This is a genomic window from Proteus sp. CA142267, from assembly GCF_003336825.1.
GTDB classification, from domain to species: Bacteria; Pseudomonadota; Gammaproteobacteria; order Enterobacterales; family Enterobacteriaceae; genus Proteus; species Proteus terrae.
Genome location: NZ_QPMG01000003.1, coordinates 172,643 through 230,313, shown reverse-complemented (window position 1 = coordinate 230,313; position 57,671 = coordinate 172,643). Strand labels below are relative to the sequence as shown.

Here is a 57,671-nt window from a genome sequence, read left to right as displayed (position 1 = left end):
GGCAGGAAGCGTATGTTCAGGCAAATAACCACTTGCACCACGGTGAGCGATAACGACCTTATCACTTGCCGCTTGTGCGATTGCACTTAAGGATAGAGTTAAAAGAACGCCTGCAACTAACGGTTTTATTCTAAAAGATGTACTCATAAAGCTGCTCCATTTTAATTCTACATACAATAAAGTTATGTACAGTTGGCAATAAAAAAGCCACATCAAAACAGTTGATGTGGCTTGGTTTTTAGAGATGAGATTTAACTAATTTCATAAATAATCAGTTAGTGATTATTCGTATTTCTGAAGCATTTCACGTTTGTGTTTGGTTTCGGTAACCATCACGATAAGTAATAACACAACAGACAGTGCACTACCGCCGATCATGACCATAAAGCCGCCATCCCAGCCGAAGTAGTCAACTGTGTAACCTACGATAGCACTCGCCGCAACAGAACCACCTAAGTAACCGAATAAACCGGTAAAGCCTGCTGCTGTACCTGCTGCTTTTTTCGGTGCAAGCTCAAGAGCATGCAGACCGATCAACATAACAGGGCCGTAGATTAAGAAACCAATGATTAACATACACGCCATATCAACATTCGGGTTACCCGCTGGGTTCATCCAGAATATGATAGTTGCGATAGTGACTAAGGTCATGAAGAACACGCCAGTTGCACCACGGTTACCTTTGAACACTTTATCTGACATCCAACCACACAGCAGTGTGCCCGGAATACCTGCGTATTCGTATAAGAAGTAAGCCCATGAGGATTTATCCATTGCGAAGTGTTTTACTTCACGTAGATAAGTTGGTGACCAGTCCAGCACGCCATAGCGTAGTAAGTAAACGAACACGTTCGCAATTGCAATCATCCACAGAAGTTTGTTAGGGAACACATACTTCATAAAGATTTCTTTTGCTGTCAGTTCTTGTTCGTCAGTTTCTTTATAATCAGGTGGATAATCGTTTTTGTACTCTTCAATTGAAGGTAAACCACAAGATTGAGGGGTATCACGCATTAATGCGAATGCAATCATTGCAACTAAGATTGCTGCAAATGCAGGCATATATAACGCTGCTTTCCAGTCGTTAAACCATGCCATACCTAATAAGAACAGTAATGGAGGTAAACCACCGCCGACGTTATGCGCACAGTTCCAGATGGAAACGATACCGCCGCGTTCTTTCTGTGACCACCAGTGAACCATGGTACGTCCACAAGGAGGCCAACCCATACCTTGGAACCAACCACAAAGGAACAACAGAACGAACATAATCATAATGCTCGAAGTTGCCCATGGCACAAAGCCCATAACTAGCATCACTAAAGACGCTAAAATAAGACCTGCAGGTAAGAAATAACGTGGGTTAGCGCGGTCAGAGAACGATCCCATAATAAACTTAGAGAAACCATAAGCAATAGAGATCCCTGATAACGCAAAACCTAGATCCCCTTTTGAGAATCCCTCTTCTACAAGATAAGGCATTGCTAACGCAAAGTTTTTTCTTACTAAATAATAAGCAGCGTAACCGAAGAAAATCCCCATAAAGATCTGCCAACGTAGACGACGATAGACGGGATCTATCTGCTCTTTTGGCAAACGCGCTTTATGTGGCGCAGGTCTAAACAGACTTAACATATTAGCCTCCGATGGCTTTTATTTTAATATGTTGATATTAAATAATGACAAAACGAACAGTGAAGTTATCAAAAAATTTTCTTTAACGAACTTAATAGTAAACTTATACAATCAAATTTACTGTGAGGTATTACTCAGTTGTCGAATAATTTTTCAAGATGTGCAATTTTGAGTGATATGTTAACTTTATCAAATACTTTTTGTTAAATAATTTGTGATTGGTGTCACATATGTGGTTTTAATCTTTCACTCGTGAGCGTTTCTCTTTCGTTTTTGCTCATTATCAAACATTAACCACATTTTTTGTGTATCTTATACACTATAATTAACGCTAAAGAATAAATAAGCGTTTGCTGAATGTAATGTGAGAGGGCATCTCTATGATGAGCGGTTCACCAGTGACAGAAACTGATGTCATTATTATTGGTGGGGGAGCAACTGGTGCGGGCATGGCAAGAGACTGTGCACGCCGTGGATTACGTTGCGTCCTGCTAGAAAGACATGATATTGCAACCGGTGCAACCGGTCGAAATCATGGATTGTTACACAGTGGTGCGCGTTATGCAGTAACAGACCCAGAGTCAGCGCGTGAGTGTATTGAAGAAAACATGATTTTAAAACGGGTCGCTCGTCATTGTGTTGAAAAAACGGATGGCCTTTTTATTACCCTTCCAGAAGATTCTTTAGAGTTTCAACAGACCTTTATTCAATCTTGCCAAGCTGCAGGGATTGATGCTCAAGCGATTTCACCCGAAGAAGCTATTCGCTTAGAGCCTTCTGTTAACCCTAATTTAATCGGTGCGGTTAAAGTTCCTGATGGCACAGTTGATCCTTTCCGTTTAACGGCCGCAAATATGTTAGATGCCCGCGAACATGGCGCTCAAGTACTGACTTATCATGAAGTCGTTGGACTTATTCGTGAAGGTGACCGTGTTAAAGGCGTGAAAGTTTACGATCATCAAGCGAAAAAACTGTATGAAATTCGCGCGCAAATAGTGGCGAATGCTGGAGGGATTTGGGGACAAAAAATCGCTGAGTATGGCGAGTTAAAAGTTCGTATGTTCCCAGCCAAAGGTGCATTACTGATTTTAGGTCATCGTATTAACAATATGGTGATCAACCGTTGTCGTAAACCTGCGGATGCCGATATTTTAGTTCCTGGCGACACCATTTCATTGATTGGTACAACATCAACACGAGTACCTTACGATGAAATTGACAATATGTATGTCACTCCTGAAGAAGTCGATATTCTTATCCGTGAAGGTTCAATGTTAGCGCCAAAACTGGCTCAAACTCGAATTTTACGTGCTTATGCAGGTGTGCGTCCTTTAGTGGCAAGTGATGATGATCCATCTGGTCGTAATGTTAGTCGTGGTATTGTTTTACTCGACCATGCGCAACGTGATGGATTAGAAGGCTTCATTACTATTACTGGCGGTAAATTAATGACTTACCGTTTAATGGCTGAATGGGCAACAGATAAAATCTGCGAAAAATTAAATGTTTCTGCAAAATGTACCACAGCAGAAGAAGCTTTACCTGGCTCTCGTCAGTCAGCAGAGCAGGCATTACGTAGCGTTGTTTCATTACCTGCGCCAATTCGTGGTTCTGCGGTTTATCGTCATGGTGATTTAGCTAATAAATTATTGAGCAATGAGCGTAGCGATAAGAGTTTAGTTTGTGAATGTGAAGCCGTTACTGCGGGGGAAGTTCGCTATGCAGTTAACTCTTTAACAGTCAATAATTTACTTGATTTACGTCGCCGTACTCGTGTGGGTATGGGAACATGCCAAGGTGAACTTTGTGCTTGTCGTGCAGCGGGTTTATTAAACCGTTTACAAGTTACTACTCCTCACGAGTCAGAACAACAGCTTGCCCATTTCTTAAATGAGCGTTGGAAAGGTATTCGACCAATTGCTTGGGGTAATGCATTACGTGAAAGTGAATTCACCAGCTGGGTTTACCAAGGTTTATGTGGTTTAGATGCTGATATGATTGAAAAAACAGCTTCAGCGGAGGCAGATAATGAAATTTGACGTCATCATTATAGGTAGCGGACTTGCAGGTTTAACCGCAGGTATTCGTCTTGCTGAAGCCGGTAAGTCTTGCGCAATTATCAGCAATGGCCAAAGTGCACTGCATTTTTCATCGGGTTCGTTGGATCTATTAACTCATCTTCCTGATGGTTCATTAGTGACTCAGCCGAAGAAAGCTTTAGCAACATTGGCTGAACTTGCCCCTAAACATCCTTATAGCCGTATGGGTGAAACGCAAGTTTCAACTTTAATTGAACAGGCTCAAACATTACTGGAAAGTACAAAAGGCCTTGAATATCAAGGTAGTGGTGATGAAAACCATTATCGTATTACACCTGTTGGGCGTTCACGTATGAGTTGGATGAGTCCAAAACGTGTACCCACTCATGGTGTTGACCAAGCACTGCCGTGGAAAAAACTGGCGGTTGTTGGAATTGAAGGCTTCTTAGATTTTCAGCCACAATTTGCAAGTAATACGCTGAATGAACAGGGGGTTGAGTCTATTCCTTATCATATTCATTTACCGCTATTAGACAGATTACGTGATAACCCAAGTGAATTTAGAGCAGTTAATATTGCTCGTTATTTAGATAAGCCTGAAAACACCAAAGCGTTAGCGGAAGAGCTGAAAAAACATATTGATGACAGTGTTGAAGCGATTATTTTGCCTGCATGTATCGGGCTGGATGCAGAAGAGCCTGTGACGCTACTTCAACAACTTGTGGGTAAACCTATCTGTTTATTACCGACACTACCGCCATCACTATTAGGTATTCGTTTACACCAAGCATTAAAACTGCGTTTCCAAAAAGCTGGCGGTTTAATTATGCCGGGCGATCGTGCAGAACAAGTTGATTTAATTGGTAATAAAGTTACAGGTATTCATACTCGAAACCATACTGATATTCCCATTCGTAGTGAACATGTTGTATTGGCAACAGGCAGTTTCTTCAATAATGGTTTAATTGCAGAGTTTGATCGTGTCTATGAACCTTTAATGGAGCTTGATTTGCTAGAGACATTACCACGCAATGAGTGGACACAAGTGAATGTCTTTGCAAAACAGCCTTATATGCGATTTGGTGTTGATACAGATAGTCAATTAAGACCGATGAAATACGGCGAGGTCTTAGAGAATGTTTACGCTGTAGGTGCTGTATTAGGTGGGTTTGACCCTCTTAATGAAGGTTGTGGTGCGGGTGTTTCAATGATCAGCGCACTTTATGCAGCGCAACAAATTTTACAGCACAATAAATCAGAACAGACCACATCTGCGGTTGTGGAGGCAGCACAATGAGTTTACATGATAACAGTTTTGAAGCGTGCATTAAGTGTACTGTTTGTACTACTTACTGCCCAGTTGCAAAAGTAAATCCACTTTACCCAGGCCCTAAACAAGCTGGCCCTGATGGTGAGCGTTTACGTCTAAAAGATCCGATGCTTTATGATGAAGCATTGAAATATTGCACTAACTGTAAGCGTTGTGAAGTTGCTTGTCCGTCAGATGTGAAGATTGGTGATATCATTTCGCGCGCGAAACTGAACTACAATACGAAAACACCAAAACTTCGTGATGCTATTTTAAGTCATACGGATTTAATGGGAACATTATCAACGCCAATGGCGCCGATAGTAAATACCATTACAGGATTAAAACCTGTACGTAAGATCTTGGATAAAGCACTTAAAATCGATCATCGTCGCGAATTACCAAAATACTCTTTTGGTACATTTAGAACGTGGATGAAAAAACAAGTTGAAGAGCAAGCACGCTTTAAAGATCAAGTAGCCTTCTTCCATGGTTGTTACGCTAACTATAACCACCCACAATTAGGGAAAGATTTAGTTAAAGTATTCAACAAAATGGAGATTGGTGTTCAGTTATTAAAACGCGAAAAATGTTGTGGTGTTGCATTAATTGCGAATGGTTTTGTTAAACAAGCTAAAAAACAAGCCGCAGTAAACCTTGAATCGCTGACAGAAAAAATTGTTGAAAACAATATTCCTGTCGTTGCAACATCATCAACCTGTACTTTTACTATTCGTGATGAGTATGAACATATTCTCGATGTTGATACATCAAAAGTACGTGAAAATATTGAATTAGCGACACGCTATATTTATCGTTTATTAGAAGAAGGTCGTGAATTACCACTGAAACATACCCCGTTAAAAGTGGCATATCACACACCTTGTCATATGGAAAAAATGGGATGGACAGCATATTCCATTGATTTGATTAAACGTATCCCAGGTGTTGAGGTCATTGTTTTAGATTCTCAATGCTGTGGTATTGCCGGAACTTATGGTTTTAAATCTGAAAACTACGATGTTGCTCAAGGCATTGGTGCAGGTTTATTCCGCCAAATTGAAGAGAGTGGCTGTGATTTGGTGATTACAGACTGTGAAACCTGTAAATGGCAAATTGAGATGTCAACGACGAAAAAATGTGAACACCCCATTAGTTTACTGGCAAGAGCATTATAAGTATTGCCTATTAGATAATAAAAAAGTAATTGATTACTAAGATAACAAGCAGCTAGGGAATAAAAGAGGATCTTTTATTCCCTTTTTTATTTTTAGTAAAAAAGATGAAATATAAGATAATAAGGAAATTAAATAACCTAACACTGTGGGTCACAGGTTATTTAAATACTCCCATTTTTAATGAGAGATATAGGTATTTTGATAAAGCCAAATATTTTGGACTTTTTTAAGTGTGATATTTTGCCCATCAGTCAGCGAAAGAGCTTGTCTTCCTGGCTCGTTAATAATTGGAATATCTAATGCATTAGCTAATACTGTAGTATTAGATAGAGGATTCCCATGACTTAATAAAATCCCTTTGATCTTGTTGGTATCAAGAGCCATTAATGTTGAAGGATGAAGCTGTTTTGTCACTAAAATTGCGTTTGTATAAGGAGGATGCGTGATTGGAGGAGGAGCAGAAGTTAAATAACGCAGTAATCGAGATAAAATATCATCTAAATCACTTTCACGAGCACGCATATTATCATCATCCATTTGCGCGTAAGTATCTATTAAATCAATAAATGTCTGCTGTAAGGCAAATTCAGCATTGCAGTGATGTTTGCTTATCATGCTACATACAGTCAGTTGTAATTCGGTATTTTCTAATAAGAAGCGGTGACTAGAAAAAATATGAGCATATTGTTCTCCAATCTTGCGATACGCTTCTTCAGTTAACCAGTCTATATCCTTTTTGGATCGCTCAATCGCTTTCACGAGACGTTTTTGCTCTTCAAGTAATAAATGAGAGGATATTTTTTTACGAGGGATCACGAAACGATGATAAGGGTATAGCCAAACAGGTGCGGTGATAATTCTGACGGGTTCGTAATTTGTGTTTTTAGGGTGAATATTAAAATTAGGAAGATTTTCACCTAATTGCAGTTTTTTAATTGTAATAGTTTTATGTGCTGCTTTTTCTGCTTCTTCAAGTGAAGCGCCTAGCGCAATACTATTGGCTGCAGCCAAGGTGCCTTCAACAATCGGAGCTGAACTTAACGCAACATTTGTGGCAACGTTATGCTCAAGATTAGCGATGGCGAGTGCTGCGTTTTGTGCTGAATGATAAGTATCGAGTAAAACGAGTACACCTTGTTTGCTATAACACTTTTTAATTGCAGTGAGTATAGTTTCTGGCGACACTTCATTAGCAAGATCAGAAGGTGTTTGGTAGTTGGTCGCAATGGCAATTTTTACTTGGCGATCTACAGTCTGATTAACGAGCTCTTTGATACCATTGGCGAGCGTAAGGCTCTTTGAAACTAATACAATACTGACCATAAAACACCCTTTTTTGTAAATGCAAACAGGGAGATAAGCACTCCCTGCTTACTCAGGCCTTAATAAAGCCATTCCCGTCCTAATTGGTCGGCAGTTAAAATTGCGGCATAAACCTTATCGGAATCAACATCAAATGGCATGTTGTAAATAGTCTCACCTTCAGCACAACTTAACTCAGCAACCGCCATGATTTTTTCATTTAATTCATCGCCTGTTGCATTGATACCCAACTCTTCTAAAGTGACAGGCAGCCCGACTAAAACACAGAAATCAAGGAACTCTTCTAACTCTTCTAATGGGCTGTTTTCTAACACTAATTGGACTAATGTACCAAAGGCAACTTTTTCACCATGATACATGTTGTGACACTCTTCTAATGCCGTGAATCCATTATGAATGGCGTGGGCAGCCGCAAGACCCGCACTTTCAAAACCGATACCACTTAAAAAGGTATTAGCTTCAATAATATTTTCTACTGCAGTTGTACAAACACCACGGCTTACCGCAAGTTTTGCTTTATAACCATCTTCTAAAAGGGTGTTATAGCAAAGTTCAGCTAGAGCTAGGGCTGCAAGTGTCGATTTACCCCCTGCCATGGTCTGTTTTTGGGCATGACTGCAAGCTCTCGCTTCAAAGTAGGTTGCTAAAGCATCCCCCATACCTGCTACTAATAAACGAGCTGGTGCAGAAGCGATGATATTAGTATCCATCACGACAACGTCAGGATTAGTTGGGTAGAAAAGATAACTATCAAATGCGCCTAATTCAGTATAAATCACAGAAAGTGCACTTGTTGGTGCATCAGTGGAAGCTATGGTTGGGGAAATAACGACAGGAAGTTGGCATTTATAAGCAACAGCTTTGGCAGTATCAAGTGTTTTACCACCACCTACGCCGATGATCACAAGAGAAGCTTGTGCTTTTGCAAGTTCAGATAGTCGATTGATTTCGTTGTGTGTGCATTCACCATTAAAAAGTTCGAAGTGTCCATTAACTTCATACTGAGACATACTATCTTTAACGGTACTACCGACAAGTTCCATAACAAATTTATCGGCAATAATCAGTGCTCTATTACCAAAAGGCTTCGCGTATTTACCAATATGATAGAGCGCGTCTGGCCCTTGAATATACTTAGCGGGGGATTGAATAACTTTTAACATAATAGACTCCTACTATTCGCAAAAGAGAGTAAAAAATCCTTATGGTGAGACTCGTCATCCCAACTGACATATAACAATATGGAGACGTTCTAAGAATACATTAACAGTTTAATGGGTGAATAAAATAATTTATTGTAAATAATTAAGACTTTTTATATTAGCATGTGAAAAACATCCTAATAATGCTATTTAAGCAATATTTCGTGAGTTATTTAACTAATCATGCTAATTAATTACTATGAGAAATATTTACGAAAAATAATAAATTATTCGAATCAGAATAAAGCTTCATAAAATTGGTTTATGAAGCTTTATTATTTGAATTATGCACTTATATCATTATTTTTTTTGCGAGGTGATCCAGATTATGAGCGAATTTCAGCATAATCTTGTTTTTGATTTTCTTGTGCGAAAAAGTTGCGCAAAATAAAATTCAATAAGACACCATACGCAGGTAAGAAGAACAGCATACAAATGGTTAATTTAAACACGTAGTCAACTAATGCAATTTCAACCCAATTCTCCGCCATAAATGCGTCAGTACTACGATAAAATGCAATAAAGAAGAATGCGAGTGTGTCGAGTAAATTACCGAAGAACATTGCTGCACTTGGCGCTACCCACCATTTTTGTTGTTGTCTTAAACGATTAAAGACAGACACATCCATTATTTGACCTAACACATAAGCCATAAAGCTTGCTGTCGCAATTCTTGCCACCATAATATTAAAATCAGCTAATGAGGCAAAACCCTGCCAACTACCTTGGAAGAAAAGCGTTGAGATCAGGTAAGAAATCGCTAATGCAGGTAGCATAACGGCGGTAATGATGCGTCTGGCAAGTGGTGCACCATAAATGCGAACCGTTAAATCTGTTGCCAGAAAAATAAACGGAAAAGTAAAGGCGCCCCAAGTGGTATGGAAACCAAAAATGGAAATAGGTAATTGTACAAGATAGTTACTAGAAGTAATTATCAGTATGTGGAACAAAGAAAGCCATAACAGTGCCACCGCTTTTTGGCGGGGAGTAAACGTATACATAAATTGTACCTTTTTAGTGATTGGGGTGAGGGAACCCAATAAAACAGTGATTTCTCTCTTAAATGAGAGGATGCGCATAATACGCCTGTTGCGCAACAAAAGCAAAGGTTAGGCGGAATACCTTTGTGCTTAATGTGCCGTGATGTGAACACGAAAGCGAGATATAATAACGAAATCTGTCAGTGTAAGAAGAATGGTTAATAGAATGAATGCTCAATTTGATGATGCAACCAAGACATTAGATACGCTAGGACTACGTTGCCCTGAGCCTGTGATGTTAGTACGTAAAACCATAAGAAATATGGCATTAGGTGAGACGTTATTAGTGATTGCTGATGATCCTGCCACAGTGCGTGATATTCCTGGCTTTTGCCGATTTATGGAACATGACTTATTAAATCAAGAGACGCAATCTGCACCTTATCGCTATCTTATCCGTAAAAAAGAGAGCAATCTGTAATTTATACTGTAAATATTGCTTATAATCGCGCTAAAAAATAACCCAAACTCCATATACTGAGGTTTGGGTTTTGTTATTTTAGCGTGCTTACTCTTTGTTTGATGCGCTAATTTTTACTCTTAACAGTCTTACGGCATTGGCTGTTACCAGTGCTGTTGCCCCAGAGTCAGCAAGAACAGCAACCCAAAGCCCGGTAATTCCTAATAAGCTTGTTACTAAAAATATCGCTTTTAAACCAAGTGCTATTGTGATGTTTTCACGGATAATTTTACGTGTTGCACGAGATAACTTAATAATTTCAGGTAAGCCAGTTAAACGGTTATGCGTTAATGCAGCATCAGCTGTTTCAAGTGCAACGTCTGTACCGCTTCCCATCGCGACACCAATGGTTGCAGCCTTCATTGCCGGTGCATCATTGATACCATCGCCCACCATCATTGTGTTATGCGTTTTACTGATCTCCATTACTGAAGTCACTTTATCTTCAGGCAGCAATCCTGCTCGGAAATCCATACCTAGTTTTTTAGCAATAGCCGCGGCTGCTCTTGGATTATCACCTGTTAACATAACGGCATTGATGTTCATCTCTTTCAATAACTTCATTGATTCGACAGCATCACTGCGTAAGGTATCTTGCATAGCAATAACACCGATAAGCTGACTTTCTTTTAATACGACAACCACGGTTTTGCCTTCATCTTCAAGGCGTGCAACTTCTTGTTGCCATTGAGAAGAGAGTGATGTGGTTTCTGATAATTGAGAAGGTGCACTCACCAGAATATGTTGGCTATTTAAATAACCTTCAATTCCTTTACCTGCTAGCGCTTTACGATCTTCTGCTTCAACAACAAGTACGCCTTCATCTTGTGCTTTATTGATAATGGCTTTTGCTAATGGGTGATGAGAGCCAATTTCTACGGATGAAGCAAAAGTCAGTACTTCTTTTTCATTAAATCCGGTTTCAGCCACAACATCAGTAACTTGAGGTTTCCCTTCTGTTAATGTGCCTGTTTTATCTAATGCGATAGTGTTAACAGTACCTAATTGCTCTAATGCAGCGCCACCTTTGATAAGCGCTCCGCGTTTAGTTGCAGCCGCTAATGCTGAAGTGATGGCTGCTGGTGTTGAGATAACTAAAGCACATGGACAACCAATCAGTAATAGGGTTAAACCGCGATAAATCCATGTTTCCCAAGGTTGTGAGAACAACAGTGGTGGAACAATGATAACCAGTGCAGAGAACAGCATAATCGCAGGCGTATAGTAACGACTAAAGCGATCAATAAAGCGTTCAATTGGGGCTCTACGCTCTTCAGCTTCTTCAATTAATTGCAAAATACGGTCGATAGCATTTTGCCCTTGTTCAGATACCACTTTCATCTGTACAGATCTATCGACAGATAAACAACCAGCAGCGACTTTTTCGCCCTGTAAACGTTCTACGGGTACTGATTCGCCCGTTAATGCACTTTCATCAAAGCTCGCAAACGCACTGACTAATTCTGCGTCTGTTGGCAAACGTGAACCCGGCGCAATTTCAATAATGTCGCCCGGACGTAATTGCGCAACAGGAACAGTTTGTTTTTTACCGTCTTTGACTAATGTTGCTTCTTCTGGCACTAACGCCATTAATGCGCTCACACCACGACGAGCACGTCCTGCGGCATAAGACTCCAGCATTTCACCAATCATAAACAGCAAAATAACCATTGCTGCTTCTTCGGTTGCATTAATAAATAGTGCACCAATTGCAGCGACACTCATCAATGTTTCAATAGCAAACGGCGTACCACTGCGAATAAGTTGTAAGGACTTTTTCACAATGGGGAATAGACCAATTAAGGTTGTTGCAATAAAGGCGGCTCGACCTGCTTGGGGATCAATAACCTCGGCACCCCAGCTAATCGCCATTAAAAGCGCCAAAACAATCACAAATGAGCTCTCTTTCAAGAAACTCTGCTTCACTACTTTTGGGGATTGAGGCGATGAGAGATCAAAAAGCTCGAAACCAGCACTGTTAATAGCCGCAATGACATCAGCGCGTAGATCACTATCAGCATCAACGACTAATTTTTCGGTGGCAAAAAGGACTTTTGCTTGTTTTACACCCACAACTTTGAGTGCTGCTGTTTCAATTTTTTGAGCGCAACTTGGGCAATCCATACCTTGCACTTTCCAGCTAAAGCGCTGTTGTGCAATCTTTTCTGGCTCAATATTTGAGACAGGGGCGTTGATATCACAGCTTCCATGAGCGTGGTTGTGCCCATCATGATCATGTTCGTGGGAGTGTCCGTGGTGGTGCTCATCCTCGCATTCAGGATCACTTTTATCTATTTTGGTATGAGAATGCCCACTTTCAGTATGTGAGTGCGTACTATTCTTTGTGTGACCAGAACAGCATTGAGAGCTTGAGCAGCAAGCATCGGTATGTTTATGATTATCGTGTTGATGAGCATGTTTAGTCATAACTGGCTCTCCTTGTTCAACAAAGTAAAGTCTAAATTTATCTATCTGATAAGTACTTTACAGCTTGGAGTAGAGTCCAGAGTCAAGATACCGAAGGCATATTCATTGGCAAAAAGTGCGAATTAGTTCAAAAAATTAACCCCTTGATTTAAATGTTTAAAACAAGGGGCTGGATTTAAACTAAAGGAACAGTGCTCTGACAATAAAGAAGTGACCAATAAAATAACAGGCGCTGACAAGTCCTTTAGAAGCTGAAAATGAGAAGCGGAAGCGGTTGATTAGCCATATTGAGTAAGCAATCACTAACAATAATGAGCCAATCATCACTGATAAGTTGTAATCATTACTTAAGTAGAAGAATTTTTCACCCGCAACCCAAAACATAGCAAATGCGGCTAGTAAAGTTAGAGAAGCTGGAATGGCTAATTTATCGAGCTTAGTCCAAACAATGGCTAGAATGATGATGAAAGCAAGAATAACGATCCCAAGTAAAGGAAGATAGAACGTGAGTTGTAATGGTAGTAAAAAACTCACCATATAAAGTATGTAGCTTAGAAAAACTAAGGCAAGAGAAGGTAGTAAATACTTACCATCAAACATTCTTAAGATATCAGAAAGCAGTGTCGCTAATAACGCACCGACAATAAGGTAGCTATTAATATTGTGTTCGGGAACTTGCCATGCCCAAAGCAATAAAAGCAGTAGTGTGATAGGACGGAACAGCCATTGTTGCCAATTAGGGCCTCGATATGCGGCATCGATATAAAGCCATCCGGAGAATAATACGGCGAGAAAAGGCCAACTCATAATATCTTCCTTATATTCAGAACTGTTTTATTATTCATAACAGAAAGATTAATTTAAGAATAGCGGTTAATGACGAAACTGATGGACTTATTAAAATAATATAAAGCACACTGTTTTTTTAATCCATATAACGATAGGAATTAATGTAATGAATAAAGCGGCTATTTTAGGAATTGCGGTACTAGTGATTATTATAGCGTCAGCAACTTATCGTTTTTTCGAGCAAAGAAAACAGCGGATAAATGACGATAATTCACCAGTTACACTCTATATGGTTGAAGTAATTGATAAAAAAGAAGTTGCAGCAAATGAACGACGTTCAAGAGAGAATGATGTAAATGGCCCAGAAACAACATATTATTATCAAGTGACCTTTCGTTTAACCACTGATGATCGTAAAGATTTAGTGTTAAAAATGGATAAATCAGCTTATCAAGATATCGAACCTGAAATGAAAGGGCGTTTGTTTATGCAAGGCAGTCGTTTTGTAAAGTTTGAAACCGATATGCCAAGTGATGAGCCAAATAATAAATAAAAGAGAATATTTATTACTTGGCAACCTCTGGGGTTGATTATCGACCCCAGATAATTGCGAGGATATGACAATATTTACGGCTGTGGTTTAGTTTTATTCTTCTGTTTTTCTTCGTATTCTTTACGTAATTCTTTTTGTATTTTTAAGAGTTCAAAGATCCCAAAGAAGAAAATGCGAAACTGTAATGCCGTTGAGGGTTTTTGATCTTTAGGTTGTCCTGCTTTATACATAACGATTTGTAATCCATGCATAATTACCATAAAAATCAATGCAATATCCATAAAGTATTTTAGAGGCTTAGGAAATGGGGAAATAATATTTAAAAACAGAAAGCCCCAAACACCGACCATTAAAAATCGGCCAAAAAAGATTAACATAGCAGCTCCATAAAAAATTAAGCAGATAAACTGCGAATAAAAAGACGATACGCGACTTGCCCTGCGATCTTCTCTCTATGCAATGTCCAATGAGTCGGAATTGTATAAGTCTGTGCTTTAACTTCTTCCTCAATATAAATATAGCAATCTTGTGCTAACCAACCGTTATTTTCTAATAATTGGATAGTGTCTGACAACATGCCTTTATGAAAAGGAGGATCTAAAAAAACGACATTATAAGGCGAGCCTTGTTTAGCAAGATATGACAATGCACTGTCTTGAATGACATGCCCATTGTTGGCATTAAGTAAGGTTAAATTTGCGATAATTTGTTGGGCAACTGCACGTTCATATTCGATAAACGTGGTTTCACGAGCATAGCGAGAAAGCGCTTCAATACCTAAACCACCGCTTCCTGCAAAACAGTCGAGGCAACGAGCATCTTGGATAACGGGCATTAGCCAATTAAAGAGCGTTTCTTTTACTCTATCCGTCGTTGGTCGTAATCCTTGGCTATCGAGAACAGGAAGTTTACGACCACGCCATTTTCCCCCAATTATTCTGATTTGTCCCATTGGGGCTTTTTGTGGTTTTTTGGCCATATTATTTTAATTTATATCGTTTAAACGTGAGTTTTGGAGTGTCTTTTGGAATAAGGAATTCGTGTCTGTTGTTATCTCGATGACTTCTCTTGATTTAATCTGGAATAATTTACCATAAAATTTGTATAAAAGATGCGTTTATCCATGATCAAATGATAGACTTCATTATTATTTTCAATATCGTCAATGTAATCGCGCCATGATTTAGTGCGAGGAGTTTAGTAGCTAATGGCAAAAGAAAAAAAAGGTTTTTTCTCGTGGCTCGGTTTTGGGCGTAGCAAAGAAGAAAATATTGAGCAAGAGAAAGAACAGCAACGCTTAAAAGAAGAGCGTTTAGAACAAGAACGTTTGGCAAAAGAAGCTCAAGAAGAGGCGGCTCGCCAAGCGCAATTAGAAGCAGAGCAAGAACGTTTAGAAGCAGAGCGCCAAGAAGCGGAACGTGTTGTGCAAGATAGATTGGCACAAGAAGCTGAAAAACAACGTTTAGAACAAGAGAAAGCCCAGCGCCAAGCAGAAATAGAAGCAGAGCAAGCGCGTTTAGAGGCAGAGCATGCAGAACAAGTTCGTTTAGCTCAAGAAGCACAAGCTCAACGCCTTGCGCAAGAAGAAGCCCAGCGCCAAGCCGAACTTAAAGCGGAACAAGAACGTGTAGAAGCAGAGCGCCAAGAAGCGGAACGTGCAGAACAAGTTCGTTTAGCTCAAGAAGCACAAGCTCAACGCCTTGCGCAAGAAGAAGCACAACGCCAAGCCGAACTTAAAGCGGAACAAGAACGTGTAGAAGCAGAGCGCCAAGAAGCGGAACGTGCAGAACAAACTCGTTTAGCTCAAGAAGCACAAGCTCAACGCCTTGCGCAAGAAGAAGCCCAGCGCCAAGCCGAACTTAAAGCGGAACAAGAACGTGTAGAAGCAGAGCGCCAAGAAGCGGAACGTGCAGAACAAGTTCGTTTAGCTCAAGAAGCACAAGCTCAACGTTTAGCGCAAGAAGAGGAAAACGAACGTCTCGCTATTGCGCAAGCCGAAGCTGAAGATATTGAATCTTTACGCGAAGAAGTGCTGGCAGATAAAGTTGTTGAACAAGAGAAACCTAAAAAAGAAGGTTTCTTTAGCCGACTGAAAAAAGGCTTACTGAAAACTCGCCAAAACTTAGGTTCAGGATTCCTTGGCCTATTTCGTGGTAAGAAAATTGATGATGAGCTGTTTGAAGAGTTAGAAGAGCAACTCTTAATTGCTGATGTGGGCATGGAAACCACAACTAAAATTATCACTAGTCTGACTAAACATGCCACTCATAAAGATCTTAAAGATGCTGAAGCCCTTTACGGTAAATTACGTGAAGAGATGAGCGATATTTTAAGTAAAGTCGATAAACCATTAAATATTGAAGGTAAAAAACCTTTTGTTATTTTGATGGTTGGTGTTAACGGTGTTGGTAAAACAACCACAATCGGAAAATTAGCGCGACAATACCAAGCTGAAGGTAAATCTGTCATGTTAGCTGCAGGTGATACATTCCGTGCAGCAGCGGTTGAACAGCTACAAGTTTGGGGTGAACGTAATAATATCCCTGTTGTGGCACAACATACTGGGGCTGATCCTGCATCTGTTATTTTTGATGCGATTCAGTCAGCCCAAGCAAAAGGTGTCGATGTTCTTATTGCTGATACCGCAGGACGATTGCAGAATAAATCCCATTTAATGGAAGAGCTGAAAAAAATCGTTCGAGTTATGAAAAAATTAGACGAAGAAGCACCACATGAGGTGATGCTGACGTTAGATGCAAGTACCGGACAAAATGCAGTTAGTCAGGCAAAACTCTTTAATGAAACAGTTGGGCTAACTGGGTTAACATTGACTAAACTCGATGGTACAGCAAAAGGGGGCGTTATCTTCTCCATTGCTGATCAGTTTAGTATTCCTATCCGTTATATTGGGGTAGGTGAAGGTATTGAAGATCTACGTCCGTTTAAGGCCGACGATTTTATTGAGGCTCTGTTTGCCCGCGAGGAGTAGTTTTAATGATCCGCTTCGAACACGTCAGCAAGGCTTATTTAGGTGGAAGACAAGCATTACAGGGGGTTGATTTTCATCTTCGCCCTGGTGAAATGGCTTTTTTAACGGGTCACTCTGGCGCCGGTAAAAGTACATTGCTTAAGTTAATTTGTGGAATAGAACGCCCAAGTGATGGCGCTATTTGGTTTGCTGGTCACGATATCAGTAGACTAAAAAATAGTGAGATCCCTTTTCTTCGCCGTCAAATTGGGATGATCTTCCAAGATCACCACTTACTGATGGACAGAACGGTTTATGACAACGTTTCTCTTCCCCTGATTATTGCTGGCGCAAGTGAAGAGGATATTCGACGAAGAGTTTCAGCCGCTTTAGATAAAGTGGGACTATTGGATAAAGCCAAAAATTATCCTATACAACTCTCTGGTGGTGAACAACAGCGTGTCGGTATTGCGCGCGCTGTTGTGAATAAACCGACTGTTTTACTCGCAGATGAACCAACAGGTAACCTCGATGGTGAGCTTTCAGAAGGGATCATGCGCCTTTTTGAAGAGTTCAACCGTGTTGGCGTAACAGTGTTAATGGCGACGCACGATATGTCGTTAATAGAACGTAGAAATTATCGCATTCTTACATTAGGGCAAGGCAGAATGGTGGGAGGACAAAATGGCTAAAGCAAAAAGTTCCCGTAAATCAATGCCAACGCCAGGTGCAAAAACCAAGGCGCTAAAAGGGGGAAGACGCGAACAGTGGCGCTATGCATGGCGTAACACGATGGCAGATTTTTTACGCCAACCGCTTTCCTCTTTTTTAACCGTAATGGTTGTCGCGATATCTCTTACCTTGCCTAGCATCTTTTATATTGTGTGGAAGAATGTCTCAACAGCGGCAGAACAATGGTATCCAACACCACAATTAACTGTTTATCTTGATAAATCTCTTGATGATTCATTAGCTGAAGCCACAATCAAAAAAATTGAAGCCTTAGAAAAAGTCGAAGATGTTAACTACCTTTCGCGACAAGATTCGCTAGTGGAATTTCGTTCTTGGGCTGGCTTTAGTAGTGCGTTAGATATGTTAGAAGAAAATCCATTACCTGCGGTGGCGATTGTGACACCCGTTATGGAGCCTAGCGATCAACAACTCATGGTGAATTTGCGTGATACTGTAGCGAAAATACCCGGGGTTGATGAAGTAAGAATGGATGATAGCTGGTTTTCTCGGCTTTCAACGTTGACGTCATTAGTTGGGCAAATCGCCTTGGTGATTGGTACATTGATGGTTGTTGCCTTGTTACTGGTGATTGGTAACAGTGTACGTCTCAATATTTTCAGTCGCCGTGACACCATTAATGTGATGAAACTTATTGGTGCAACTGACGGCTTTATTATGCGTCCATTCCTTAATTGGGGATTAATTCTAGGCTTTATTGGTGCCGTATTTGCCCTGATCTTTTCAGCTTTACTGGTGTGGAAGCTCTCTGATGTAGTTACTCAAGCCGCGACCGTGTTTGGGACTTCATTTTCTATTTCAGGATTAGGTTTTGATGAATCTATCATTCTTATTCTTGTTGCTATGACAATTGGTTGGCTTGCTGCATGGCTGACGACAATGCAACATTTACGTCAATTCACACCGGAATAGTGAATTCTCATTATCCTCTAATAATGAGAAGATATTTTTTATCAGGCTGGGTTACGTTAATATCGTCACCCAGCCATTTTATCGACGCCCCGTCTCTGGCATAATAATGCGCGCACTCTTTTCTATGATAAGGCAACGGTCATATTTGCTATCGGTGATAGAAAAGTACAAAGATATGTAAACATAGATGCGAGATGAACCTTTAGTCTTTATGCTGGTCAAATAGTCGTTATGATAAAAACACATCGTAAAAAACATTAACTGACTTCCTATTTAAGCTATATTTAGAAGGCTCATCTACTTTCCCTTACAGTGATAATTTTAATTATTTATTTGATTTTCATGAGGATTTGAATGACTAAAGAAATGCAATCCTTAGCATTGGTTCCGCAAGGCAGCATCGAAGCGTATATACGTGCAGCCAATTCCTATCCGATGTTAACCGCAGAGGAAGAAAAGGAACTCGCTGAACGGCTGCATTACGATGGTGACTTGGATGCGGCAAGAACGCTTATCCTTTCACATCTGCGCTTCGTTATTCATGTTGCTCGCAGCTATTCAGGTTATGGCTTACCACAAGCTGATCTTATCCAAGAAGGTAATATTGGTCTGATGAAAGCGGTTCGTCGTTTTAACCCAGAAGTGGGTGTTCGACTGGTCTCTTTTGCTGTGCATTGGATCAAAGCTGAAATTCACGAATATGTGTTACGTAACTGGCGTATCGTGAAAGTAGCGACCACAAAGTCACAACGTAAACTGTTTTTTAATCTGCGAAAAAATAAAAAGCGTTTAGGTTGGTTTAATCAAGATGAAGTGGAACTTGTTGCAAGAGAGTTAGGCGTATCAGAAAGTGATGTCCGAGAAATGGAATCACGAATGTCAGCACAAGATATGGCATTTGATATGACTGCTGATGATAGTGATGATTCACATCCTATCGCCCCTGTACTCTTCTTAGAAGATAAGTCTTCTGACTTTGCCGACGGCATTGAAGAAGATAACTGGGATAATCATGCAACGGATAAACTAACATCAGCAATTGAAACTCTTGATGAACGTAGCCAAGATATTATTCGTGCTCGTTGGTTAGATGATGATAATAAGTCGACATTGCAAGACTTGGCGACAAAATACGGTGTTTCTGCTGAACGTGTTCGCCAATTAGAAAAAAATGCGATGAAGAAATTGCGTTTAGCGATTGAAGATTAATCACATTTCAGACCAAGCACACTCTCTCATAAAGTAGAGTATGTTATAAAAGCGATATGAAAATATCGCTTTTTTATTGCTTGGAGAAAAAAACGTGAAAATAGTTATCGCCCCTGATTCTTTTAAAGAAAGTTTAAGTGCGAAAGATGTTGCGATGGCAATAAAACAGGGTTTTTCACGTTATTTACCTAATGCGCAATATTGTTGTATTCCTATGGCGGATGGTGGCGAAGGAACGGTGACATCGTTGGTGGATGCAACGCAAGGCCGTTTTATATCGACACCAGTGTGTTCGCCTTTAGGTAAACAAGTAACTGCAACTTGGGGGCTTTTAGGGGATAACACCACTGCCGTGATTGAAATGGCACAAGCTTCTGGTCTTCATCTTATTCCTTCATCTCAACGCGATCCCAATTTAACGACCAGTTATGGTACGGGTGAATTAATTAATGCTGCACTTGAAATGGGCGTTAAAAAAATCATATTGGGATTAGGTGGCAGTGCCACAAATGATGCGGGTGCAGGAATGATGCAAGCGCTCGGTCTAGGTCTTAAAGATAAGTTTGGTACATCTTTGCCTTTTGGTGGACTTGCATTAGCACAACTTCACTCTATTGATATCACGACTCTTAATCCTAAACTAAAAAATATTGAAATTGAGATTGCCTGCGATGTAACAAATCCGTTGTGTGGAGAGAAAGGGGCATCCGCTATTTTTGGTCCTCAAAAAGGAGCGACCAAAGACGATATCGCGCAACTTGATAATGCATTACACCATTTTGGTACTTATCTTGAGAAAATGACGCAACGTAGTCTTATCAATATTGCCGGAAGTGGTGCGGCAGGAGGATTGGCTCTGCCTTTGCTTGCATTTACGCAAGCAACACTTTCGCAAGGTGTTGAATTGGTGGCTAATGCTGTTGAATTAGAAAAACAGTTAATTGATGCGGATTTGGTAATAACGGGTGAAGGTCGAATGGATAGCCAATCGGCACAAGGTAAAACGCCAACAGGCGTTGCTTTGCTCGCAAAAAAATACCACCTTCCTGTTATTGCTTTAGTTGGTGGCTATTTACCTGATTATGATGTAGTTCATCAGCAGGGTATTGATGCTGTTTTCTCTATTGTACCAGGTGTTTCTACACTGGCTGATGCACTTCATAATGCGCAAAAGAATTTGAGTGAGACGGCTTATAATGTGGCTAGACTTTATACTACTTGTCATACTTCAAGTTGTAGTTACTCGTCATACTTCAAGTTGTAGCGTTGTTGACTACACTCACTCGCACTAGTCACATTACATCTTGAATTATTTAGAGTAAGAACACTGTCAAATAGTTAGGGTGTAAATACGATCTTGTGGTGATGCACTAAATTGATGATGTGCTAAAAAAGCATGTGCAATATCATACCCGCTTTCTTCTGCTGATAAGCTTATTGCCTGCCAGCAGTGAATATCAGGATAAACAGATAAGCATTGTGTCAGTAAATAATGCCCAACACCGCGACGACGTGTCACTTCTCTGACCATAAAATCACTAATAACCGCTTTTTTATCCGATAATTTAACCCAGCAAGCAGCTAATAATCGCTCATTAAATCTCGCCACAAAGAGTATATTCTCGTTGTTGATCTCGTTTTTTAGGGTTGATTGATAACGTACATCTTGCCAAATTTTGCCTAAATCAATACGGTCTTGTTCAGAGAGTTGTGTCAGTTTTTCAATGGTCAGTTTCATGAAATATCCTGTTAGTTTGCAGTTTTTTTTTCTTTTAATGAAGACATTAAGCTCTTAATGGTGAAACACAATGCCAAACTCGTTAAGATCACACAAGAATAAAAGACATACTCATAATTATTGTCAGTCACAAAATAGACCGAAATCATAGGGCCAGCAGCCATTCCACAATAACGAATAAAGTTATAAATCCCTATTGCAGTTGCTCTCATCGAGCCAAAATAACTTGCTAATAATGTCGTGTGCGTTGGCATGGTTAAGCCTAAAGAAAGCCCATATAACACGGTTAAACCAAGCATTATCGGTAGTGAGATTTGCCAAAATAGTGCAAATAACGCCAACATAATCAAATTGATACAAGAGGTGAATATCACTCCATATTCAACACTAAATAGATGGCAAACTTTACGATAGAGATAGCTACCTAAAATAAGCGCAATCGACATTGGTACATATAATCCACCAATTTCAGTACTGTTTAACTGATAGAGATAAAAGGCAATCGAAGGTAAAAATACCAAGAGGCAAAAATAGTTATAAAACACCATAAAACTCATTACAAAAATGGATTTACCCGCAGGCGCAGTGAGCACTTGTTGCATTGCAGATAAGCTTTTAAAGGGATCTTTTGGCTCAGGGCGAGTCTCTGGTAAATAAAAGAGATGAGTAATAAGCAATATGGCACCGACAACCGCTAAGAAAATAAAAATACCTTGGTATTGATAGTGTTGCGCTAAATATCCTCCTAATAAAGGGCCACACGCAGGCGCTAACGCTAATAGCATTTGATACGATCCCATTGCTTTAGCGCGATCGTTTCCTTGATAAAGATCGCCAAGAATAGTAGCGGCAACCACGGGAATAGTGGCGATACCAATAGCTTGGATCACACGCCAAAAAATTAATAAGTTTATAGAGTCAGACCAAACACAACCCAATGCACCCACAATAGAAATTGCTAATCCACTGAGTAAAATCGGTTTTCTTCCCCATTTATCAATCAATGAACCATAAAATAGTTGCATAACAGCCATCGCAAAAGTAAATGCAGATACCGTCAGATTAACTAGTGATAACGTGGTATTAAATTGCTGTTGGATCAAGGGAAGTACAGGGGTATAAATATTTTGTGCTAAAGAGCCTAATAGTGCGCTAAAACAAATGAGATAAAACAAACTGCGGATTGATAATTTCATTACATTGCCTCTTATTATCTATTTTGTTTCCATGGAAACAAAATAGATAATAGCGATATTTTGATTATTGTAAATACTTTTGATACTATTTTATAAAATATTTTTTCCAAGGAAACAAAATGGTAAAAGAGAATGTCACAACACAAGATTTACTAAAAGGGTTAAGTGATTTTTTACATCTTAAAGATGAGCGTGCTGATAGTAACCATAAAAAAGTATTAGAAGAGAATGGGTTAGATAATTATTCACTTACAGAATTGCATGTGATCCATTGTATTGGTGAAGAGAGTATGAGAAATCTCACAACCATCAGTGAATATATGTCTATGACACGAGGGGCTGTCTCAAAAATTTGTAGTCGGCTACAAAAGAAGGGAGCTATTGAAAAAATAAAGTTGGCAGATAATCAAAAAGAAATATTTTTTATCTTAACAGCTGAGGGAGAGCATCTTTTTCATGCTCATGAGGTGTTACATCAACAATCTCAAGCAAAATGGTCTGCGTTATTTGAGCAATATGATCAGCAAGAGAAGCAGACGATTAAACGCTTTTTTAGCGATGTTGTGGGTCGTTTTCGTTAGTCGTAACAGATAAACCTGAAAAGAAAACCCCCATACCATGAGATATAGGGGCAAGATAATTATTTCTTATCTTCAGCGATACGATTACGGATATTATCAGCACGCTCTTTTGACGGTGGGTGAGAATCAAACATACTTGAATCACCACCACCTAATTTAGCGAGTTTTTCAAAGCCTGTAACTAAACCAGCAGTATTTACACCACGTTTTTTTAGTAGATCATAAGAGAAGTTGTCAGCTTCTGATTCTTGGTGCTGAGAGAACTGAGCGTTAATTAATTTTTGGCCCATTTCAGCTAATTGTGAGCTACTTAATTGTGCTGCAACGCCACCTGCTGATGCCGCTGCTGTACGTGCAGCAACTGTTGCGTGAGCAACTTGAATGGCTTTACGGGTATGACCTAAAGCAACGTGACCCATTTCATGACCTAAAACGCCTTCAACTTCGTTATCAGTCATCATATCCATTAAACCACTGTAAACACGTACGCAGCCGTTAGCCATAGCCCATGCGTTCACATCTTTAGTCATGTAAACTTTGTAATTTACTGGTGTGCCATTAACTTCATTACCTAATGCTTTAGCGATGTTATTTAAGCGTTTGGTGTAAGTGCTATTGGCTGGAGCAACTTTATTTTGCGCATCCATCTCTTTACAAGCATCATTCGTTAACGCTTTGATATCGTCATCGCTTAATGTCGCTGCTTGGAAAAGTTGAGTTCCTGATTTGGTCAGCATATCTGTATTCATGTTTTGGCAACCAGAAAGTAGCGCTGCTGATACCATCACCGTAGCAAGTAATTTAATTTTCATTTTTAATTAAGTCCTTTTCTGCTTCGCAGTTTATATAATTGCAGATCAAATTCGAGCAGAAGAATAACAGCGCTTATCTATCGGTGCAATATAAGCATTTTATGTGAGAAATATTATCTCAATATATATTCTTCTCTTTTTCAGCAAAATTGTATTATTTCTTATCTTCTTAATAGCAAGAAAAAAACGGATTAATAATTTTAACCTCTTTAAATTTAAGAGAATTAATTGATAAATTAAACTTGAGAAGGTAGATTTTCTTAATGTAAATATTATATAGATCATTTAATTGTACTCACTTTGAGAGTGAGTGAATTTGTTTTTCACTTATTTGGAATAATATGAAAGTAACAGTGTGCTTAGAGATGATTTTTATTTGTTTTAATCTGACAAATTTTATATTTTTAATATTTATTACTTAGTGGTAAATAAATAGCGACGTTTAAAGCATCGCTATTCAGATTAAACCGAAAGTGAATAAAGTGATATCAGCGTTTTATGACACCATTAATTCATTGATAAGCATAAAAGGGCGATTAATACGCTTTCCTGATTGTTGATTAAAGAAATGAAGATTTTCTGGGTGAATGGTAAGACCTATTCTATTACCAATTTTCACACCATGATCGTTTGGCGCACGAATAACGAGAGGTTGTTTCTGCTTATCGTAAGTAGTGGCATAAATTAAAACATCTGCACCAAGTGCTTCAATAAACTCCACATCAACATGAAAAAGAGGATGTTGATGGCTAATAATCAAATGTTCAGGACGTAAACCCAATTTAATGGCTTGATAAGGAAAATGCTGAGATGAAACGGCAATATGCCCATCAGCGACTTCAATCACACCATGATTAATCGGAGTATCTAAGATATTCATTGCTGGTGAGCCCATAAACGTAGCCACAAACACGGAGGCCGGGCTTTCATAAATATCTAACGGTGTGCCTACTTGCTCTATATTTCCTTGATTTAAAACCACCAGCTTATCGGCTAATGTCATCGCTTCTACTTGATCGTGTGTCACATAAATAGAGGTTGTAGAGAGTTTTCGCTGTAATTTTTTGATCTCCAAACGCATCTGTACCCGTAATTTAGCATCAAGGTTAGAAAGAGGTTCATCAAATAAAAAGACTTTAGGATCACGAACGATGGCTCTTCCCATTGCGACACGTTGGCGTTGTCCCCCTGAAAGCTCTTTGGGTTTTCTATCAAGTAAATGGCTGATCTCCAGCATTTGGGCGGCATTGGTAACGAGTTCTTCAATCTTTGCTTTGGGTATTTTTCGATTACGTAAGCCATATGCCATATTGTTATAAACCGACATATGAGGATAAAGAGCATAGTTTTGAAACACCATGGCGATATCGCGTTCACTAGGTTCGTGCTCATTAACCCGCAAATTATCAATAAATAAATCACCTTGTGTAATGGTTTCTAACCCTGCAATCATTCGCAGTAAAGTCGATTTACCACAACCGCTTGGGCCGACTAATACCACCATTTCACCTTGCTCAATAGAAAGATTTAATTTTGAAATAGCTTGATGACCATTTGGATAACACTTTTCTAAATTTGTGAGAGTGACGGTTGTCATGTTATTTCTCCGTATCAATAAAGCCTTTTACAAAGGCTCTTTGCATTAAAATGACAATAAGGACGGGAGGCAACATTGCAATTAACGTGGTTGCCATGATCTTATTCCACTCAACAACACCATCAGAAACCGCAACCATCTGTTTAATGCCCATGACAATGGTGTAGTAGTGAGTATCTGTTGTGATCAACATTGGCCAAAGATATTGGTTCCAGCCATAAATAAAAGTGATGACAAATAGGGCTGCGATATTGGTGCGAGAAAGAGGAAGTAAGATGGTGAAAAAGAATTTAATAGGGCCTGCACCATCAATTTTAGCGGCTTCAATTAATTCAGGAGTGATGGTAAGAAAGAATTGGCGAAATAAAAAGGTGGCTGTGGCACTGGCAATTAATGGAATGGTTAAACCTGCATAAGAGTTCAACATATTGAGATTAGTGACAACCTCAAATGTAGGCATAATGCGAACTTCAACAGGTAGCATTAACGTAAAAAAAATAGTCCAAAAGGCCAACATTCTTCCCGGAAAACGAAAGAAAACGACGGCGTATGCCGATAAAATTGAGATTGTTAGTTTCCCGATGGTGATCACTAACGCCATAATCAATGAATTCAATAACATGCTATTAATTGAGATAGTGCTATTTTGCGTAGTGCCTGCTTGTGAGAATATCGATTTAAAAATATTGAAGCCTTCAGCACCAAACCAAAGAGGAGAACCAGTAGCAAATTCGGTGTTTTGATGTGTTGTTGCCACAAGTGCAATCCAGACAGGGAACGCAACAGAGAGAATGCCAACAATAAGAATAAAGTGGCAAAAAGCATGAAATAAAGGTCTACGTTCAACCATCAGTAAGCCACCTTTTTCTCAACATAGCGAAATTGAATAATGGTTAAGATTGCGACAATAAACATCAAAATAACAGATTGTGCGGCGGAAGAGCCTAAATCTAATCCCACAAAACCATCGTTATAGACCTTATAAACCAGTGTTGATGTGCTACTTCCGGGGCCACCTTGCGTCATCGAGTGAATAATGGCGAAAGTATCAAAGAAGGCATAAGCAAAATTAACCACGAGTAAGAAAAAGGTGGTAGGAGAAATTAAAGGAAAACTGATCGTTATAAATCGCTTAATCGGGCCACTACCATCGATAGCGGCTGCTTCTAAAAGCGATTTAGGCACAGATTGTAATGCGGCGAGAAAAAACAGAAAGTTATAACTCACTTGTTTCCATGTCGCCGTTAAAATCACCATCCACATAGCATGATGTGTATTCAGTACAGGATCCCAATTAATGCCTATTTTCTTTAATTGTTGGCTTAATACTCCAATCGTGGGATCAAGCATAAATAACCAAAGAAAGCCTGCAATAACTGGAGCAATGGCATAGGGTGAAATTAAAATGGTGCGATAAAAAAGCTTGCCTCGTAAAATTTGTTCGGCAATACCAGCCAAAACCAGCGCTGATAACATAGATAAAAATACAACACTGGTACTGAAAATAAGCGTCGTGATCAAACTATCAAAGTAATAACGATTGCTAAAAAGTCGCTGAAAATTTTCAAAACCAACAAATTCTCGACTCAGCCCAAATGCATCTTCTAATTGAAATGACTGAAAGAAAGCTTGCCCAGCAGGCCAAATAAAAAAGATAAGCGTGATAGCTAATTGAGGAAAAATCAGCGCTAGAGGTAACCATTTTTGTTTGAAATAAATGGATTGAGAAGCCATACAATATCCAGTAAATCGATAAAAACAGAAGGCGAGCTATTTTGCTCGCCTAATACAAGTGACTATTGTTGAGCACGTTCAAAACGGCGTAACTGCTCATTTCCACGTGTAACTGCATTATCTAATGCAACTTGAGCACTCTGTTTTCCTGACCACACTTTCTCTAACTCTTCATCAACGATTTCTCGAGTTTGTAGGAAATTACCAAAGCGTAATCCTTTTGAGTTTGCGGTAGGCTCTGAGGTTGTCATTTGTAATATTGCGGTGTCAGCTCCTGGATTTTGCTGATAAAAACCCTGTTGCTGTGTTAACGCATAAGCTGCTTTAGTGACGGGTAAATAACCCGTTGCTTGGTGCCAATCGGCTTGAACTTCAGGGCTTGAAAGATAGGTAAAAAATTTGGCAACACCGTTATATTCGGCATCTGGACGCCCAGACATAACCCATAATGATGCGCCACCAATAATGGTATTTGCTGGTTTTTGTACAAGAGTATCGTCGTAAGGCAATTGGCTAACACCAATATCAAGATCTTTCATGTTCTCTTTAATGCCTGCAAAACCCGCGGATGACTCCATCACCATTGCGCACTCTTGGGTATAAAACAGAGGCATTGCATCTGATTGACGTCCGCCATATTTGAAAATACCAGATTTCGACCAATCTGCCATTTGTTGAATATGCGCAACGAAAGGTGCTTTATTAAATAAGAAGGTGGTATCAAAACCATCGAAACCATTATTTTTTGTCGCTATAGGTAAATTATTGCGGGCACCAAAGTTTTCGATTTGTGTCCACGATTGCCATGTGGTGGTAAATCCGCATTTAACACCAGAATCGAGCAATTTTTGAGACACAGCTTCCATCTCTTTCCATGTCTTAGGTGGCTGTTCTATGCCAGCTTTTTTAAAGAGTGTTTTGTTGTAATAAAGCACTGGCGTTGAACTATTAAATGGCAACGACATCATTTTGCCATCGCTGGTGGTGTAGTAACCCGTGACAGTTGATAAATAACTATTAGGATCAAAAGGTTCGTGGGTTTTTTCCATTAATTTATAAACAGGAAAAACGGCTTTTTTAGCGCCCATCATACTGGCTGTACCCACTTCAAATACTTGTACAATAGCAGGTTGGTTTTTAGCGCGAAATGAAGCCACTGCACTGGTCATTGTTTCAGCATAAGTGCCTTTATAAACAGGTTTTATCTCATATTCAGATTGACTGGCGTTAAAATCAGAGGCGATTTGATTGACTTTCTGACCAAGTGCACCTCCCATTGCATGCCACCATTCAATTTGTGTTTTTGCGTGTGTGGGAGAAGTAAATAACGCCATAGCAACAGCAAGACCTGTTATTGATTTTATCGACATGCAGAATTTCCTTTTTAATCGAGAGTTAAAGGTGCAATCTAATATGCAAATTACCCTAGATGTTATTTATGACAAAAGGGTGACAATTAAATGAAGATATATTGATGGTCTGACTGTCAAATTGCTGTCATAAATGGTTGTCATGATGTCGGCACAAATGAAAAGGAGAGAGAAATGAAGATAGCTGCTCACCGAGGTTTTTCTGGAAAAGCACCTGAAAACACACTGGCTGCGTTTAAAATGGCGATTGATTTCGGGTGCGAATGGATTGAAACGGATGTGCAATTAACCGCGGATCATGTTCCTGTGCTTATTCATGATAAAACAGTTAATCGTTGCACGAATGGGCAAGGTGCTGTGCGTTTTCATACCTTAGATGATTTACATCGCCTTGATGCAGGAAGTTGGTTTAGTTCACTCTATCAAGGTGAGAAAATTCCTTCTTTAAGACAAGGATTACAGCTCATTAAGCGTTCAGGAACAAAGCTTAATATTGAGCTGAAAACGTGGCCCGATGATGATGTTGAGCGTTTATGTTTAGCGGTTTCTGACATGATAAAAAGTGCAGATATTCCGAATGAGCAAATTCTATTTTCTTCTTTTGATACACATGCACTTATTGTTATGAAACGATATCTGCCTTTTATTCGTAGAGGGCAATTATGGGATGAGATCCCTGATAATGCGCTAGAAACGCTAAAAGCGATTGATGGTTTTAGTGTGCATTGTAATTACAAATACCTTACGCAAGAACAAGCGCAATTGTTAAAACAAGCAGGCTATGAAATTTATTGTTATACCCCGAATGATCCGGAAGAAGTGAAAGATTTTGAGCAATGGGGTGTTGATATGCTAATTACTGATATGCCTGATGTTTATCAACCGGATGTTTATCAAATAGCAAAATAAAAAAGTACTAACTATCCCGCTCACTTGTATTAAATAAGGCGTTATTGATGTGTTTGATAACGCCTTTCATTCCCTTCTTTGTGCATTGCATTTATAGAAATTAAATAAGAGAAACGTTGAGTAATAGATGTTTTCTTTACATTCTCTGCTATTATCCTGCGCAATTAATGAATAGATATTGTTCAACACAATAATGTTTATCTCATTAAAAATAAAAATGGGAAAATGGTTAGCAAATATGGCGACCTTATCAACCCAACCTCTAAGAGTAGAGGTGTGTTATTTCTACTTTAATTGCCAATAATATAATTGAGAGTGAAATATGAAAGAACTCGTTGTTGTTGCCATTGGAGGCAACAGTATTATTAAAGACAATGCTAGCCAGTCTATCGCTCATCAAGAACAAGCAGTACAAGAGGTTGCAGCCCATATTAGTGATATGGTGGCTGAAGGGTATAATATTGTTTTAACACATGGTAATGGGCCACAAGTTGGGCTTGATTTACGTCGCGCTGAAGTGGCGCATGTGCAAGAAGGTTTACCGTTAACACCATTAGCCAATTGTGTTGCAGATACACAAGGCGGTATTGGTTATTTAATACAACAAGCGTTAACGAATAAGCTTCGTGTTCAACAAAGCAAACAAGCGATCACCCTTATCACACAAGTTGAAGTCGATAAAAACGATCCAAATTTTGTTTCTCCAACAAAACCTATTGGTGCATTTTTCTCAGAACAAGAGATGATGCAATTAAAGCAAGAAAATCCTCAATGGCATTTCGTTGAAGATTCTGGTCGTGGTTATCGCCGTGTTGTTGCCTCTCCATTTCCACAACATGTTATTGAATCTAAGGCAATTAAATCACTGTCAGAATGTGGCTATGTTGTGATTGCAGTAGGTGGCGGCGGTATTCCAGTTATCAAAAATGAACACGGTAATTACCAAAGTGTTGATGCGGTTATTGATAAAGATCTGTCATCGACATTGCTCGCAAAAGAATTACATGCAGATATTCTTATCATCACAACGGGTGTTGAAAAAGTTTGTATTCATTTCGGCAAACCAGAACAGAAAGCATTAGGCGAAACGTCGGTTGAAGAAATGACACAATATATGCATGAAGGGCATTTTCCTCCGGGCAGTATGCTTCCTAAAATTGAAGCCAGTCTCTCATTTTTAGCTGCTGGTGGAAAAAGAGTGATTATCACAACGCCAGAAAAATTGGCTTCAGCCTTAAAAGGTGAAACCGGAACACATATCGTTGCTTAATTATCTTCATAAGTAGTATTTAATTATTATCCTTGATAAGCGCCTTATTTGTAAAAAGTAAGGCGCTTATTTTATATGAGTCTTAAATATAGGGCGTTATTGAGTAGGATGATTAGCGGGATAAGCTTTCGCATAATGACGAGGATTTAATCGTGCAAATAATCCTATAGTCACAATCACTAAAATGGCATGAAATGCCCATGCATAAGTAAAGCTTCCATCAGGTTGGCGTAATAGCACCGCAATTAATGGTCCGAAAGCAGCAATAATAAAGCCACCACCTTGCATTAATGCTGACAGAGCACCTGCTTGTGCTGGATCAGGAATATGATCGAGAGCGACAATCATCATCATAGAAAAACAGCCCCCCAAACCACAGCCTAAGAATATACTCCAAAGATAAGGGGCACTCATCGGAATAACCATAACCGAGACAAAACCAATAAATTGGCTTATTAATGTTATCGTAAGCCAAAAACGCCTGTCGTGATTTTTAGTCGCCAAGAAAGGAATAATTAAAGCGGCAGAGGCCTGGAAAAGAGAAAGAATAGCAACAAGTGAGCCACTTTGGGCACTTGGCATTCCTAGCGATTGGTAGAATGGCGCTAACCATGTCACAACAGAGGCATAACCTGCATTAACGCAACCAAATCCTAAGATAAGTAATCCTGTTCTAGGACGCCAAATTAAGGTATTTAGTGATATTTTATTGGCAGAAGTGGCGCTATTTTTAATAGAAAAAAGGATCGCGATAAATGCAAATCCTGCGGGAAGCGCAAACCACGCTAAAGCACTTTGCCAATGGTCATAAGTCACAGTGAGAAGAGGGGATAATTGTGCCCCGAGTGCGCCTCCCCCCATTAGCATAGCGGAATATAAACCCATCATGATAGGTGTTCGATTTCCAAACCACCCTTTAATAATGCCGGGAAATACCGCTTGAATATAGGCGACGCTTAAACCACAAAAGAGAGCTGTTAGTAATAGCTGATTGCCATCAGAAACATAGGCTCGAGAAAAAGAGCCCATCAGAAGCATTAGCATTGCGACTAAAAGCCCTTTACGTACTTGAATATAAGGTTGTAAGAAAGGAACGATTAATGCGCCTATTCCCATTAAAAGCATGGGTAATAGTGTAAGTAATGAGACTTGACTATAACTCATTCCTGTTGAGGCAATAATATTGTCAATAACAGGGCCGGGGCCGGTTAAGAAAGGGCGTAAATTTATCCCAACTAGAATAATAGTGAGGACAATCTGCCATATTTTTTTTCTTGGTAAGGCAGTCATTGTAATTCCCTGATAAACATAAATATTGTCTATTGTATAGACAATATTTATATAAACAAATGACAGATATTCTATTTGTAGAATATCGTCTTGATAATAATCTTATTATTATCAATTCACTTGGTAGATCGCCTACCTATTTAAGCCGTATATTTAAGTTTCCACTGTTTTATTTGGCTTTTGGGGTTAATTAATGTGAATTCATAGTGTTCAAAATGAGAAAGCACTTTTTTAAATTCAACCGTCGCTTTATCTAAATCCCATGATTTAGGGAAGTAAAAACCATCAAAAGAAATATTTTCTAATCTTGCAATAAATTGATGGATAAACTCATCAAATCCACCATAAGTTAGTGCGATTTTTCCACTCCAATTAATGTGATAAGTGTTATCTTGTTGACGTTGGAAGTGAATTTGATGATTTTTACATTCATCATGTCCTAATAAATAAATACTGAATGCAGAGATTTCTGTTGGCTCATCGTCGTCTTCAGAATGATTTATTTGTGGTGCAGTATCAAGATTAAATTGGTGCGTGATAAAATTGTCAAAATCAAAAGGAACTTCGCCTGTACTCAGTAAAATACCTTTTTCATCTGACCAAAATGTTGAAGAGAGGGTGCAACGATGATAATTATCCCAGACAATTCTAGATTGCCAATCAACAAGGCTGGTATATTCTTCCTCATCATCTAGCTCATCTTCGTCTATATCATCAGGATAATCCTTACCTTCACTTAAATAGTAGCTGGCACTTCTAAGATGCAGATCAAACCAAAGTTGGCCATGTTTATCTAATCGCCCAGACCAGACAAATTCTTCAATGTTATGAGGTTTAGGGTAAGCGCTATCAATAAATGTAATGGTACGTGAAGGTGTTGTCATGATTATCGTCTTGTTGGTATCGGATTTTTATCACGTATCTAGAGTGATAGAAATTAGCGAAGTTATGATAAAAATAAGGTAAAGATAAAATACCATAAATTGAGCGATAAAATGGAAATCAAATCAGAGAGGATAGAATGTTAACAACATTAAATCAGTGGCTACCAATACCTTTATGTCCGATAGAACGAGGAGAAGATCAGGAATGGCTACTTATTGATAATCGATACACCTTTCCTCAAGACTATATTGAATTTGTCACGCAATATGGTTCAGGACACATAGCCAACTTTATTACGTTATTTAATCCATTTAGTGAGAATGAATATCTTAATTTCTTTCAGCAAAAAGAGGCAATCCTTAAGGATTTTAATTCGTTAATACAGGCTGATCCTGATTATTATACTTTTCATCTGTACCCTAAAAATAATGGGCTTTTGCCTATTGGAGAGACAGATAATGGAGATACTCTGTTTTGGGCTGTTTCATCCAATAATAGCAATTTATGGACAATGGCAATTATTCCATCCAGAGCCTCTGAGGTGGAATTTATTGCAGAAAATCTGACAGGGTTTTTAGAAGGTGTGCTATCAAAACGAATTCGTTGTCAGTCATTTCCTACAGGGTTTCCATCAGAGAATATAACGTTCATTTCAAACAACTGATGGGTTATTTGCCTATGGGTAATTGAGTTACTAGATATGTCGTGGCAAGCCCGAGAAGGATAGAGATGCTAAAGCTAATAAGTGTACCTAACATAACATATTCTGTTAGTTTTTTATCTTGGTCATTTTGTAACTCACCAAATCTAAATATAGATTTGGCTGCTAATAAAAAACCAATTGCTGCAAATTGGTTTAAAAGAATGAAGGTTAAAATAAGTATTCTTTCCAAATAACCAATAGATTGACCAGCAGAAACGAGCGTTGAGCCTTCTTCTGCGACAGGTGTCCATTTCTTGAGTAACATATAAATAAGGATGGAAATCGGCTTTAAAATAATGATGTAGGCAAGAATAACAATCAAATATTTATAGTTAATATTTTTAAAACTAAGATCATGGAATATTTGAGTATTTTGATCAATTAATATTATCCATAAAAAGGTAATTACGAATAAATGAAGAGCTTGATCAGTAATAAACCATTTTAAAGAGTTATCAGTATAGGATTTTCCAAGATCGAAAAGATAGTGTGTAATTAATACAATTACACTGTAAATGAAAATAGAACCAAAACTTATCTCTGTCATTAAAACGAGAATAATAAAGGTTATCCCACCTTGCAGTAGTGAGTGCAAGTAAAGCTCTTTAGATTTGTAATGTAGAGTATTTCGCGCTTCTATCCATGCTTTAGGTTGTAAATAAAAATCAAAAGCAATATGAGCAATATAGAGAGAAATAAGAAGTACGAAATTATACATATCAATAAGCCTTGTTAATTAAATAATTAAAGTATTGAATATATTCATCTATTAACTGGTAGTGGCTAGCATTTAATAATCTAGTAATATTACTTCTCGATTTTTTTAATTCATCAGCGATAGCATAGTGAGATTTATCTTTATTGACCATGTATTTAAGTAAAACTTGCGCTTGTGCTCGAGTAATTTCTTTGAGTTGCACATTTAAATACTTAGTGACTAAGGTAATGTTTTGTTGAAAATCTGAGCTAGATGCCGATATTGTCAAAATTTCACCTTTCATTTTATCGAGTCCTTCACCAGATAAAATAAAGGCCTCACCAATTGAAGTTCTTACATCATTACGCAATGAGTCAATTTTGCCGATGCCAATACTTTGACGAGCACTGATTTCTAGATTTGACGTTTTTAGTGCCAATTGGATGACGATAGCGACTTTGATAGCATCCTCTGCTTGTAAGCAAACAATCTGGAAAGAATCGCCACGGTATCGATCATATTTAATTGGTAACTGTTCTGAGAGTAGCTGAACTGTTTGCTCCAAAGTGTAGAGCATAAGATCATAGTTTTGGATGGGGATATTTTTAGAATCAATGATATCACCTGTAATGACACTTACGATGTCTTTATTCATCTTTTGGCTCTTATTATTTTATGGAATAAGTATCATGTTACCACATTTGGTAACATACTGACATGTTACCATATTTGGTAACATGTTCATTAACGTTATAGAGAAAGTGTGAAAAATAAGCAACAAAAAAGCCTTTCCTGGAAAACCAGAAAAGGCTTTTTATAAAAATAGACCTAACTGACTAGGATCAGTTCATGCCGTATTTTTTCAGTTTCTTACGCAGTGTGCCGCGGTTAATGCCCATCATTTGCGCTGCACGCGTTTGGTTGCCACGGGTGTACTGCATTACCATGTCCAACAATGGCTGTTCAACTTCAGCCAATACTAGCTCATATAAGTCATTAACGTCTTGACCGTTTAATTGAGCAAAATAGTTCTTCAGTGCTTGTTTAACTGAGTCACGTAAAGGTTTTTGGGTCACCTGATCTTGTGAATTTACGGTGGCAACTGTTAGTACGTCTGAATTTACGCGTTGTTCGAACATAGTTCTGTCAGCTCTTTTATTTATTTACGCAAAAAATTTTCGAAATATGCTTCCAACGCCTCCAGCTGTTCGCTGGCATCCTCTATGGCGTTGAAGGAGCGCCGAAACTGGTCATCAGGGGCATGTTCCTTGAGATACCAAGAGACATGCTTGCGTGCAATGCGAGTTCCTTTGCCTTGACCGTAAAAGTCGTGCAACTCACGCACATGCTTTTGCATTATTTGTTGTACCTCCGCAATCGGCAGAGGGGGCAACAGTTCACCTGTGTCCAGATAGTGCTGGATTTCCCGAAAGATCCAGGGTCTTCCCTGAGCAGCGCGACCGATCATCAAAGCATCGGCTCCAGTGTAGTCTAATACTGCTCTGGCTTTTAGCGGGTCTGTTATGTCTCCATTCGCAATAATGGGAATAGAAACACTCTGCTTAACTGTCCGAATGCTGTCGTATTCGGCTTCCCCTTTGAACAAACACTCGCGTGTGCGTCCATGAATAGTGAGAGCCTGAATACCACAACGTTCAGCCAATTTGGCAATCTCTACACAGTTACGTTCATCAGGTGACCAGCCAGTACGGATCTTGAGAGTAACAGGAACATCTACCGCGTTAACCACAGCAGAGAGGATCTCTGCGACAAGGTTGGGATGACGAAGTAGTGCTGAACCGGCTAGCTTTTTATTCACCTTTTTTGCAGGACAACCCATGTTAATGTCGATAATTTGAGCGCCACTATCTGCGTTTATTTTCGCAGCCGCCGCCATATCAACGGGATCACTTCCTGCAATTTGTACGGAGCGGATCCCCAATTCATCACTATGTACCATTCGTAATCGAGACTTGTCTGTCTGCCAAACCTGAGGATTGGAAGAAAGCATTTCAGAAACTGTCATACCCGCACCCATATCATAGCAAAGCGACCGAAAAGGTCGGTCTGTAACGCCAGCCATGGGAGCCGCGATAAGGCAATTTTTTAACTGATACTGTCCGATTCGCATAGATGAAAAGAGGGCCAAACTGTGACTGCAAGGGCGCGTATATTACGCATTTTTTGCCAGATATGAAAGGACAAAGTTTAACCAAATTGCGAAAAAAAGTTACTTTTTTACACTTGATTTTTTATGAATTGATTATTTAATTAATAAAAACATGATGTTATATGTTTTTAGAAAATTAAAAATTGATGATATAGAATTGATAAACAAGTGAAACTAAGTAGAGTTTATCAGGCAAAAATGTGATTAATGCCTGATAAACAATAATTAAGTGAAATTTTAACGCAATGAGATTATCTCATTTTGGTTAATATTTGTTCGGCATTATTTTTTCACGCCGGTAATACGACACCACTCTTCTTTTTCAGCAACAGGATCTAAGTTAAATAATCCTTCATAGGCAGCAGCTACACCTTCTGCTTGTGTCGCTAACACACCTGAAAGACCTAGATGTCCACCTTGGCGAGGCAGTGTGCTGATAACAGGTGCTAATTCACGCAATGGACCTGCTAAAATATTGGCGACTACAACATCAGCGCTGAGGTTATCAGGCTGGTCTTTTGCAAGATACAGTGTGAGTGCGTCAGAAACACCATTACGCTGTGCATTATCACGACTTGCTTGGATAGCTTGAGGGTCGATATCAATACCAATCGCTTTTGCTGCACCCAGTTTTAATGCCGCAATAGCTAAAATGCCAGAGCCACAACCGAAGTCGATAACCGTTTTACCCGCTAAATCTAAACCATCAAGCCACTGAAGGCATAATGAGGTGGTAGGGTGGGTACCTGTACCAAATGCAAGACCAGGGTCTAGCATGACGTTAACGGCGTTAGGATCAGGCACTTCACGCCAGCTTGGGCAAATCCATAAACGCTCGCCAAAACGCATCGGGTGGAAATTATCCATCCATTCACGTTCCCAATCTTTATCTTCGAGTTGTTCAACTTTGTGCAGGAAACCTTGACCGAGTAATGGCGTATTTTCTAACATCGCCACAACGATTTTCATGTCAGTTTCTGCATCATATAAACCGATGACGTCAGTATCACCCCAAAGACGAGTTTCACCCGGTAAAGGTTCAAAGATAGGGGTATCGTGACTATCTTGGAAAGTCACTGAAACGGCACCGCTTTCAACCAATTCATCACCAATAGCTTCTGCATTAGCGGCGGTTGCATTAAGTCTTAATTGTATCCAAGGCATAATTAGTCTCTTTAAAAACGAATTCACTGTAATGATGCTGATTGGGGCAGAGTATGCTCTCCAAATCGATTAGCCACAAGAAACGCGACTAAGCTCAATAACAGTGATGGAACAATGGGGTGGAATCCAGCTATCTGGAGATTAAATGTCGCAAGGGTAGCGTAGAGTGTGGCACCTGTGAGCATGCCCGCAATCGCACCATAACGGTTGGCTTTTTCCCAATAAAGCCCAAGAACTAAAGGCCATAAGAAAACCGCTTGTAGGCCACCAAAAGCAAGTAAGTTAAGCCAAATAATCATCGATGGTGGGTTCCATGCTGCAAATAGCAGTAACACACCTAAAATCAAGGTGGAAAGGCTTGATAAACGAGAAATACGTTTCTCATTCGTGATCGCATGCGGGGCGATATTGAGATAGAGATCTTTGACTAACGTTGCTGATGATTGTAACAGTTGCGCATTAATCGTCGACATAATGGCAGCCATGGGTGCCGCAAGAAAAATACCTGCTGCAATAGGTGGTAATACTTCAACCATCAGTGTTGGAATAACTTGATCAGGAACCATCAGATCAGGAATGATCGCCCGACCTAATGCGCCAGCAAAGTGCATACCAAACATCAGTAATGACATCACAATGGTACCAATGATGATCCCTTTATGCATGGCTTTACTGTCTTTGTAAGAGATGCAACGTACCGCAGTATGTGGCAAGCCGATAACACCAAAACAGACCAGTACCCAAAATGAAGCCATAAATGGGCCACTTAAAATACCATCCGCCCCTTGGGGAGATGTTAACGCAGGATCGATGGCATTGAGTTTTTGTATCGCAATATCTAATCCACCTGCTTTATAGATGATGGCAAACAGGAGAATAAAAGTACCAAGCAACATCACAAGGCCTTGTAAGGCATCGTTTAATACGCTGGCTCTAAATCCACCAATTGCAGTGTACAACGCAATGGAGATCCCAAAGATCAGTAAGCCGAATTCATAAGGAATGCCTGCCGCAGTTTCTAATAAGCGCGCTCCACCAATAAATTGCACTGTCATAGCGCCGACAAAAGCGACTAACAAGCTTAAACTGGCAAACCAGACTAGAAAACGGCTTTTGTAACGCGCATAGAGCATATCGTTTAAGGTTACGGCATTATAACGGCGCGCTAAAATGGCAAATTTTTTCCCTAAAACACCCAGAGAAAGCCAAATAGCGGGAAGTTGGATCATCGAAAGTAATACCCAACCGATACCGTATTTATAGGCAGCACCCGGCCCACCAATAAAGGAGCTGGCACTGACATAAGTTGCAGTGATAGTCATGGCTAGCACGAAGCCACCCATTGAGCGGTTACCAAGAAAATATTCGTTAAGAAACTCGCCTTTTTCGCGCTTACGATAAGCATAAGCCGATAACAGAAAGACCAGCAGAAGGTAGCCAATCAGTGGCACTATGACCTCAGTTTGCATCGTCATGCTCATCTCCTAACGGCATATCTTTGAAAAAGTAGCGCACCATCAGATAGCACAACAGAAAAAACAAAACAGGTAGAAATAAGCATGAAAGCTCAAACCAAAGAGGTAAACCAGTAATGCCTAGTGTGTTATCAGGTAAATAGGCGGTAATTAACCAACCCAACAAATACATAAAAGTTAAAATTAGGGCCCAAAGGGCTTCTTTGTGGGCCTGAACAAAACGTTTGTCCATCTGTTCTCCCAATCTTAATAGGGTTAAAAATGATGGGAGGATTGTACGGGAAAGTGAGTATTGATTCAGTGAAAATTAATCACAAAGTCGCGAGAGGATATTAAAAACGGATTATCTTATTGTTTTAAAAGGATTAGTGATCATTTTCTATTAAGAGAATAATAGAATAGAGATAGGTTTATATATTAATCAACAAATAAACTATTGAAATAATCGCCATAAGCAGGGGGTTAAGATAATGAAAATAGGATAAAAGAAGAGCAGACACTAAAATAAATTAATCAAAAGTGGTACTCTTCTTTGTTTTACTCATCTCATAAATTAAAAATTAAAGAGCATTTTTTATTCTTTCTAAACCTTCTTTGATAATGGTGCGAGGGCAAGCAAGGTTAATACGAATATAGTTATCGCCATTACTTACAAACATATTTCCACCTTCTAATAAAACGCCTGTTTTATTAGCAAAATAGAGTGAAAGTTGTTGGTTATCGACATCTTCAGGTAAATAATCTGCTAAATTAATCCATGCTAAATAGGTTGAATCAGGTATTTTAAAGTTTGCTTTTGGAAAATGAACTAGAGTAAATTCTTGTACTAATTTAAAGTTATCATCGAGATAGTTTCTTAATTCTTTTAACCATTCATCACATTGAGAATAAGCGGCTTTTGTTGCAACTAAACTTAATGGTGAAATAAAGTCATCATAAAGACGAAGCCACTCTTTTTTTACTTCTTCATTTTTAATAAAGATATGAGACATCAGATTACCTGCAAGATTAAATGTTTTGCTTGGGGCCATGCAGGTGACAATTTTCTCATAATGAGGAAAGAGTTTAGCGATAGGTGTGTGCGTCACACCGTTACGTAATAAATCACAATGTATTTCATCTGATATCATCCAAATATCATTTTCAATACAGAGTTTCCCCATCTTAATTAGCTCTTCTTCAGTCCATACTTTACCTGTTGGATTTTGAGGATTACATAAAATAAAGAGCTTAATATTGAGTGATTTATCTTTAATTTTGCGTTCCATATCAACAAAATCGACAGCGTACTCACCGTCTTCTTCTAATAAATCAGAGTAGATCACTTGGCGAGAATTATAATCTCCCGCTTGTTTAAAGGGGGTATAAGAAGGCGTTTGAATCAGGATGCTTTCATCTTCTTTTATTAATAAAGGCACTAGGCGATTTAACGCAGGAATAATACCTGGTGATAATACGATTTCACTCGGATCAATTTCCCAATCATAATGTCTTTGACACCAGTCTTTAAATATTTGGTAATACTCATCATCATACACTTTGGTATAACCTAATATTTTTCTATCAAGGCGCGTTTGAATGGCATCAAGCACTTCAGGAGGCGTAGAGAAGTCCATATCCGCAACCCACATTCTAATAAACTCATTATCAGCAAAGGCAAATTGCGCGTCTTTATCTGCTTTAAAAATATACTGGCGCCAACCATCATAATTTAAAGCATCGGTATCTTTTCTATCTATAATTTCGTCAAAGTTATATTTCATGGTTAAGCCTTTAATACATCTAATTTAATTAAATAAATTTTAAGAAAGGGGAAATACAAAGCAGGATGCCTGTAAAGATAATTAAATACAGTGATCCCCCTTTATAGCGGTGCAATGAGGGTACTTTGTAAACTAAATAAGCAGGAATAAGACAACCTACAATCCCGAAAATAGGACTACAGATTGAAGTGAATATTAATACTGGCAGATTAAGAACAATGGCTCCCCACGCAATAACGACAGTAAAAATGACAATACAGAGCGAGAGGATTTTCTGATTAATTTTTTCTGCGGGAATAATACGAGTAAGAGCATTCATAACTAAGCCTTGTACTGCTTCTTTAAAGCCTAGATAAACCCCAAAGAATGCGGTCATTAATGCAAAGATATTGAGTGTAACGCCAACGGGAGTCACGTATTTAGCCGCATCACCTTCAATAAATTGTGCTGCGATCGCTAGTGCAGAAATATTCTGCTCATAGGCTTTAACCGCTTCATCATGTCCAATGGCAAAAGTAAAAGAAACAGCATAGAAGAAGACAACACAAAATAGTGTACCGAAAGAGATATTCATGGCTCTTAAAGCTTTGTATCGAGCGACTTCAATCGATTTATTTTTAGCACGATAAGAAATTACCATCGGGCTAAGGGATTGAATAAAGAGTATAGAAGTGAGCGTAAAAGGTAGGGTAATAATAGCGTTTTTAATTAATAGGCTAAAAGGTGGGAAGGTATCGATATTTTTCGACAGATCCCACATGCTGATCATCATGACACCCAGCGCAAACACAACCAATAATTTAGATAACACCATAAAGCTTGAGATTTTAAATAATAACTCTTCACTTCGTGATGCAATTAAAACGAGAAATGAGATAAGAATTAGGCCATAGAATGGATTTTCTGACAGTAATCCTTCTGTTATGCCAAAGGTGTGTAGGTAAGATGCTGTATCATTAGTCAGCGCTGTTGGATAAGCAAAAATCCAAATCACTAACATCAAGAAGTAAAGTAACCCTAAAAACATTCCCCAGTTTTTACCAAGATAACCTTCGATAACACTAGGGTAGTCTTTACATTCTTTAGAGTCGGCAAGGGTATTAATAAACAGGCGTTGAAAGAGGTACATGGCAGGGTAGCCAATAATAGAAGAGAGCAAAAATACCCATAATCCAATTAAGCCAACTTGCACAGGTAAGAACACAATACCAGCACCAATTGCCATCCCAATACTGATAATAATCCACCCCATATCAGTATTATCGAATCGAGTTAATTTTTTCCATTCTTCTTTTGAGAGAGAGGCCCTATCAACTTTTTGTTCTAATAAGGTCATACATGTAATCCCATGTGAAAGTAAAATTTATAGTATTTGTTTTGTTAAGTTTATTTTTGGAACATGATTTCTAATCATTTTGTATTAGCTGAATAACGATACTTCGAGAATTATTTTAGCAATTAGTGTGATTAATTATTTTTCCATATTGGAAGCTAGGTGGACTTATTTATTAATAAAATTCGCTAAAATTGAGTTATTAATTAATTATCTTTGATAAAAACGTTATTTTGATTAATGTCACAGGGGTGCAAATAGGATGGATCTTGACAAAACGGATATGGGGATCCTTAAGCTGTTACAAGAAGAAGGGCGATTAAATAATGCAGAAATTGCTAAGCGTGTTTTTTTATCTCCACCGGCTTGTTGGAAGCGACTTAAGGCATTAGAAAAGGGAGTGATAAAGAGTTATCGAGCGATAATTGAACCTAAGCATTTAGGGTTTAATTTTTATGCATTTATGAACATCACGTTAGATCTGCATTCTGAAGATAATATGGCGCATTTTGAACAAGAAATAATGAAAATTGATAATGTGATTTCTTGTCATAATATCTCAGGTCGATACGACTATATGTTGCAACTGGTCGTTAAAGATATGGAAGATTTTCACAACGTTTCAATGATGAAAGTGCGTGCCATTGGTAATATTAAAGAGATGAACACCAGTTTTAGCATTCGAGAAATAAAACCTTTTAAAGGGTTTCCTATTAAATAAATGCCCATCAGAAAATCTGTAATAAAAAAGGCATAGTGAATAAACTATGCCTTTTCTTGTTAAGCGAGAAAGATTATTTCTCAGCTAAACCTAAACGTTTTTCAAGGTAGTGAATGTTTGTACCACCTTTTTGGAAATTCTCATCATTCATAATGAACTGGTGTAGTTCAATATTGGTTTTAATACCATCAATGATAAGTTCCGCCAACGCATTCTTCATGCGAGAGATCGCGATTTCGCGTGTTTCACCGTAAGTGATCAATTTACCAATCATTGAATCATAGTGAGGTGGAACAGTATAACCTGCGTAAATATGCGATTCCCAACGTACGCCAAATCCACCTGGTGAGTGGAAGCGAGTGATCGTACCTGGGCTTGGCATGAAGGTTTTTGGATCTTCTGCGTTGATACGACATTCAATTGCATGACCATGAACGTTAATTTGATCTTGCGTTACTGATAAAGGTAAGCCTGATGCAATGCGTAACTGTTCTTTGATTAAGTCGATGCCAGTGATCATTTCTGTTACTGGATGTTCAACCTGAATACGGGTGTTCATCTCAATAAAGTAGAATTCACCATTTTCATACAGGAATTCGAATGTACCTGCACCACGATAGCCGATTTCAATACATGCGTTCGCACAGCGTTCGCCGATATTTTTACGGATTTCAGGGGTAATACCCGGTGCTGGTGCTTCTTCAACCACTTTTTGGTGACGACGTTGCATTGAGCAATCACGTTCAGCCAAATAGATTGCATTACCTTGACCATCAGCCATAACTTGAATTTCAACATGGCGTGGGTTTTCAAGGTATTTTTCCATGTATACCATGTCGTTGCTAAATGCCGCTTTTGCTTCCGCACGCGTCATTGTAATGGATTGTTCTAGATCTTTTTCAGAACGAACAACTCGCATACCACGTCCACCACCGCCACCAGAGGCTTTGATGATAACTGGGTAGCCAATACGTTTAGCAATTTCAATATTTTTTGCAGTGTCGTTACCTAAAGGACCATCTGATCCTGGTACACAAGGAACACCTGCTTTTTTCATCGCTTCGATAGCAGAAACTTTGTCACCCATTAGGCGGATGGTTTCAGCTTTTGGACCGATAAAAATAAAGCCTGAGCGTTCAACTTGCTCTGCGAAATCAGCATTTTCAGACAGGAAACCGTATCCTGGATGAATGGCTTGTGCGCCACTGATCTCAGCCGCTGCAATAATTGCAGGGATATTTAGGTAACTTTTTGCTGAAGCAGCGGGACCAATACAGATAGTCTCGTCTGCCAGCAGAACGTGTTTTAAATCACGGTCTGCCGTGGAGTGAACAGCAACTGCTTTGATCCCAAGCTCTTTACATGCTCTTAGGATACGCAGTGCTATCTCACCACGGTTGGCAATGAGGATTTTTTCTAGCATGGACCTGCCTCGTTATTCGATAACAAAGAGTGGAGCGTCAAACTCAACGTTGTCGCCGTCTTGGCAAAGGATAGATTTAACAACACCCGCTTTGTCAGATTCAATCTGGTTCATCATTTTCATTGCTTCAACGATGCACAGAGTATCGCCTACATTGACTTGCTGACCGACTTCAACAAATTTCTTAGCTTCAGGGCTTGGTGAGCGGTAGAACGTTCCGACCATTGGTGAACGTACAACGTGACCGCTGATTTCTTGCGCTGGTGTAGCTGCTGGTGTTTCTGGCGCTACAGGCGCAACTGCATTTGCTAATGCAGGTTGTGGTGCCACTGGTGCCGCAAAATATTGCTGAGGAGCCATTTGACCCTGAAGACCAGAGTTACGACTAATACGTACTGACTCTTCACCTTCAGAAATTTCCAGTTCAGAAATGCCAGACTCTTCGACTAGCTCGATCAGTTTTTTAATTTTACGAATATCCATGAGTTGATTCCGTACTCTTTTTGATGTTTTTTATTAAGACAAGCGGCTGACCGCTGCCTGTAAAGCAAACCGATAACCTTCTGCACCTAATCCACAGATTACGCCTGTTGCGATATCAGAGAGATATGAATGGTGACGGAAAGGCTCCCGACTGTAGACATTGGAAAGGTGAATTTCAATAAATGGAATATTCACCCCTAATAATGCATCACGCAGTGCAACACTGGTATGCGTGAAAGCTGCAGGGTTGATTAATATATAATCGACATTACCCCGAGCTGCATGAATTTTATTTATCAGCTCAAATTCAGCGTTAGACTGAAAATGACTGAGTTTCACATTTAATGCCTGAGCATCTGCTGACAAACTTTGAACGATATCATCCAGAGTTAAGTGTCCGTAGGTTTCCGGCTCTCTTGTTCCAAGCAGGTTTAGATTCGGACCATTCAGGAGCAAAATATGAAAATTTTCCGACATTATGCTTCTATCTCCGTCAATTCGTCAACGAAATGACAAAATAACCTGTGCTTTTCGTTTTGTCATCTTTTATTGTATCCAATGCTACGATACATATCACAAAGTCCGACATTATAGACATTTCACAGAAGATAACAGCAAAATACTGGTCTAATCAGGGTATGAAGGGTTTATTTTGATGAAAAGTTAAAAGTTTTTACAAGATTGTAAATGCGAGAAAGCAAAATAAACAGGTGCCTAAAAAATAATCATAACACCACGTTATTTATTGATGTCACTGGAAATCTAAGCTTCTTTGAGATTAATCATCAATATATATCATAAATGTGATCTGCATCACAATTCAATATCTCTACTACACACAAAGAAGCTTATTCTGGCATTAAATAAGGTGAATTAACGCCAGAAATAAGCAGATAAAAACCGAAAATTAGAGTTTTACTAAGGTTCTGCCTGTTACCTGATTATCCATAATCATTTGGGCATAACGAGGAACCTCATCAAGCGTAATTTCAGTCGTTGCTTGTTGATAGAACGTTTCTGGCAGTAATTTTAATAAACGTTGCCAAACTTGAGCGCGTTTTTCAGCTGGGAAATAAACCGAATCAACGCCTTGTAAGCGAACATTGCGTAAAATAAAAGGCATGACTGTCGTTGGTACAGAGAAACCACCTGCTAATCCACAAGCTGCTACTGTTCCGTTATAGTTTGTTTGTGACAGAATATTGGCAAGAATTTGCCCACCTACAGTATCGATTGCACCCGCCCAGCGTTGTTTATCTAAAGCTCTACCCGCTGATTCAAACTCTTCACGAGTGATAATATTTTTGGCACCAAGTTTGCGTAAATAGTCATGGTTACTTACTCTGCCACTTAATGCGGTAACTTGGTAACCTAATACTGTTAGCAAACTAATGGCGGTACTTCCGACACCACCGCTGGCTCCTGTGACTAAAATATCACCACTTTTAGGTGTGATACCGCCTTGTTCTAATGCCATTACACAAAGCATGGCAGTAAAACCTGCAGTCCCAATTGTCATGGCATTTTTTAAAGAGAGCCCTTCTGGTACTACAGTTAGCCAATCGCCTTTTACACCTGCTTTTTGTGCAAGCCCACCCCAGTGACTTTCACCTACATCCCAGCCAGTTAATAAAACATGTTGACCAATATGGAAGCGAGGATCTTCCGTGTGATGAACGACACCTGAAAAATCGATACCCGGTACCATTGGGAATTGGCGCAGTATTTTTCCTTTGCCTGTGATCGCGAGTCCATCTTTATAGTTAAGCGTTGAGTAATGGATATCGACAATAACCTCATGAATAGGAAGTTTTTTTTCATCAACACTCTGTACGCTGGCACTGAGTTTGTTGTCATTTTGTTCTACTAATAATGCTTTCATCTTGACCCCTCATCGATTTCTATTTGTGTCATGATAGGTGATTTTTTAGACCTCGTCGTGATTGTGCACAATATCTATTGTAATAATGAGACAAATAATCCTTTTTTAGTGTATAAACGGGGGTTCTACGTTTATTGGTGCAGAGATTATTCTGAGTTTTATATCTTGGTTATTAGATAACACCGTTAATGGTTTACGATTGGGTGAAAATTAGCATTTCTCTTTATTGCTCGAAATAAAGATAATGTGTTGCCTTAGAAGTATTCGAGGTGGGTACTCTGGTTGTTATCTCAGTCAAATTTTGCCGGTGAAACACCATTTAATATCAATAGAGTGATAATGCTTATTCAAATGAATAAATTTTATTTGAACTTGCAACGAGACTTTTGAGTCACAGTTTGGCAACGAAGTGAGATTTTTCTTTATTGATGTGAGCGTTGTTTGTATTGTTACATAACTTAAATATGAACAGCGTAGGATCGAAATTATGCGTTAATCGTTCTAATTAGCCCATTTTTATGCAGTTTTTTTCTGCTCCAATTGGGAAAAGTAACGTAGAATATTGTGCCTTTAAGATTATTTACGTGTCCACTTTAATTTAAGTAGTGAATCGCGCCTTGTCGCTGCTTATTGTGGTTGATAGAGTAGACGGATTTTTCCGTCCCGGCTTGCAGGATTATCCTTTCGTATGTTTAAAAAATTTCGTGGCATGTTTTCCAACGATTTGTCTATTGACTTGGGTACCGCCAATACCCTTATTTATGTCAAAGGACAGGGTATTGTTCTCGATGAACCCTCCGTTGTCGCTATTCGTCAAGATCGCGCTGGCACATCAAAAAGTGTTGCAGCTGTAGGGCATGAAGCCAAACAGATGTTAGGGCGTACACCTGGGAATATCGCTGCTATCCGTCCAATGAAAGACGGTGTGATTGCTGATTTTTATGTAACCGAAAAAATGCTTCAGCACTTCATAAAACAGGTTCATAACAATAGCTTTATGCGTCCAAGTCCTCGTGTATTAGTTTGTGTACCCGTTGGGGCAACTCAAGTAGAACGCAGAGCTATCCGTGAATCAGCATTAAGTGCAGGTGCTCGCGAAGTGTTCTTAATTGAAGAACCTATGTCTGCAGCAATCGGTGCAGGTTTACCTGTTTCTGAAGCAACAGGCTCAATGGTGGTTGATATTGGTGGTGGTACAACAGAAGTTGCTGTGATTTCATTAAATGGTGTCGTTTACTCTTCTTCTGTTCGTATCGGTGGTGACCGTTTTGATGAAGCTATCATTAACTATGTGCGTCGTAACTACGGCTCACTGATTGGTGAAGCAACCGCAGAACGTATCAAACACGATATCGGTTCAGCTTACCCTTCTGATGAAGTCAATGAGATTGAAGTTCGCGGTCGTAACCTTGCAGAAGGTGTACCTCGTAGCTTTACATTAAATTCTAATGAAATTCTTGAAGCCTTACAGGAACCATTAACAGGTATCGTAAGTGCAGTTATGGTTGCATTAGAACAATGCCCGCCAGAATTGGCTTCTGATATTTCAGAGCGCGGCATGGTATTAACTGGTGGTGGCGCGTTATTACGTAACCTAGACCGTTTATTAATGGAAGAAACAGGTATTCCTGTGATTGTTGCTGAAGATCCACTGACTTGTGTTGCTCGTGGTGGTGGTAAAGCATTAGAAATGATCGATATGCACGGTGGCGATCTGTTTAGCGAAGATTGAGATTAATTCTAACAAGGGAGAATGGATTCCCCCTTGGTGAGAATATTAACGCCTGTTCTTTTACTTCTCCGTGTGAGTGATCTTAGAGTTTATGAAGCCAATTTTTAGTCGGGGCCCTTCCCTGCAACTAAGATTAATAATCGCCGTGGTTGTCGCTATCTCTTTATTGATTGCTGATAACCGTATTGGTGCATTTTCTAAAGTTCGCCAGTATCTTGATACTGCTGTTAGTCCCTTCTATTTTCTTGCAAATGGCCCACGTCGTTTCCTTGATCAAATTTCAGAAACATTTGCCACGCGTGAGCGTTTACAGTTTGAGAATCAGGCGTTAAGAAAAGAGTTGTTAGTTCGCAGCGGAGAAAGTCAATTACTTGAACAATTTAAGCAAGAGAATGCCCGTTTACGAGAATTACTTGGTTCACCATTACGCCAAAATGAACAAATGACAGTGACGCAAGTGCTGTCTGGTAATAGTACGCCTTATCGAGATCAAGTGGTTATTGATAAAGGAACCAATGATGGCGTCTATGAAGGACAACCTGTTATTAGTGATAAAGGTGTTGTAGGACAAGTTATTGCCGTAAGTGAGCTTACGAGTCGTGTTCTATTAATATGTGACACTTCTCATGCATTACCGGTACAAGTTTTGCGTAACGATATTCGAGTTATAGCTTCTGGTGCGGGTTGTGCCGATGATTTATTGTTAGAAGCATTACCAGCCAATATTGATATTCGTGTAGGCGATGTTTTAGTGACATCAGGATTGGGCGGTCGTTTCCCTGAAGGGTATCCTGTTGGTGTAGTATCTTCCGTTAAAGTAGATAATCAACGGGCTTATTCCGTGATTAATGTTCGTCCATCAGCAGAGCTACAGCGTTTACGCTATTTGCTTTTATTATGGAATGCATCAGATAAAACGGGAGAGCCACCTCTGCCTTCAGAGGTTTATCACGCTGCCAATGAGCGTTTAATGCAATTGATGCCTCAAGTATTACCTAATTATGAACAAGCAGGGCCACCGCTTCCTCGTTCTATGTCTCAAGAGCCGTTAGACAATACGGCTGAAGGGACTAACGGAACCGCAACACCAGCAACAACACCTGCTGCAACAAATACACCTGCTAATACCAATAGAAGTAGGTAGACACGATGAATCCATATCAAAGTCGTGGACGTTGGGTTGTTTGGCTCTCTTTTCTTGTCGCATTGGTTTTACAAATTATGCCGTGGCCAGAACAATTAGCCGTGTATCGACCAATTTGGCCTATGTTGTTTCTTATTTATTGGATAACAGCTATTCCTCATCGTATCAGTGTCGGAACCGCATTTGTCTTGGGTATGATTATGGACTTAGTCCAAGGAACGACCTTGGGTGTTAATGCACTGGCCTATACTTTAGTGAGTTATGTCATCGCTTTTAAATATCAACTTTTTTGTAATTTAGCGTTATGGCAGCAAGCCTTAGTGGTGATGTTAAGCGTTGTCGTTGTTGATCTTGCTGTATTTTGGGCGGAATTTTTACTTTCACCAGTGACTTTTCACCCTCAAGTATTCTGGAATAGCCCAGTCAGTGGTATTCTTTGGCCATGGCTTTATTTTTTGCTTCGCAAAATCCGTCACCAGTTTTTAGTTCACTAAGTTATTGGATCATGGCGGTCACTTTTGCGTTACCGTCATGAGGACATTATTTGTGACCACGCTTTACCTTGCTTCCAGCTCGCCAAGAAGACGTGAACTTCTCGCGTTATTAGATATTGAATTTAGTATTATCACGCCAGCAATTGATGAAATTTGGCAACAAGGTGAAAAGCCAGAAGAGTATGTTCTTCGTTTGGCAAAAGAAAAATCACAAGAAGGTGTAAGACAAGCACCTCATGATTATCCCGTTTTGGGCTCTGATACTATTGTGGTTCATGATGGTCATATTCTTGAAAAACCTCGTGATAAAACCCATGCCACACAAATCCTACGTTCACTTTCAGGCGCAACACATCAAGTGATGACAGCAATTGCTATCTCTAATAGAACACGCACATTGAGTCAATTAGTCGTCACACACGTCACTTTTAGAGAGATGACAGAGAGTGAGATTAGCGCGTATATTGAGTCAGGAGAGCCAATGGATAAAGCTGGCGCTTACGGTATTCAAGGAAAAGGAGGCCGTTTTGTTCAACGGATTGAGGGGAGTTATCATGCAGTTGTCGGATTGCCTCTTGTTGAAACCGAAGCGTTGATAGCTCAATTTTCGTCTCTAGCTAATGAGAAGGAGATTTCATGACAGCTGAGTTATTAGTGAATGTGACGCCATCTGAAACTCGTGTTGCCTATATTCGTGGAGGCATACTTCAAGAAATCCATGTCGAAAGAGAAGCTAAACGAGGTATCGTCGGAAACATCTACAAAGGTCGGGTAAGTCGCGTATTACCCGGGATGCAAGCTGCATTTATTGACATCGGGCTGGATAAAGCCGCTTTTCTACATGCTTCTGATATTATGCCTCACACTGAATGTATTGCGGGTGAAGAGCAGAAGAAATTTAATGTTCGTGATATTGCACAACTGGTGCATCAAGGACAAGACTTAATTGTACAAGTGGTTAAAGATCCTTTAGGAACAAAAGGTGCTCGCCTTACCACTGATATTACATTACCTTCTCGTTATTTAGTCTTTATGCCTGGCGCATCTCATGTGGGCGTTTCTCAGCGAATTGATAGTGAAGAAGAGCGTGAGCGCTTAAAACAACTCGTTGAAGAGTATTGCGATGAAAATGGCGGTTTTATTATTCGTACAGCGGCTGAAGGTGTTGGCGAGCATGAAATTAAGCAAGATGCCGCTTTTCTTAAACGCTTATGGAATAAAATTATTGAGCGTAAGAAAAGAAATAAAACTCGCATTCAAATTTATGGCGAACTGGCTTTAGCACAGCGTATTTTACGTGATTTTGCAGGTTCTGAATTAGATAGCATACGAGTTGATTCTAAATTAACCTACAATCAATTACAGGAATTTATTGGTGAATATATTCCTGAATTAACCGCTAAACTTGAATTACACCAAGGCAATCAGCCTATTTTTGATCTCTATGGTGTAGAAAGTGAAATTCAACGGGCTTTAGAGCGCAAAGTTGAATTGAAATCAGGTGGTTATCTAATTATCGATCAAACTGAAGCAATGACCACTATTGATATCAATACAGGGGCATTTGTTGGTCATAGAAATTTAGAAGAAACGATTTTTAATACTAATATTGAAGCAAGCCAAGCCATTGCTCGTCAATTACGGTTACGTAATTTAGGCGGTATCATCATTATTGACTTTATTGATATGAATAATGATGAACATAAACGCAGAGTATTGGCATCACTTGAACAAGCACTAAGTAAAGATAGAGTGAAAACAACGATTAATGGTTTCTCTCAACTTGGCTTAGTGGAAATGACACGTAAAAGAACTCGGGAAAGTCTCGAACATGTTCTTTGTGATGACTGCCCAACTTGCCAAGGGCGAGGTACGGTAAAATCAGTTGAAACGGTTTGTTATGAGATTTTACGTGAAATAGTACGCGTGCATAAAACGATTGATGCAGATCGCTTCTTGGTTTACGCCTCTTCAGCAGTGGCAGACACATTAAAAGGCGATGAGTCACATGCATTAGCAGAGGTTGAAATTTTTGTCGGTAAACAAGTGAAAGTGCAAACTGAGCTACTCTATAGTCAGGAGCAATTTGATGTGGTGATGATGTAATGGATTCGCCTTCCTAATGAATATGATGGCAGAAAGGAGACAAAAATGAAGCGGCTGCCTAAATACCTGTTAGTGATAACAGTTTTTTGCCTCATCGTTTTTGCCTTGGTATTAAGCGGATTTCGCTACTTTCTGCCTCGCTTAGATAGTTATCGCCCTGAAATAGAATCGTATCTTACGAAGCAACTCAATAGCCCTGTCTCCATGACAAAGATTATGGGAGAGTGGCAGAATTTTGGCCCTGATATTCAAGTAGAAGGGCTGAATATTACCAATAAAGATGTGAACGTTACGGCAGAAAAAGTGACTTTTTCTTTTGATGTTTGGCGTTCATTATTCGCATTTCGCCTTCATTTTCGTGAATTGACCTTTGAGCAGTTATATGTTAATTACCATCGCCCTATTTTTACTGGGCAAAGTGGGGATATAACGTTAACTGAACCAGATGATATTTCTTCCATTTTTCTTGAACAGTTTGATCGCTTTAAATTGATTAAAAGTCGTTTTGTTTTTTTAACCCCTTCAGGAGACACCAGTACATTACATGTGCCTGAATTGATGTGGTTAAATCAAAAAAATCGTCATCGTGCTCAAGGTGAAGTCACTCTTGATACACCGGTTAATCATTATGGCGGATTAAAGGTGCGTCTTGATCTCTATACCACAGAGAACGGTTTAATCGATAACGGCAAAGTATTTCTTACCGCAGATGATATTGATATCTCACCTTGGCTTAGTCAGTGGGTAAAAAATAATAGCGGATTAGGTGAAGCCAAAGCGAGTTTATCTAACTGGATTGAAATTACTCAAGGGCGTATTACCGGAAGTCAATTGCAAATTCATCAAGGTGAAATGGATTGGAGTAGTGATGAAACCTCTCATGCATTAAAAGTTGAAGACTTAATATTGCGAATGAGAAGGCAAGAAAATGGTTGGCTTGCAGATATTCCTTATACTCGAAAAATTACCATGGATGGTGAAGAGTGGCCTGATGGTTATTTAGCGGTTCTTTATCAACCAAAAGAAAAACAACATGATGAAGTATGGCGTATTCGTGCCAAAAATATTGAGTTAGATAGGCTATATGCTGTATTGCCATTATTCTCTTTTTTAACACCTGATTTTGTTCGTCAATGGCAGTATCGCCAATTTTCTGGGATGGTTAATGATTTTGCATTAGATCTCACGCCTGAGCATTTCGAGCAAAGCGCGATTAATCTCTCATGGGAAAATGTGGGTTGGAAGCGTTGGCAAGAGATCCCTTCAGTACAACATTTCAGTGGGCAATTAAAAGGTAATATGCAACGCGGTGAACTTAATTTCGCGTTAGCAAACAGTGAAATAGATACTGGTGAATTGTTTAAAGCACCGCTGAATATTGAGAAAGGGAAAGGCACAGTTTATTGGACTCATTCTGGAGATGACTTATCTCTTTGGAGTGAAGGGTTAGATGTTCAAGCTACATCAGCATGGGTTACGGGTGATTTTCGTTACGAGAAACAAGGTGAAGATCAGCGTCTTTCTATACTCTCAGGTGTAAGAGTTACAAATGCAGGAGATGCATGGCGTTATCTGCCAGAGGAATATGTTGGTAAAGAGCTGACACAATACCTCTCAGAGGCGATTATTGCGGGTAATATCGATAATGGAACCTTTATTTTCCATGGTGATCCCGCCGATTTTCCTTTTGATAATCACAAAGGGCGGTTCCAAGTGTATGCCCCTGTTAAACACGCCACCTTTAAATTTGATAGCGAATGGCCCGCATTATTCGATCTAGATATTAATTTAGATTTTAAAAATGATGGGCTATGGATGTCTTCTGCACAAGCGAAAGTGGGTAAAGCCACTGCCACAAATTTAAGTGCAGTGATTGAGAGTTATCGACAAGAGAAGATCTTAATTAATGCAGATATTCAAGCTACAGGCGACGAGCTGAAAGAGTATTTCTTAGATTCTCAAATGGCGAGTATAGGTCATACACTTGAAGAGCTTAAAGTCGCAGGGAAAATCAATGGTACATTGAAATTAGATATCCCATTTGATGGTGAAGATGTGATTGCTTCTGGTGATGTTAATTTAAAAAACAATGATGTCACATTGAATTTTATGGATACCACCTTACAGGGCGTCAATGGACAATTTCGTTATCACAATGACAAACTTGAGAGTGATACATTAACGGCTAATTGGTTTGGGCAGCCTCTCGCTTTCTCATTTACAAGTCACAATGATACGGATAATTATCAGGTTGATGTAGGCTTGAAAGGTCAATGGGATATTCAAAAAATTCAAGGATTACCTAGCGATATTCAACAGAAATTTAGTGGTGTATTTCCTTGGAGTGGTAACGTTAATGTTAAGATCCCCGAAAAAGGCGATGTCGATTATCAAGTCGATTTAACCGGAAATATCAATGCATTAAATAGCAAATTAACCGCACCTGAAACGCAAGATTTAAAAACTTCACCGCCTATTGTTATTTCTGCAAAAGGCAACAGTGAAACCTTAAGCGTGAATGCCAGTGCTGAGAAACAGTGGAAACTTAATAGCCAATGGGCATTAGGAAAACAGTTACGATTATTACAAGGTAACCTTGTTTCTTCTTCTATTAAATTACCAGAATTGAGTTCACAACAACGCTTAACTATTGCCCTTAAAGGATTAGAGGGTGATAAATGGTTGCCAACATTAATGGCTTTTTCATCTTTAACGCCATCTGAAAATGAAATCACTTTTCCTGATAATGTGCACATCAGTTTGCCTGATTTAAATTTTGCAGGGCAAAAATGGCGTGATCCGCAAACTGAAATTATGCGCGTTAGTGACGGTGTAAAATTTGCATTTTCAGGAAATGAATTACGAGGCGATGTGTTTATTCCTGAAGCATCGGCACCTTGGCAAGTGAATATTAATTATCTCTATTTTAATGCTGTTTCTTCTACCCAAGAAGAAAAAACGTTAAAAATGGCGAACGCTCCTGATCCTAATGCATTGAAATTTTCAGTAAAAAATATCCCTTCTATTGATTTTGAATGTCGAGAATGTTGGGTGAATGGCCTGCTTTTAGGGCAAATTCAAGGTTCATTAAAGCAAAGTAATGGCACATTGCTTTTAACTGGCGGTAAATTAGAAAATAGCAGTGGCGAGCTACATGTTAATGGCGAATGGTCTGATGATATCGCAGGAAACAACATCACAAAGCTACAAGGTAAGCTAAAAGCAGATGAAATTGATGAAATGGCTGCTTACTTTGGCTATATCGTTCCTATTTTGCAATCTCCTCTTTCTGCTGATTTTTCATTACAATGGCATAATACGCCGTGGAATTTTGATCTTGCGACCTTAAATGGCGATATCAAATCTACTTTAGGTAAAGGGCGGATAGAAAAAGTGAATGTCGGACAAGCCGGTAAGTTACTTCGCCTTGTGAGTTTCGATGCACTTTTACGTAAATTACAGTTTGATTTTAGAGATACTTTCAGCGAGCATTTTGAATATGACTCGATTAAGAGTGAAATTACGATTAATCAAGGTATTATGAATGCTGAGAGTGTCCGAGTTGATGGTGTTATTGCCGATATTGCGATAAGTGGGAAAGTGGATTTACTTGAACGTAAAATGGACCTACAAGTTGTGGTAACGCCAGAGATTTCAGCAACAGTCGGTGTTGCTACTGCATTCGCTATAAACCCAATTGCAGGCGCCGCAGTGTTTGCGGCATCAAAGGTTCTGGGGCCACTCTGGAGTAAGATTTCAGTTATCCGTTATCATGTGACCGGAACTATGGAACAACCCAAAATTGACGAAGTACTGCGTCAGCTTAAGGAGAATCAGGCGTTATGAAAAAAGTTAATGTCGCACTTTTGCAACTTTGTAGCGGTAAAAACACAAAAAATAATCTGGCGCAAATTGAGCAACAGATTAAGCAATTACCCGATTCAGTGAAGCTTGTATTAACACCTGAAAATGCGTTACTTTTTTCAAACTCTAAAGATTACCATAAACACGCTGAAATTCAGGGAGATGGGCCTTTACAAAATGCTATCGCTAAAATGGCTCAGCGTTACAAAGTATGGATCTTAGTCGGTTCTATGCCATTGATTAGTCGAGACTCTCCAGACCAAATTACCAGCAGTAGCTTGGTGTTTGATGATGAAGGGGTTATTCGCGCTCGTTATGATAAAATCCATATGTTTGATGTCAGTATTGATGATGAGCAAGGCGAATATAATGAGTCTTCTATTTATCAACGCGGTGAGCGCTTAACCGTCGTTGATACTCCCGTTGGGAAATTAGGTTTAACGATCTGTTATGACTTACGCTTCCCAGGTATTTTCCAAGCATTAAGAGAAAAAGGTGCCGAGATAATCTCTGTGCCAGCTGCTTTTACCCGTTTAACAGGAAAAGCACACTGGGAACCTTTATTACGTGCTCGTGCCATTGAGAATCAGTGTATTATCTTAGCGCCAGCACAAGTGGGTACACATGATACGCGCCGGACTTGGGGTCATACTATGGCGATTGATGGCTGGGGTAAAGTCTTGAAAAAGAACCCTGATGCTGTCAGTGCGCTAACGCTGAATGTTGACGTCGAAAGTTTACACGGTATGCGTGAACAGATCCGTGTTGTAAAACATAACCGTTTTCGCCCGAAACTGACCCACTTAATCAAAAAAGTTAAGGATAAAGAAGAATTATGAGTTTAGCTGTTGTCAGCGAAAGTCTGTTGGAAGCAAACAAACTTAGTTTAGATGATTTAGCATCAACACTAGAGCAGCTTGCACAGCGTCAAATTGATTATGGTGATCTTTATTTTCAGTCAAGTTATCACGAGGCTTGGAGCCTTGATGATCAGATTATTAAAGATGGCTCTTACAATATTGATCAAGGTGTTGGTGTTAGAGCAATTTACGGTGAAAAAACCGGTTTTGCTTATGCTGACCAACTAACGCTTAACGCACTTAACCAAAGTGCTCATGCTGCACGAAGTATTGTTCAGGCTAAAGGTAATGGCCGTATCCATACTTTAGGAGCTATTCAACATTCTCCGCTATACAGCTTAAATGATCCTCTGCAAAGCCTTTCTCGTGAAGAGAAAATTGCATTATTGCATGAGGTAGATAAAGTCGCTCGTGCTGAAGATAAACGCGTTAAACAAGTTAATGCGTCATTAACTGGTGTTTATGAGCATGTGCTGGTTGC

At 39.3% G+C, this 57,671-nt stretch carries 54 protein-coding genes (2 of these 54 running past the window's edge); 23 read left to right on the top strand and 31 right to left on the bottom strand.

All coding sequences use genetic code 11. The annotated features are described in order from the left end of the window. Together glpQ and glpT are read right to left on the bottom strand one after the other, a co-directional pair. Positions 1 to 147: the 5' portion of a glycerophosphodiester phosphodiesterase gene (gene glpQ, locus C0T34_RS08410; protein WP_109850003.1), read on the bottom strand. 933 nt of this gene lie to the left of the window's left edge; only the first 147 of its 1,080 coding nucleotides appear in the window; it begins with the start codon at positions 145 to 147; its stop codon lies beyond the left edge, outside the window. 135 nt (positions 148 to 282) lie between these two features. Then, entirely contained in the window at positions 283 to 1,635 is a 1,353-nt protein-coding gene (gene glpT / locus C0T34_RS08405) for a glycerol-3-phosphate transporter (RefSeq protein ID WP_109850002.1), read from the bottom strand. Between the two features lie 380 nt (positions 1,636 to 2,015). On the opposite strand from glpT, the gene glpA reads away from it, so the two are divergent. From glpA to glpC, 3 genes are read left to right on the top strand one after another with little or no spacing between them, the layout of a single operon-like run. Further along, positions 2,016 to 3,674, top strand: coding sequence for an anaerobic glycerol-3-phosphate dehydrogenase subunit A (gene glpA / locus C0T34_RS08400; protein WP_171455253.1), 1,659 nt, complete (start codon positions 2,016 to 2,018; stop codon positions 3,672 to 3,674). Further along, a complete protein-coding gene (gene glpB / locus C0T34_RS08395; protein ID WP_098941253.1) occupies positions 3,664 to 4,971 on the top strand; it encodes a glycerol-3-phosphate dehydrogenase subunit GlpB in 1,308 nt (435 codons plus the stop codon). The genes glpA and glpB overlap by 11 nt, the downstream gene beginning before the upstream one ends. Beyond that, on the top strand, positions 4,968 to 6,161 hold the full coding sequence (gene glpC / locus C0T34_RS08390) for an anaerobic glycerol-3-phosphate dehydrogenase subunit GlpC (RefSeq protein ID WP_088493856.1): 1,194 nt from the start codon (positions 4,968 to 4,970) through the stop codon (positions 6,159 to 6,161). The genes glpB and glpC overlap by 4 nt, the downstream gene beginning before the upstream one ends. Positions 6,162 to 6,338: 177 nt before the next feature. On the opposite strand, the gene C0T34_RS08385 is transcribed toward glpC, so the two are convergent. From C0T34_RS08385 to C0T34_RS08375, 3 genes are all read right to left on the bottom strand, one after another. Then, positions 6,339 to 7,484, bottom strand: a complete 1,146-nt coding sequence (locus tag C0T34_RS08385; protein WP_098941251.1) for a phosphoenolpyruvate-utilizing N-terminal domain-containing protein — start codon at positions 7,482 to 7,484, stop codon at positions 6,339 to 6,341. A gap of 59 nt (positions 7,485 to 7,543) precedes the next feature. Further along, entirely contained in the window at positions 7,544 to 8,647 is a 1,104-nt protein-coding gene (locus C0T34_RS08380; RefSeq protein ID WP_098941250.1) for a glycerol dehydrogenase, read from the bottom strand. Positions 8,648 to 9,012: 365 nt separating this feature from the next. Then, positions 9,013 to 9,687 carry a 7-cyano-7-deazaguanine/7-aminomethyl-7-deazaguanine transporter gene (locus C0T34_RS08375; RefSeq protein WP_098941249.1) on the bottom strand — a complete coding sequence of 225 codons (675 nt, stop codon included), beginning with the start codon at positions 9,685 to 9,687 and terminating at the stop codon, positions 9,013 to 9,015. Between the two features lie 205 nt (positions 9,688 to 9,892). Here C0T34_RS08375 and tusA point away from each other — a divergent pair, with 205 nt between their 5' ends. Next, entirely contained in the window at positions 9,893 to 10,147 is a 255-nt protein-coding gene (tusA, locus tag C0T34_RS08370; protein ID WP_036933135.1) for a sulfurtransferase TusA, read from the top strand. 87 nt (positions 10,148 to 10,234) lie between these two features. Here tusA and C0T34_RS08365 read toward each other — a convergent pair whose 3' ends face one another. Further along, positions 10,235 to 12,613 carry a zinc/cadmium/mercury/lead-transporting ATPase gene (locus C0T34_RS08365; protein ID WP_109850001.1) on the bottom strand — a complete coding sequence of 793 codons (2,379 nt, stop codon included), beginning with the start codon at positions 12,611 to 12,613 and terminating at the stop codon, positions 10,235 to 10,237. Positions 12,614 to 12,793: 180 nt separating this feature from the next. Beyond that, complete coding sequence (locus C0T34_RS08360) at positions 12,794 to 13,420, bottom strand: lysoplasmalogenase family protein (protein ID WP_098941247.1); 627 nt, start codon at positions 13,418 to 13,420, stop codon at positions 12,794 to 12,796. Positions 13,421 to 13,568: 148 nt separating this feature from the next. Here C0T34_RS08360 and C0T34_RS08355 point away from each other — a divergent pair, with 148 nt between their 5' ends. Continuing rightward, entirely contained in the window at positions 13,569 to 13,955 is a 387-nt protein-coding gene (locus tag C0T34_RS08355; protein WP_192940901.1) for a DUF2500 domain-containing protein, read from the top strand. A gap of 74 nt (positions 13,956 to 14,029) precedes the next feature. Here the strand turns inward: C0T34_RS08355 and C0T34_RS08350 are convergent, their stop codons facing one another. Together C0T34_RS08350 and rsmD are read right to left on the bottom strand one after the other, a co-directional pair. Continuing rightward, a complete protein-coding gene (locus C0T34_RS08350) occupies positions 14,030 to 14,332 on the bottom strand; it encodes a DUF1145 family protein (protein ID WP_075672964.1) in 303 nt (100 codons plus the stop codon). Positions 14,333 to 14,349: 17 nt separating this feature from the next. Then, the gene (gene rsmD / locus C0T34_RS08345) at positions 14,350 to 14,934 is read right to left on the bottom strand and encodes a 16S rRNA (guanine(966)-N(2))-methyltransferase (RefSeq protein WP_098941245.1); all 585 of its coding nucleotides are present in this window, start codon (positions 14,932 to 14,934) and stop codon (positions 14,350 to 14,352) included. A gap of 228 nt (positions 14,935 to 15,162) precedes the next feature. Between rsmD and ftsY the strand changes: the two genes are divergently transcribed. The 5 genes from ftsY to C0T34_RS08320 all read left to right on the top strand — a co-directional run bounded on the left by ftsY (position 15,163) and on the right by C0T34_RS08320 (position 21,058). After that, the gene (gene ftsY / locus C0T34_RS08340) at positions 15,163 to 16,944 is read left to right on the top strand and encodes a signal recognition particle-docking protein FtsY (RefSeq protein WP_109850000.1); all 1,782 of its coding nucleotides are present in this window, start codon (positions 15,163 to 15,165) and stop codon (positions 16,942 to 16,944) included. Between the two features lie 5 nt (positions 16,945 to 16,949). Then, entirely contained in the window at positions 16,950 to 17,615 is a 666-nt protein-coding gene (gene ftsE / locus C0T34_RS08335) for a cell division ATP-binding protein FtsE (protein WP_023583735.1), read from the top strand. Further along, on the top strand, positions 17,608 to 18,585 hold the full coding sequence (gene ftsX / locus C0T34_RS08330; protein WP_098941243.1) for a permease-like cell division protein FtsX: 978 nt from the start codon (positions 17,608 to 17,610) through the stop codon (positions 18,583 to 18,585). Before ftsE ends, ftsX begins: the two co-directional genes overlap by 8 nt. A gap of 354 nt (positions 18,586 to 18,939) precedes the next feature. Next, a complete protein-coding gene (rpoH, locus tag C0T34_RS08325) occupies positions 18,940 to 19,794 on the top strand; it encodes an RNA polymerase sigma factor RpoH (RefSeq protein ID WP_023583733.1) in 855 nt (284 codons plus the stop codon). A 94-nt stretch (positions 19,795 to 19,888) separates the two neighbouring features. After that, on the top strand, positions 19,889 to 21,058 hold the full coding sequence (locus C0T34_RS08320) for a glycerate kinase (protein ID WP_109849999.1): 1,170 nt from the start codon (positions 19,889 to 19,891) through the stop codon (positions 21,056 to 21,058). 66 nt (positions 21,059 to 21,124) lie between these two features. On the opposite strand, the gene panM is transcribed toward C0T34_RS08320, so the two are convergent. Together panM and C0T34_RS08310 are read right to left on the bottom strand one after the other, a co-directional pair. Further along, positions 21,125 to 21,532, bottom strand: coding sequence for an aspartate 1-decarboxylase autocleavage activator PanM (panM, locus tag C0T34_RS08315; RefSeq protein WP_098941241.1), 408 nt, complete (start codon positions 21,530 to 21,532; stop codon positions 21,125 to 21,127). Between the two features lie 11 nt (positions 21,533 to 21,543). Beyond that, positions 21,544 to 22,728: an MFS transporter gene (locus tag C0T34_RS08310; RefSeq protein WP_109849998.1), complete on the bottom strand. Its 1,185-nt coding sequence runs from the start codon at positions 22,726 to 22,728 to the stop codon at positions 21,544 to 21,546. Positions 22,729 to 22,847: 119 nt separating this feature from the next. On the opposite strand from C0T34_RS08310, the gene C0T34_RS08305 reads away from it, so the two are divergent. Then, the gene (locus C0T34_RS08305; RefSeq protein ID WP_098941239.1) at positions 22,848 to 23,309 is read left to right on the top strand and encodes a MarR family transcriptional regulator; all 462 of its coding nucleotides are present in this window, start codon (positions 22,848 to 22,850) and stop codon (positions 23,307 to 23,309) included. 59 nt (positions 23,310 to 23,368) lie between these two features. On the opposite strand, the gene C0T34_RS08300 is transcribed toward C0T34_RS08305, so the two are convergent. The 5 genes from C0T34_RS08300 to ugpB form a co-directional block, all read right to left on the bottom strand. Continuing rightward, on the bottom strand, positions 23,369 to 24,121 hold the full coding sequence (locus tag C0T34_RS08300; protein WP_109393095.1) for a M48 family metallopeptidase: 753 nt from the start codon (positions 24,119 to 24,121) through the stop codon (positions 23,369 to 23,371). A gap of 496 nt (positions 24,122 to 24,617) precedes the next feature. Further along, positions 24,618 to 25,718 carry a sn-glycerol-3-phosphate ABC transporter ATP-binding protein UgpC gene (gene ugpC / locus C0T34_RS08295; RefSeq protein WP_109849997.1) on the bottom strand — a complete coding sequence of 367 codons (1,101 nt, stop codon included), beginning with the start codon at positions 25,716 to 25,718 and terminating at the stop codon, positions 24,618 to 24,620. 1 nt (position 25,719) lies between these two features. Next, the gene (gene ugpE / locus C0T34_RS08290; protein WP_109849996.1) at positions 25,720 to 26,568 is read right to left on the bottom strand and encodes a sn-glycerol-3-phosphate ABC transporter permease UgpE; all 849 of its coding nucleotides are present in this window, start codon (positions 26,566 to 26,568) and stop codon (positions 25,720 to 25,722) included. Next, positions 26,568 to 27,452: a sn-glycerol-3-phosphate ABC transporter permease UgpA gene (ugpA, locus tag C0T34_RS08285; protein WP_098941235.1), complete on the bottom strand. Its 885-nt coding sequence runs from the start codon at positions 27,450 to 27,452 to the stop codon at positions 26,568 to 26,570. The genes ugpE and ugpA overlap by 1 nt, the downstream gene beginning before the upstream one ends. Before the next feature lie 62 nt (positions 27,453 to 27,514). Next, positions 27,515 to 28,822, bottom strand: a complete 1,308-nt coding sequence (ugpB, locus tag C0T34_RS08280) for a sn-glycerol-3-phosphate ABC transporter substrate-binding protein UgpB (protein WP_098941234.1) — start codon at positions 28,820 to 28,822, stop codon at positions 27,515 to 27,517. A gap of 174 nt (positions 28,823 to 28,996) precedes the next feature. Here ugpB and C0T34_RS08275 point away from each other — a divergent pair, with 174 nt between their 5' ends. Both C0T34_RS08275 and C0T34_RS08270 read left to right on the top strand, forming a co-directional pair. Next, positions 28,997 to 29,731 (top strand): glycerophosphoryl diester phosphodiesterase, encoded by a 735-nt coding sequence (locus tag C0T34_RS08275; protein WP_098941233.1) that lies wholly within the window; start codon positions 28,997 to 28,999, stop codon positions 29,729 to 29,731. Between the two features lie 322 nt (positions 29,732 to 30,053). Beyond that, positions 30,054 to 31,001 (top strand): carbamate kinase family protein, encoded by a 948-nt coding sequence (locus C0T34_RS08270; RefSeq protein WP_098941232.1) that lies wholly within the window; start codon positions 30,054 to 30,056, stop codon positions 30,999 to 31,001. 96 nt (positions 31,002 to 31,097) lie between these two features. Here C0T34_RS08270 and C0T34_RS08265 read toward each other — a convergent pair whose 3' ends face one another. Both C0T34_RS08265 and C0T34_RS08260 read right to left on the bottom strand, forming a co-directional pair. Beyond that, positions 31,098 to 32,291, bottom strand: a complete 1,194-nt coding sequence (locus C0T34_RS08265) for a cyanate transporter (RefSeq protein ID WP_109849995.1) — start codon at positions 32,289 to 32,291, stop codon at positions 31,098 to 31,100. A 140-nt stretch (positions 32,292 to 32,431) separates the two neighbouring features. Beyond that, positions 32,432 to 33,175, bottom strand: coding sequence for a hypothetical protein (locus C0T34_RS08260; protein WP_098941230.1), 744 nt, complete (start codon positions 33,173 to 33,175; stop codon positions 32,432 to 32,434). Between the two features lie 137 nt (positions 33,176 to 33,312). On the opposite strand from C0T34_RS08260, the gene C0T34_RS08255 reads away from it, so the two are divergent. Then, positions 33,313 to 33,840: an SMI1/KNR4 family protein gene (locus tag C0T34_RS08255; RefSeq protein WP_098941229.1), complete on the top strand. Its 528-nt coding sequence runs from the start codon at positions 33,313 to 33,315 to the stop codon at positions 33,838 to 33,840. A gap of 4 nt (positions 33,841 to 33,844) precedes the next feature. On the opposite strand, the gene C0T34_RS08250 is transcribed toward C0T34_RS08255, so the two are convergent. The 9 genes from C0T34_RS08250 to C0T34_RS08210 form a co-directional block, all read right to left on the bottom strand. Further along, entirely contained in the window at positions 33,845 to 34,597 is a 753-nt protein-coding gene (locus C0T34_RS08250) for a DUF3307 domain-containing protein (RefSeq protein WP_098941228.1), read from the bottom strand. Between the two features lies 1 nt (position 34,598). Then, complete coding sequence (locus C0T34_RS08245) at positions 34,599 to 35,231, bottom strand: hypothetical protein (RefSeq protein WP_098941227.1); 633 nt, start codon at positions 35,229 to 35,231, stop codon at positions 34,599 to 34,601. Positions 35,232 to 35,418: 187 nt separating this feature from the next. Continuing rightward, positions 35,419 to 35,715, bottom strand: coding sequence for a DNA-binding transcriptional regulator Fis (fis, locus tag C0T34_RS08240; protein WP_004245342.1), 297 nt, complete (start codon positions 35,713 to 35,715; stop codon positions 35,419 to 35,421). A 20-nt stretch (positions 35,716 to 35,735) separates the two neighbouring features. Further along, positions 35,736 to 36,707 carry a tRNA dihydrouridine synthase DusB gene (gene dusB / locus C0T34_RS08235; protein ID WP_098941226.1) on the bottom strand — a complete coding sequence of 324 codons (972 nt, stop codon included), beginning with the start codon at positions 36,705 to 36,707 and terminating at the stop codon, positions 35,736 to 35,738. A 321-nt stretch (positions 36,708 to 37,028) separates the two neighbouring features. After that, the gene (prmA, locus tag C0T34_RS08230) at positions 37,029 to 37,910 is read right to left on the bottom strand and encodes a 50S ribosomal protein L11 methyltransferase (protein ID WP_098941225.1); all 882 of its coding nucleotides are present in this window, start codon (positions 37,908 to 37,910) and stop codon (positions 37,029 to 37,031) included. Positions 37,911 to 37,933: 23 nt separating this feature from the next. Beyond that, positions 37,934 to 39,379, bottom strand: coding sequence for a sodium/pantothenate symporter (gene panF, locus C0T34_RS08225; RefSeq protein WP_098944015.1), 1,446 nt, complete (start codon positions 39,377 to 39,379; stop codon positions 37,934 to 37,936). Further along, the gene (locus C0T34_RS08220) at positions 39,369 to 39,617 is read right to left on the bottom strand and encodes a YhdT family protein (RefSeq protein ID WP_023582900.1); all 249 of its coding nucleotides are present in this window, start codon (positions 39,615 to 39,617) and stop codon (positions 39,369 to 39,371) included. Before C0T34_RS08220 ends, panF begins: the two co-directional genes overlap by 11 nt. A gap of 328 nt (positions 39,618 to 39,945) precedes the next feature. After that, the gene (locus C0T34_RS08215; RefSeq protein ID WP_098941224.1) at positions 39,946 to 41,148 is read right to left on the bottom strand and encodes a PatB family C-S lyase; all 1,203 of its coding nucleotides are present in this window, start codon (positions 41,146 to 41,148) and stop codon (positions 39,946 to 39,948) included. 28 nt (positions 41,149 to 41,176) lie between these two features. Then, the gene (locus tag C0T34_RS08210; protein WP_109849994.1) at positions 41,177 to 42,484 is read right to left on the bottom strand and encodes an aromatic amino acid transport family protein; all 1,308 of its coding nucleotides are present in this window, start codon (positions 42,482 to 42,484) and stop codon (positions 41,177 to 41,179) included. 259 nt (positions 42,485 to 42,743) lie between these two features. Here C0T34_RS08210 and C0T34_RS08205 point away from each other — a divergent pair, with 259 nt between their 5' ends. After that, on the top strand, positions 42,744 to 43,202 hold the full coding sequence (locus tag C0T34_RS08205; RefSeq protein WP_098941222.1) for an Lrp/AsnC family transcriptional regulator: 459 nt from the start codon (positions 42,744 to 42,746) through the stop codon (positions 43,200 to 43,202). 73 nt (positions 43,203 to 43,275) lie between these two features. Here C0T34_RS08205 and accC read toward each other — a convergent pair whose 3' ends face one another. The 4 genes from accC to C0T34_RS08185 form a co-directional block, all read right to left on the bottom strand. Beyond that, on the bottom strand, positions 43,276 to 44,625 hold the full coding sequence (gene accC, locus C0T34_RS08200) for an acetyl-CoA carboxylase biotin carboxylase subunit (protein ID WP_098941221.1): 1,350 nt from the start codon (positions 44,623 to 44,625) through the stop codon (positions 43,276 to 43,278). A gap of 12 nt (positions 44,626 to 44,637) precedes the next feature. Next, the gene (gene accB, locus C0T34_RS08195) at positions 44,638 to 45,108 is read right to left on the bottom strand and encodes an acetyl-CoA carboxylase biotin carboxyl carrier protein (protein ID WP_075671489.1); all 471 of its coding nucleotides are present in this window, start codon (positions 45,106 to 45,108) and stop codon (positions 44,638 to 44,640) included. Between the two features lie 33 nt (positions 45,109 to 45,141). Continuing rightward, positions 45,142 to 45,585, bottom strand: a complete 444-nt coding sequence (aroQ, locus tag C0T34_RS08190; protein WP_006535378.1) for a type II 3-dehydroquinate dehydratase — start codon at positions 45,583 to 45,585, stop codon at positions 45,142 to 45,144. A gap of 430 nt (positions 45,586 to 46,015) precedes the next feature. Beyond that, positions 46,016 to 46,990 (bottom strand): MDR family oxidoreductase, encoded by a 975-nt coding sequence (locus C0T34_RS08185; RefSeq protein WP_109849993.1) that lies wholly within the window; start codon positions 46,988 to 46,990, stop codon positions 46,016 to 46,018. A 688-nt stretch (positions 46,991 to 47,678) separates the two neighbouring features. On the opposite strand from C0T34_RS08185, the gene mreB reads away from it, so the two are divergent. The 8 genes from mreB to tldD all read left to right on the top strand — a co-directional run. Next, the gene (gene mreB, locus C0T34_RS08180) at positions 47,679 to 48,722 is read left to right on the top strand and encodes a rod shape-determining protein MreB (RefSeq protein ID WP_023582893.1); all 1,044 of its coding nucleotides are present in this window, start codon (positions 47,679 to 47,681) and stop codon (positions 48,720 to 48,722) included. Between the two features lie 91 nt (positions 48,723 to 48,813). Then, positions 48,814 to 49,866, top strand: a complete 1,053-nt coding sequence (gene mreC, locus C0T34_RS08175; RefSeq protein ID WP_075671483.1) for a rod shape-determining protein MreC — start codon at positions 48,814 to 48,816, stop codon at positions 49,864 to 49,866. Between the two features lie 5 nt (positions 49,867 to 49,871). Then, on the top strand, positions 49,872 to 50,360 hold the full coding sequence (mreD, locus tag C0T34_RS08170) for a rod shape-determining protein MreD (protein ID WP_098941219.1): 489 nt from the start codon (positions 49,872 to 49,874) through the stop codon (positions 50,358 to 50,360). A gap of 52 nt (positions 50,361 to 50,412) precedes the next feature. Continuing rightward, positions 50,413 to 51,000 (top strand): Maf family protein, encoded by a 588-nt coding sequence (locus tag C0T34_RS08165; RefSeq protein ID WP_098941218.1) that lies wholly within the window; start codon positions 50,413 to 50,415, stop codon positions 50,998 to 51,000. After that, positions 50,997 to 52,466 carry a ribonuclease G gene (rng, locus tag C0T34_RS08160; protein WP_109419274.1) on the top strand — a complete coding sequence of 490 codons (1,470 nt, stop codon included), beginning with the start codon at positions 50,997 to 50,999 and terminating at the stop codon, positions 52,464 to 52,466. Before C0T34_RS08165 ends, rng begins: the two co-directional genes overlap by 4 nt. Before the next feature lie 45 nt (positions 52,467 to 52,511). Further along, positions 52,512 to 56,312: an AsmA2 domain-containing protein YhdP gene (yhdP, locus tag C0T34_RS08155; protein ID WP_109849992.1), complete on the top strand. Its 3,801-nt coding sequence runs from the start codon at positions 52,512 to 52,514 to the stop codon at positions 56,310 to 56,312. Next, positions 56,309 to 57,169 (top strand): deaminated glutathione amidase, encoded by an 861-nt coding sequence (gene nit1 / locus C0T34_RS08150; RefSeq protein WP_098941216.1) that lies wholly within the window; start codon positions 56,309 to 56,311, stop codon positions 57,167 to 57,169. Before yhdP ends, nit1 begins: the two co-directional genes overlap by 4 nt. Beyond that, a protein-coding gene (gene tldD / locus C0T34_RS08145; RefSeq protein ID WP_109849991.1) for a metalloprotease TldD crosses the window boundary here: on the top strand, positions 57,166 to 57,671 show its 5' portion. Its footprint extends 940 nt past the window's final position; only the first 506 of its 1,446 coding nucleotides appear in the window; it begins with the start codon at positions 57,166 to 57,168; its stop codon lies beyond the right edge, outside the window. The genes nit1 and tldD overlap by 4 nt, the downstream gene beginning before the upstream one ends.

Excerpts from the sequence above, each read along its gene's own strand:
- glpT (WP_109850002.1), bottom strand. The coding sequence starts at position 1,635 with ATGTTAAGTCTGTTTAGACCTGCGCCACATAAAGCGCGTTTGCCAAAA.
- glpA (WP_171455253.1), top strand. The coding sequence starts at position 2,016 with ATGATGAGCGGTTCACCAGTGACAGAAACTGATGTCATTATTATTGGT.
- glpB (WP_098941253.1), top strand. The coding sequence starts at position 3,664 with ATGAAATTTGACGTCATCATTATAGGTAGCGGACTTGCAGGTTTAACC.
- glpC (WP_088493856.1), top strand. The coding sequence starts at position 4,968 with ATGAGTTTACATGATAACAGTTTTGAAGCGTGCATTAAGTGTACTGTT.
- C0T34_RS08385 (WP_098941251.1), bottom strand. The coding sequence starts at position 7,484 with ATGGTCAGTATTGTATTAGTTTCAAAGAGCCTTACGCTCGCCAATGGT.
- C0T34_RS08380 (WP_098941250.1), bottom strand. The coding sequence starts at position 8,647 with ATGTTAAAAGTTATTCAATCCCCCGCTAAGTATATTCAAGGGCCAGAC.
- C0T34_RS08375 (WP_098941249.1), bottom strand. The coding sequence starts at position 9,687 with ATGTATACGTTTACTCCCCGCCAAAAAGCGGTGGCACTGTTATGGCTT.
- tusA (WP_036933135.1), top strand. The coding sequence starts at position 9,893 with ATGAATGCTCAATTTGATGATGCAACCAAGACATTAGATACGCTAGGA.
- C0T34_RS08365 (WP_109850001.1), bottom strand. The coding sequence starts at position 12,613 with ATGACTAAACATGCTCATCAACACGATAATCATAAACATACCGATGCT.
- C0T34_RS08360 (WP_098941247.1), bottom strand. The coding sequence starts at position 13,420 with ATGAGTTGGCCTTTTCTCGCCGTATTATTCTCCGGATGGCTTTATATC.
- C0T34_RS08355 (WP_192940901.1), top strand. The coding sequence starts at position 13,569 with ATGAATAAAGCGGCTATTTTAGGAATTGCGGTACTAGTGATTATTATA.
- C0T34_RS08350 (WP_075672964.1), bottom strand. The coding sequence starts at position 14,332 with ATGTTAATCTTTTTTGGCCGATTTTTAATGGTCGGTGTTTGGGGCTTT.
- rsmD (WP_098941245.1), bottom strand. The coding sequence starts at position 14,934 with ATGGCCAAAAAACCACAAAAAGCCCCAATGGGACAAATCAGAATAATT.
- ftsY (WP_109850000.1), top strand. The coding sequence starts at position 15,163 with ATGGCAAAAGAAAAAAAAGGTTTTTTCTCGTGGCTCGGTTTTGGGCGT.
- ftsE (WP_023583735.1), top strand. The coding sequence starts at position 16,950 with ATGATCCGCTTCGAACACGTCAGCAAGGCTTATTTAGGTGGAAGACAA.
- ftsX (WP_098941243.1), top strand. The coding sequence starts at position 17,608 with ATGGCTAAAGCAAAAAGTTCCCGTAAATCAATGCCAACGCCAGGTGCA.
- rpoH (WP_023583733.1), top strand. The coding sequence starts at position 18,940 with ATGACTAAAGAAATGCAATCCTTAGCATTGGTTCCGCAAGGCAGCATC.
- panM (WP_098941241.1), bottom strand. The coding sequence starts at position 21,532 with ATGAAACTGACCATTGAAAAACTGACACAACTCTCTGAACAAGACCGT.
- C0T34_RS08310 (WP_109849998.1), bottom strand. The coding sequence starts at position 22,728 with ATGAAATTATCAATCCGCAGTTTGTTTTATCTCATTTGTTTTAGCGCA.
- C0T34_RS08305 (WP_098941239.1), top strand. The coding sequence starts at position 22,848 with ATGGTAAAAGAGAATGTCACAACACAAGATTTACTAAAAGGGTTAAGT.
- C0T34_RS08300 (WP_109393095.1), bottom strand. The coding sequence starts at position 24,121 with ATGAAAATTAAATTACTTGCTACGGTGATGGTATCAGCAGCGCTACTT.
- ugpC (WP_109849997.1), bottom strand. The coding sequence starts at position 25,718 with ATGACAACCGTCACTCTCACAAATTTAGAAAAGTGTTATCCAAATGGT.
- ugpE (WP_109849996.1), bottom strand. The coding sequence starts at position 26,568 with ATGGTTGAACGTAGACCTTTATTTCATGCTTTTTGCCACTTTATTCTT.
- ugpA (WP_098941235.1), bottom strand. The coding sequence starts at position 27,452 with ATGGCTTCTCAATCCATTTATTTCAAACAAAAATGGTTACCTCTAGCG.
- ugpB (WP_098941234.1), bottom strand. The coding sequence starts at position 28,822 with ATGTCGATAAAATCAATAACAGGTCTTGCTGTTGCTATGGCGTTATTT.
- C0T34_RS08275 (WP_098941233.1), top strand. The coding sequence starts at position 28,997 with ATGAAGATAGCTGCTCACCGAGGTTTTTCTGGAAAAGCACCTGAAAAC.
- C0T34_RS08270 (WP_098941232.1), top strand. The coding sequence starts at position 30,054 with ATGAAAGAACTCGTTGTTGTTGCCATTGGAGGCAACAGTATTATTAAA.
- C0T34_RS08265 (WP_109849995.1), bottom strand. The coding sequence starts at position 32,291 with ATGACTGCCTTACCAAGAAAAAAAATATGGCAGATTGTCCTCACTATT.
- C0T34_RS08260 (WP_098941230.1), bottom strand. The coding sequence starts at position 33,175 with ATGACAACACCTTCACGTACCATTACATTTATTGATAGCGCTTACCCT.
- C0T34_RS08255 (WP_098941229.1), top strand. The coding sequence starts at position 33,313 with ATGTTAACAACATTAAATCAGTGGCTACCAATACCTTTATGTCCGATA.
- C0T34_RS08250 (WP_098941228.1), bottom strand. The coding sequence starts at position 34,597 with ATGTATAATTTCGTACTTCTTATTTCTCTCTATATTGCTCATATTGCT.
- C0T34_RS08245 (WP_098941227.1), bottom strand. The coding sequence starts at position 35,231 with ATGAATAAAGACATCGTAAGTGTCATTACAGGTGATATCATTGATTCT.
- fis (WP_004245342.1), bottom strand. The coding sequence starts at position 35,715 with ATGTTCGAACAACGCGTAAATTCAGACGTACTAACAGTTGCCACCGTA.
- dusB (WP_098941226.1), bottom strand. The coding sequence starts at position 36,707 with ATGCGAATCGGACAGTATCAGTTAAAAAATTGCCTTATCGCGGCTCCC.
- prmA (WP_098941225.1), bottom strand. The coding sequence starts at position 37,910 with ATGCCTTGGATACAATTAAGACTTAATGCAACCGCCGCTAATGCAGAA.
- panF (WP_098944015.1), bottom strand. The coding sequence starts at position 39,379 with ATGCAAACTGAGGTCATAGTGCCACTGATTGGCTACCTTCTGCTGGTC.
- C0T34_RS08220 (WP_023582900.1), bottom strand. The coding sequence starts at position 39,617 with ATGGACAAACGTTTTGTTCAGGCCCACAAAGAAGCCCTTTGGGCCCTA.
- C0T34_RS08215 (WP_098941224.1), bottom strand. The coding sequence starts at position 41,148 with ATGAAATATAACTTTGACGAAATTATAGATAGAAAAGATACCGATGCT.
- C0T34_RS08210 (WP_109849994.1), bottom strand. The coding sequence starts at position 42,484 with ATGACCTTATTAGAACAAAAAGTTGATAGGGCCTCTCTCTCAAAAGAA.
- C0T34_RS08205 (WP_098941222.1), top strand. The coding sequence starts at position 42,744 with ATGGATCTTGACAAAACGGATATGGGGATCCTTAAGCTGTTACAAGAA.
- accC (WP_098941221.1), bottom strand. The coding sequence starts at position 44,625 with ATGCTAGAAAAAATCCTCATTGCCAACCGTGGTGAGATAGCACTGCGT.
- accB (WP_075671489.1), bottom strand. The coding sequence starts at position 45,108 with ATGGATATTCGTAAAATTAAAAAACTGATCGAGCTAGTCGAAGAGTCT.
- aroQ (WP_006535378.1), bottom strand. The coding sequence starts at position 45,585 with ATGTCGGAAAATTTTCATATTTTGCTCCTGAATGGTCCGAATCTAAAC.
- C0T34_RS08185 (WP_109849993.1), bottom strand. The coding sequence starts at position 46,990 with ATGAAAGCATTATTAGTAGAACAAAATGACAACAAACTCAGTGCCAGC.
- mreB (WP_023582893.1), top strand. The coding sequence starts at position 47,679 with ATGTTTAAAAAATTTCGTGGCATGTTTTCCAACGATTTGTCTATTGAC.
- mreC (WP_075671483.1), top strand. The coding sequence starts at position 48,814 with ATGAAGCCAATTTTTAGTCGGGGCCCTTCCCTGCAACTAAGATTAATA.
- mreD (WP_098941219.1), top strand. The coding sequence starts at position 49,872 with ATGAATCCATATCAAAGTCGTGGACGTTGGGTTGTTTGGCTCTCTTTT.
- rng (WP_109419274.1), top strand. The coding sequence starts at position 50,997 with ATGACAGCTGAGTTATTAGTGAATGTGACGCCATCTGAAACTCGTGTT.
- yhdP (WP_109849992.1), top strand. The coding sequence starts at position 52,512 with ATGAAGCGGCTGCCTAAATACCTGTTAGTGATAACAGTTTTTTGCCTC.
- nit1 (WP_098941216.1), top strand. The coding sequence starts at position 56,309 with ATGAAAAAAGTTAATGTCGCACTTTTGCAACTTTGTAGCGGTAAAAAC.